This window comes from Ramlibacter aquaticus (genome assembly GCF_015159745.1).
Lineage (GTDB): Bacteria > Pseudomonadota > Gammaproteobacteria > Burkholderiales > Burkholderiaceae_C > Ramlibacter > Ramlibacter aquaticus.
The window spans coordinates 1-53,443 of sequence record NZ_JADDOJ010000004.1 but is presented as its reverse complement, the minus strand read 5'-3'; the positions used below and the strand labels follow the sequence as shown (position 1 = coordinate 53,443).

Annotated in this window: 60 protein-coding genes and 1 tRNA gene (1 of these 61 cut by a window edge); 24 read left to right on the top strand and 37 right to left on the bottom strand. The window is 69.0% G+C overall.

Translation table 11 applies throughout. From position 1 onward, the window contains the following. From IM725_RS02030 to IM725_RS02010, 5 genes are all read right to left on the bottom strand, one after another. Window positions 1-102 carry the 5' end (the start) of a Crp/Fnr family transcriptional regulator gene (locus IM725_RS02030; protein WP_193778894.1) on the bottom strand. It extends 618 nt beyond the left edge of the window, so 102 of the gene's 720 nt are visible here — the first part of the coding sequence; it begins with the start codon at window positions 100-102; the stop codon falls past the left edge of the window. Between the two features lie 53 nt (window positions 103-155). After that, a complete protein-coding gene (locus tag IM725_RS02025) occupies window positions 156-935 on the bottom strand; it encodes an oxepin-CoA hydrolase, alternative type (protein WP_193778893.1) in 780 nt (259 codons plus the stop codon). 6 nt (window positions 936-941) lie between these two features. Next, window positions 942-2,462, bottom strand: coding sequence for a 3-hydroxyacyl-CoA dehydrogenase (locus tag IM725_RS02020; RefSeq protein WP_193778892.1), 1,521 nt, complete (start codon window positions 2,460-2,462; stop codon window positions 942-944). A 7-nt stretch (window positions 2,463-2,469) separates the two neighbouring features. Beyond that, window positions 2,470-3,642, bottom strand: coding sequence for an MFS transporter (locus IM725_RS02015; protein WP_287067654.1), 1,173 nt, complete (start codon window positions 3,640-3,642; stop codon window positions 2,470-2,472). A gap of 88 nt (window positions 3,643-3,730) precedes the next feature. Further along, window positions 3,731-4,738 (bottom strand): D-2-hydroxyacid dehydrogenase family protein, encoded by a 1,008-nt coding sequence (locus IM725_RS02010; protein ID WP_193778891.1) that lies wholly within the window; start codon window positions 4,736-4,738, stop codon window positions 3,731-3,733. 101 nt (window positions 4,739-4,839) lie between these two features. On the opposite strand from IM725_RS02010, the gene IM725_RS02005 reads away from it, so the two are divergent. Beyond that, window positions 4,840-5,355, top strand: coding sequence for a DUF1993 domain-containing protein (locus tag IM725_RS02005; protein WP_193778890.1), 516 nt, complete (start codon window positions 4,840-4,842; stop codon window positions 5,353-5,355). Between the two features lie 34 nt (window positions 5,356-5,389). Here the strand turns inward: IM725_RS02005 and IM725_RS02000 are convergent, their stop codons facing one another. Both IM725_RS02000 and lexA read right to left on the bottom strand, forming a co-directional pair. Further along, window positions 5,390-5,728, bottom strand: coding sequence for a hypothetical protein (locus tag IM725_RS02000; RefSeq protein WP_193778889.1), 339 nt, complete (start codon window positions 5,726-5,728; stop codon window positions 5,390-5,392). 117 nt (window positions 5,729-5,845) lie between these two features. Continuing rightward, window positions 5,846-6,520, bottom strand: a complete 675-nt coding sequence (gene lexA / locus IM725_RS01995) for a transcriptional repressor LexA (protein WP_193778888.1) — start codon at window positions 6,518-6,520, stop codon at window positions 5,846-5,848. A 54-nt stretch (window positions 6,521-6,574) separates the two neighbouring features. On the opposite strand from lexA, the gene IM725_RS01990 reads away from it, so the two are divergent. Beyond that, on the top strand, window positions 6,575-7,525 hold the full coding sequence (locus IM725_RS01990) for an asparaginase (RefSeq protein WP_407692493.1): 951 nt from the start codon (window positions 6,575-6,577) through the stop codon (window positions 7,523-7,525). On the opposite strand, the gene adk is transcribed toward IM725_RS01990, so the two are convergent. The 7 genes from adk to IM725_RS20590 form a co-directional block, all read right to left on the bottom strand. Further along, a complete protein-coding gene (gene adk / locus IM725_RS01985) occupies window positions 7,491-8,147 on the bottom strand; it encodes an adenylate kinase (protein WP_193778886.1) in 657 nt (218 codons plus the stop codon). The genes IM725_RS01990 and adk overlap by 35 nt on opposite strands. A gap of 109 nt (window positions 8,148-8,256) precedes the next feature. Then, window positions 8,257-9,012 (bottom strand): 3-deoxy-manno-octulosonate cytidylyltransferase, encoded by a 756-nt coding sequence (gene kdsB, locus IM725_RS01980; protein ID WP_193778885.1) that lies wholly within the window; start codon window positions 9,010-9,012, stop codon window positions 8,257-8,259. Further along, window positions 9,009-9,218: a Trm112 family protein gene (locus IM725_RS01975; RefSeq protein WP_193778884.1), complete on the bottom strand. Its 210-nt coding sequence runs from the start codon at window positions 9,216-9,218 to the stop codon at window positions 9,009-9,011. Before IM725_RS01975 ends, kdsB begins: the two co-directional genes overlap by 4 nt. Next, a complete protein-coding gene (gene lpxK / locus IM725_RS01970; protein ID WP_193778883.1) occupies window positions 9,199-10,191 on the bottom strand; it encodes a tetraacyldisaccharide 4'-kinase in 993 nt (330 codons plus the stop codon). The genes IM725_RS01975 and lpxK overlap by 20 nt, the downstream gene beginning before the upstream one ends. Further along, complete coding sequence (locus IM725_RS01965) at window positions 10,192-10,620, bottom strand: ExbD/TolR family protein (RefSeq protein WP_193778882.1); 429 nt, start codon at window positions 10,618-10,620, stop codon at window positions 10,192-10,194. Continuing rightward, entirely contained in the window at window positions 10,617-11,252 is a 636-nt protein-coding gene (locus IM725_RS01960) for a MotA/TolQ/ExbB proton channel family protein (protein ID WP_193778881.1), read from the bottom strand. Before IM725_RS01960 ends, IM725_RS01965 begins: the two co-directional genes overlap by 4 nt. 166 nt (window positions 11,253-11,418) lie before the next feature. Beyond that, window positions 11,419-11,550 (bottom strand): hypothetical protein, encoded by a 132-nt coding sequence (locus IM725_RS20590; RefSeq protein ID WP_265334978.1) that lies wholly within the window; start codon window positions 11,548-11,550, stop codon window positions 11,419-11,421. A 33-nt stretch (window positions 11,551-11,583) separates the two neighbouring features. Between IM725_RS20590 and xseA the strand changes: the two genes are divergently transcribed. Together xseA and IM725_RS01950 are read left to right on the top strand one after the other, a co-directional pair. Further along, window positions 11,584-12,933: an exodeoxyribonuclease VII large subunit gene (gene xseA / locus IM725_RS01955; RefSeq protein WP_193778880.1), complete on the top strand. Its 1,350-nt coding sequence runs from the start codon at window positions 11,584-11,586 to the stop codon at window positions 12,931-12,933. A 62-nt stretch (window positions 12,934-12,995) separates the two neighbouring features. Further along, entirely contained in the window at window positions 12,996-13,577 is a 582-nt protein-coding gene (locus tag IM725_RS01950) for a superoxide dismutase (protein ID WP_193778879.1), read from the top strand. A 109-nt stretch (window positions 13,578-13,686) separates the two neighbouring features. Here IM725_RS01950 and IM725_RS01945 read toward each other — a convergent pair whose 3' ends face one another. The 3 genes from IM725_RS01945 to IM725_RS01935 all read right to left on the bottom strand — a co-directional run bounded on the left by IM725_RS01945 (window position 13,687) and on the right by IM725_RS01935 (window position 14,803). Then, complete coding sequence (locus IM725_RS01945) at window positions 13,687-14,139, bottom strand: DUF192 domain-containing protein (RefSeq protein WP_193778878.1); 453 nt, start codon at window positions 14,137-14,139, stop codon at window positions 13,687-13,689. An 80-nt stretch (window positions 14,140-14,219) separates the two neighbouring features. Then, window positions 14,220-14,453 (bottom strand): hypothetical protein, encoded by a 234-nt coding sequence (locus IM725_RS01940; RefSeq protein ID WP_193778877.1) that lies wholly within the window; start codon window positions 14,451-14,453, stop codon window positions 14,220-14,222. Between the two features lie 179 nt (window positions 14,454-14,632). Next, the gene (locus IM725_RS01935) at window positions 14,633-14,803 is read right to left on the bottom strand and encodes a hypothetical protein (RefSeq protein WP_193778876.1); all 171 of its coding nucleotides are present in this window, start codon (window positions 14,801-14,803) and stop codon (window positions 14,633-14,635) included. A 185-nt stretch (window positions 14,804-14,988) separates the two neighbouring features. Between IM725_RS01935 and icd the strand changes: the two genes are divergently transcribed. Beyond that, complete coding sequence (gene icd / locus IM725_RS01930) at window positions 14,989-16,248, top strand: NADP-dependent isocitrate dehydrogenase (protein WP_193778937.1); 1,260 nt, start codon at window positions 14,989-14,991, stop codon at window positions 16,246-16,248. 113 nt (window positions 16,249-16,361) lie between these two features. Here the strand turns inward: icd and IM725_RS01925 are convergent, their stop codons facing one another. Further along, window positions 16,362-16,649, bottom strand: coding sequence for a cold-shock protein (locus tag IM725_RS01925; RefSeq protein WP_193778875.1), 288 nt, complete (start codon window positions 16,647-16,649; stop codon window positions 16,362-16,364). 238 nt (window positions 16,650-16,887) lie between these two features. On the opposite strand from IM725_RS01925, the gene clpS reads away from it, so the two are divergent. Together clpS and clpA are read left to right on the top strand one after the other, a co-directional pair. After that, a complete protein-coding gene (gene clpS / locus IM725_RS01920) occupies window positions 16,888-17,256 on the top strand; it encodes an ATP-dependent Clp protease adapter ClpS (protein WP_193778874.1) in 369 nt (122 codons plus the stop codon). Window positions 17,257-17,312: 56 nt separating this feature from the next. Next, window positions 17,313-19,637 (top strand): ATP-dependent Clp protease ATP-binding subunit ClpA, encoded by a 2,325-nt coding sequence (gene clpA, locus IM725_RS01915; protein WP_193778873.1) that lies wholly within the window; start codon window positions 17,313-17,315, stop codon window positions 19,635-19,637. 97 nt (window positions 19,638-19,734) lie between these two features. On the opposite strand, the gene IM725_RS01910 is transcribed toward clpA, so the two are convergent. Further along, on the bottom strand, window positions 19,735-21,249 hold the full coding sequence (locus tag IM725_RS01910) for a methyl-accepting chemotaxis protein (RefSeq protein ID WP_193778872.1): 1,515 nt from the start codon (window positions 21,247-21,249) through the stop codon (window positions 19,735-19,737). Window positions 21,250-21,368: 119 nt separating this feature from the next. Beyond that, a complete protein-coding gene (locus IM725_RS01905) occupies window positions 21,369-21,830 on the bottom strand; it encodes an EVE domain-containing protein (protein ID WP_193778871.1) in 462 nt (153 codons plus the stop codon). Between the two features lie 171 nt (window positions 21,831-22,001). Here IM725_RS01905 and IM725_RS01900 point away from each other — a divergent pair, with 171 nt between their 5' ends. Beyond that, on the top strand, window positions 22,002-22,139 hold the full coding sequence (locus tag IM725_RS01900) for a DUF3149 domain-containing protein (protein ID WP_193778870.1): 138 nt from the start codon (window positions 22,002-22,004) through the stop codon (window positions 22,137-22,139). A 13-nt stretch (window positions 22,140-22,152) separates the two neighbouring features. Here IM725_RS01900 and IM725_RS01895 read toward each other — a convergent pair whose 3' ends face one another. Genes IM725_RS01895 through IM725_RS01880 form a run of 4 tightly spaced genes read right to left on the bottom strand, consistent with a single transcriptional unit; the run spans window position 22,153 to window position 26,418 of the window. After that, window positions 22,153-23,310, bottom strand: a complete 1,158-nt coding sequence (locus IM725_RS01895; RefSeq protein WP_227753506.1) for a HupE/UreJ family protein — start codon at window positions 23,308-23,310, stop codon at window positions 22,153-22,155. Then, complete coding sequence (locus IM725_RS01890) at window positions 23,307-24,509, bottom strand: tetratricopeptide repeat protein (RefSeq protein WP_227753505.1); 1,203 nt, start codon at window positions 24,507-24,509, stop codon at window positions 23,307-23,309. The genes IM725_RS01895 and IM725_RS01890 overlap by 4 nt, the downstream gene beginning before the upstream one ends. A gap of 9 nt (window positions 24,510-24,518) precedes the next feature. Beyond that, entirely contained in the window at window positions 24,519-25,151 is a 633-nt protein-coding gene (gene upp, locus IM725_RS01885; RefSeq protein WP_193778869.1) for a uracil phosphoribosyltransferase, read from the bottom strand. A 13-nt stretch (window positions 25,152-25,164) separates the two neighbouring features. Next, a complete protein-coding gene (locus IM725_RS01880) occupies window positions 25,165-26,418 on the bottom strand; it encodes a DUF1688 family protein (protein ID WP_227753504.1) in 1,254 nt (417 codons plus the stop codon). Between the two features lie 193 nt (window positions 26,419-26,611). Between IM725_RS01880 and IM725_RS01875 the strand changes: the two genes are divergently transcribed. The 8 genes from IM725_RS01875 to rng are packed head-to-tail and all read left to right on the top strand — an operon-like array spanning window position 26,612 to window position 33,354. Beyond that, complete coding sequence (locus IM725_RS01875; protein WP_193778868.1) at window positions 26,612-27,337, top strand: YebC/PmpR family DNA-binding transcriptional regulator; 726 nt, start codon at window positions 26,612-26,614, stop codon at window positions 27,335-27,337. Window positions 27,338-27,339: 2 nt separating this feature from the next. After that, on the top strand, window positions 27,340-28,620 hold the full coding sequence (gene purD, locus IM725_RS01870; protein WP_193778867.1) for a phosphoribosylamine--glycine ligase: 1,281 nt from the start codon (window positions 27,340-27,342) through the stop codon (window positions 28,618-28,620). Window position 28,621: 1 nt separating this feature from the next. Next, the gene (gene hemF, locus IM725_RS01865) at window positions 28,622-29,524 is read left to right on the top strand and encodes an oxygen-dependent coproporphyrinogen oxidase (protein WP_193778866.1); all 903 of its coding nucleotides are present in this window, start codon (window positions 28,622-28,624) and stop codon (window positions 29,522-29,524) included. Further along, window positions 29,521-30,108 (top strand): nicotinate (nicotinamide) nucleotide adenylyltransferase, encoded by a 588-nt coding sequence (gene nadD / locus IM725_RS01860; RefSeq protein ID WP_193778865.1) that lies wholly within the window; start codon window positions 29,521-29,523, stop codon window positions 30,106-30,108. Before hemF ends, nadD begins: the two co-directional genes overlap by 4 nt. Further along, window positions 30,108-30,800 carry a ribosome silencing factor gene (gene rsfS / locus IM725_RS01855; protein WP_193778864.1) on the top strand — a complete coding sequence of 231 codons (693 nt, stop codon included), beginning with the start codon at window positions 30,108-30,110 and terminating at the stop codon, window positions 30,798-30,800. The genes nadD and rsfS overlap by 1 nt, the downstream gene beginning before the upstream one ends. After that, a complete protein-coding gene (gene rlmH, locus IM725_RS01850; protein ID WP_193778863.1) occupies window positions 30,797-31,264 on the top strand; it encodes a 23S rRNA (pseudouridine(1915)-N(3))-methyltransferase RlmH in 468 nt (155 codons plus the stop codon). Before rsfS ends, rlmH begins: the two co-directional genes overlap by 4 nt. After that, the gene (locus IM725_RS01845) at window positions 31,257-31,868 is read left to right on the top strand and encodes a Maf family protein (RefSeq protein ID WP_287067634.1); all 612 of its coding nucleotides are present in this window, start codon (window positions 31,257-31,259) and stop codon (window positions 31,866-31,868) included. Before rlmH ends, IM725_RS01845 begins: the two co-directional genes overlap by 8 nt. A 10-nt stretch (window positions 31,869-31,878) precedes the next feature. After that, complete coding sequence (rng, locus tag IM725_RS01840; RefSeq protein ID WP_193778861.1) at window positions 31,879-33,354, top strand: ribonuclease G; 1,476 nt, start codon at window positions 31,879-31,881, stop codon at window positions 33,352-33,354. 123 nt (window positions 33,355-33,477) lie between these two features. On the opposite strand, the gene IM725_RS20295 is transcribed toward rng, so the two are convergent. The 3 genes from IM725_RS20295 to msbA all read right to left on the bottom strand — a co-directional run bounded on the left by IM725_RS20295 (window position 33,478) and on the right by msbA (window position 37,373). Then, on the bottom strand, window positions 33,478-34,041 hold the full coding sequence (locus tag IM725_RS20295; protein WP_227753503.1) for a hypothetical protein: 564 nt from the start codon (window positions 34,039-34,041) through the stop codon (window positions 33,478-33,480). Window positions 34,042-34,473: 432 nt separating this feature from the next. Beyond that, a complete protein-coding gene (locus tag IM725_RS01830; protein ID WP_193778860.1) occupies window positions 34,474-35,562 on the bottom strand; it encodes a glycosyltransferase family 9 protein in 1,089 nt (362 codons plus the stop codon). A gap of 11 nt (window positions 35,563-35,573) precedes the next feature. After that, on the bottom strand, window positions 35,574-37,373 hold the full coding sequence (gene msbA / locus IM725_RS01825; RefSeq protein ID WP_193778859.1) for a lipid A export permease/ATP-binding protein MsbA: 1,800 nt from the start codon (window positions 37,371-37,373) through the stop codon (window positions 35,574-35,576). 135 nt (window positions 37,374-37,508) lie between these two features. Between msbA and IM725_RS01820 the strand changes: the two genes are divergently transcribed. Beyond that, window positions 37,509-38,726: an O-antigen ligase family protein gene (locus IM725_RS01820; protein ID WP_193778858.1), complete on the top strand. Its 1,218-nt coding sequence runs from the start codon at window positions 37,509-37,511 to the stop codon at window positions 38,724-38,726. Further along, window positions 38,713-39,537: a glycosyltransferase family 2 protein gene (locus IM725_RS01815; RefSeq protein ID WP_193778857.1), complete on the top strand. Its 825-nt coding sequence runs from the start codon at window positions 38,713-38,715 to the stop codon at window positions 39,535-39,537. The genes IM725_RS01820 and IM725_RS01815 overlap by 14 nt, the downstream gene beginning before the upstream one ends. Here the strand turns inward: IM725_RS01815 and IM725_RS01810 are convergent. Beyond that, on the bottom strand, window positions 39,524-40,300 hold the full coding sequence (locus IM725_RS01810; protein ID WP_193778856.1) for a glycosyltransferase family 2 protein: 777 nt from the start codon (window positions 40,298-40,300) through the stop codon (window positions 39,524-39,526). The genes IM725_RS01815 and IM725_RS01810 overlap by 14 nt on opposite strands. A 64-nt stretch (window positions 40,301-40,364) precedes the next feature. On the opposite strand from IM725_RS01810, the gene tolB reads away from it, so the two are divergent. From tolB to IM725_RS01785, 5 genes are all read left to right on the top strand, one after another. Beyond that, window positions 40,365-41,645 (top strand): Tol-Pal system beta propeller repeat protein TolB, encoded by a 1,281-nt coding sequence (tolB, locus tag IM725_RS01805; protein WP_193778855.1) that lies wholly within the window; start codon window positions 40,365-40,367, stop codon window positions 41,643-41,645. Between the two features lie 23 nt (window positions 41,646-41,668). After that, complete coding sequence (gene pal / locus IM725_RS01800) at window positions 41,669-42,199, top strand: peptidoglycan-associated lipoprotein Pal (protein WP_193778854.1); 531 nt, start codon at window positions 41,669-41,671, stop codon at window positions 42,197-42,199. Beyond that, window positions 42,199-42,987 (top strand): tol-pal system protein YbgF, encoded by a 789-nt coding sequence (gene ybgF / locus IM725_RS01795; protein ID WP_227753502.1) that lies wholly within the window; start codon window positions 42,199-42,201, stop codon window positions 42,985-42,987. Before pal ends, ybgF begins: the two co-directional genes overlap by 1 nt. A 69-nt stretch (window positions 42,988-43,056) precedes the next feature. Then, window positions 43,057-43,842: a tRNA threonylcarbamoyladenosine dehydratase gene (locus IM725_RS01790; protein WP_287067619.1), complete on the top strand. Its 786-nt coding sequence runs from the start codon at window positions 43,057-43,059 to the stop codon at window positions 43,840-43,842. Window positions 43,843-43,860: 18 nt separating this feature from the next. Beyond that, window positions 43,861-43,936 (top strand) — tRNA-Lys (locus IM725_RS01785). 149 nt (window positions 43,937-44,085) lie between these two features. Here the strand turns inward: IM725_RS01785 and atpE are convergent. Further along, window positions 44,086-44,325: a F0F1 ATP synthase subunit C gene (gene atpE / locus IM725_RS01780; protein WP_193778853.1), complete on the bottom strand. Its 240-nt coding sequence runs from the start codon at window positions 44,323-44,325 to the stop codon at window positions 44,086-44,088. Between the two features lie 226 nt (window positions 44,326-44,551). On the opposite strand from atpE, the gene IM725_RS01775 reads away from it, so the two are divergent. After that, window positions 44,552-45,367 carry a helix-turn-helix domain-containing protein gene (locus IM725_RS01775; protein WP_227753501.1) on the top strand — a complete coding sequence of 272 codons (816 nt, stop codon included), beginning with the start codon at window positions 44,552-44,554 and terminating at the stop codon, window positions 45,365-45,367. Window positions 45,368-45,457: 90 nt separating this feature from the next. On the opposite strand, the gene IM725_RS20690 is transcribed toward IM725_RS01775, so the two are convergent. The 8 genes from IM725_RS20690 to IM725_RS01735 all read right to left on the bottom strand — a co-directional run bounded on the left by IM725_RS20690 (window position 45,458) and on the right by IM725_RS01735 (window position 53,222). Further along, complete coding sequence (locus tag IM725_RS20690) at window positions 45,458-45,841, bottom strand: type II secretion system protein (protein ID WP_193778851.1); 384 nt, start codon at window positions 45,839-45,841, stop codon at window positions 45,458-45,460. After that, window positions 45,838-46,224: a type IV pilin protein gene (locus tag IM725_RS01765; RefSeq protein ID WP_193778850.1), complete on the bottom strand. Its 387-nt coding sequence runs from the start codon at window positions 46,222-46,224 to the stop codon at window positions 45,838-45,840. The genes IM725_RS20690 and IM725_RS01765 overlap by 4 nt, the downstream gene beginning before the upstream one ends. Before the next feature lie 26 nt (window positions 46,225-46,250). After that, window positions 46,251-47,486, bottom strand: a complete 1,236-nt coding sequence (locus tag IM725_RS01760) for a type II secretion system F family protein (RefSeq protein ID WP_193778849.1) — start codon at window positions 47,484-47,486, stop codon at window positions 46,251-46,253. A gap of 26 nt (window positions 47,487-47,512) precedes the next feature. Then, window positions 47,513-49,150 carry a GspE/PulE family protein gene (locus IM725_RS01755; protein WP_193778848.1) on the bottom strand — a complete coding sequence of 546 codons (1,638 nt, stop codon included), beginning with the start codon at window positions 49,148-49,150 and terminating at the stop codon, window positions 47,513-47,515. Between the two features lie 65 nt (window positions 49,151-49,215). Beyond that, window positions 49,216-51,675, bottom strand: a complete 2,460-nt coding sequence (locus tag IM725_RS01750; protein WP_193778847.1) for a hypothetical protein — start codon at window positions 51,673-51,675, stop codon at window positions 49,216-49,218. Further along, window positions 51,672-52,286 carry a PulJ/GspJ family protein gene (locus tag IM725_RS01745; protein ID WP_193778846.1) on the bottom strand — a complete coding sequence of 205 codons (615 nt, stop codon included), beginning with the start codon at window positions 52,284-52,286 and terminating at the stop codon, window positions 51,672-51,674. Before IM725_RS01745 ends, IM725_RS01750 begins: the two co-directional genes overlap by 4 nt. Window positions 52,287-52,293: 7 nt before the next feature. Beyond that, window positions 52,294-52,731: a prepilin-type N-terminal cleavage/methylation domain-containing protein gene (locus IM725_RS01740; protein ID WP_193778845.1), complete on the bottom strand. Its 438-nt coding sequence runs from the start codon at window positions 52,729-52,731 to the stop codon at window positions 52,294-52,296. After that, window positions 52,728-53,222, bottom strand: coding sequence for a GspH/FimT family pseudopilin (locus tag IM725_RS01735; RefSeq protein ID WP_193778844.1), 495 nt, complete (start codon window positions 53,220-53,222; stop codon window positions 52,728-52,730). The genes IM725_RS01740 and IM725_RS01735 overlap by 4 nt, the downstream gene beginning before the upstream one ends. Window positions 53,223-53,443 lie beyond the last annotated feature (221 nt).

Genomic DNA, 53,443 nt, shown 5'->3' with positions numbered 1-53,443 from the left:
GCATCGCAGGATGTCGTGGCGCAGGGACGGTGAGAGTTGGGAAAACCAGCGACCGGAATTGATCGCCTCGCGTTCCTCGATGGTAAGAATGGGGTCGTCCATGGTCTGTCGTTTGAGTGACTGCCGCGGCAGGGGCTGTCGCCTGTGGGACCCGGCTACCGGTAGTCGGGCTTGCGCTTGCCGAGGAAGGCCTCGATGCCGATGCCGGCATTGGGGTGGTGCAGGTTGCGAACGAAATGGTCGCGCTCGGCCGCCAGGTGGCGGTTGAGCGTCGCGCCGTCGGCGTCGCCCAGCAATTCCTTGATGCTGGCCATCACGTTGGGCGCGCGCGCGTTCAGGCGCTCGGCCAGGTTTAGGGCTTCGGCCAGGGCTTCGCCGTTGCCAGCGATGCGGTTGACCACGCCCAGCGCGTGCAGGCGCTCGGCCGTGGTGCGCTCGCCCCCCATGAGCAGCTCGCTGGCCAGCTGGCGCGGCAGAGCATGGGCGAGCGACCAGCTGGCGCCGCCGTCGGGCGAGAGGCCCACGCCGCTGTAGGCCATCACGAAGACCGCGTCATGGGCCGCGACGATCAGGTCGCAGGCCAGCGCCAGCGAGAACCCGGCGCCCGCGGCGGCGCCTTCCACGGCCGCGATCACGGGCTTGGGGAAGGTGCGGATCGCCTCGATCCAGCCGTGCAGGCCCTCGATGCTCTGCGCCTGCACCTCGGGCGGCTTCTGCCGGTTGCCCAGCAGCCGCTGCAGGTTGCCGCCGGCGCAGAAGGTGCTGCCTTCGCCCGTGATCACCACGCTGCGCACCTCCGGGTTGGAGTCGGCGGCGTTCAGGGCCTCGACGCCGGCGGCGTAGATTTCCGGGCCCAGCGCATTGCGGTTCTCGGGGTTGCTGATGGACAGCACCAGGGTGCGGCCTTCGCTGCGGCTCTTGAGTTCGGCGGCCATGGCGGGTCAGGGTTCCTCGTGCAGCAGCGACAGGCCGATGGCGCCGCGCCGGCGCAGCCAGGGGCTGGGGCGGTAGCGCGGGTCGCCGTAGACGGTCTGCATGTTGAAGAGCACCTCGAGGATGTTGGAGGGGCCCCAGCGGTCGCCCATGGCCAGCGGGCCTAGCGGGTAGCCCAGGCCCAGCGTCACGGCCAGCTCCAGGTCCTTGGGGCTGCAGATGCGCTGCTGGCAGATATCCGCGGCGATGTTGACGATGGTGGCGACCACGCGCTGCGTGACGAAGCCGCCCGAATCGCGGATCACGCTCACCGGCTTGCCGTCGCGCGCGAACAGCGCGTGCGCGGCGTCGCGCATGTCCTCGCGCGTGGCCGGGTTGGTGGCCAGCACGCGGCGCTTGGTGGCCGCGTCGTCGATCAGCATGTCGATGCCCACGGTGCGGGCCGGGTCCAGCCGTTCGACCACCGCCACGGTGGTGACGTCGAAGCCCAGCGGCGCGACCACGGTCAGGGCGTGGAGCGAGGGCGACTGGCCGGTCTCGATCTTCGCGCCCAGGTCCTTGAGCAGCTGGTACAGCTCGGCCCGGCGCGCAGCGCGGGTGGAGACCCACACGGGCGGCAGCTCCGCCACCTGCGGCACCGGCGGTTCGGCGGGCACCACGGCCTTGCCGCCCTCGTAGCGGTAGAAGCCGTCGGCCGTCTTGCGTCCCAGCACGCCGCCCGCCAGGCGCTGCGCGGTGATCACGCTGGGGCGGTAGCGGGCTTCCTCGTAGTACTGGTGGTAGATGGATTCCATGACCGGGTGCGACACGTCCAGCGCGGTGAGGTCCATCAGCTCGAAGGGGCCGAGCTTGAAGCCGGCCTGGTCGCGCAGGATGCGGTCTACCGTGGCGAAGTCCGCCACGCCTTCACCCACCAGGCGCAGGGCCTCGGTGCCGTAGCCGCGGCCGGCGTGGTTGACGATGAAGCCGGGGGTGTCCTGGGCCTGCACCGGGGTGTGGCCCATCTTGCGGGCGAAGGCCGACAGTCCCTCGCACACCGCCGGGTCGGTCTTCAGGCCGGCGATGACCTCGACCACCTTCATCAGCGGCACCGGGTTGAAGAAGTGGTAGCCCGCGACGCGCTGGGGCGCCTTCAGGCCGGCCGCGATCGCGGTGACGGAAAGCGAGGAGGTGTTGGTGGCCAGCACCGCGTCGGGCCGAAGGATCTCCTCGAGCTGCGCGAACAGCGACTTCTTGGCTTCCAGCTTTTCGACGATGGCTTCGATCACCAGGTCGCAGCTGGCCAGCCCCTGCAGGCCATCGGCCGGCTTCAGCCGCTGCTTGCAGGCCTGCACGGCGGCCTCGTCCATGCGGCCCTTTTCGAGCAGGCGGTCCCATTGGGCACAGATTTCGGTGCGCGCCTTCTCGACGGCGGCGGGCTGGGCATCGTGGAGCAGGACGGTGCTGCCGGCCTGGGCCGCGATCTGCGCGATTCCCCGGCCCATGGCACCCGTCCCCACGACGCCGACGGTGGGGTCGTTCAGGTTCATCGGGCGATTATGTGGCAGTGCGGGACGGCCCCGCCTTGGCACTCACCCCCATGCACGCCAGCATGACGGCGAAGCCGGCCCAGTGCAGCCAGTCCATGCGCCCGCCGGCGATCAGCCAGCCCCCGGTGGCCGCGCCCACGGCCTGGCCGGCGTAGAGCGCGGAACTGTTGAGCGCCACCGTGGCGGGCGCCAGCACCGGCGCGAACGCAACCAGCCGGGCCTGCTGGGCCGAATTGCTGGAGAACAGGCCCAGCGCCCAGGGAATGCACACCAGGCCCGCGAGGGCCAGGCTGGTCGCCAGGGGCCAGGCCAGCAGGCTGAGCGCGATGCAGCCCAGCGCGATCATCACGGCCCGCGGCGCGCCGATCCGGTCCACATGGCGCGACATCAGCACGTTGCCGATGAAGCCGAAGGCGCCGAACCACAGGAAGAGCAGGCTGAGCGTGGTGGGCGTCACCCCCAGCTTGGCGCGCCAGTAGGGCGCGAAGTAGGAGAACAGCACGAACTGCCCGGCGGAGGACAGCAGGGTCACCGCGATGCACAGCACCAGCCCGCGGTGGCGCAGGGCCTCGCCCCAGGCCGCGGCCGAGAGGGCCTGCGGACGTACGCCGTCGGGCAGGCGCACCCAGACCCAGGCCGCGCTGACCAGGCTGAGCACCGCCACAAGGCCGAAGGCCGCGCGCCAGCCGAACAGGGCGGCGATGAAACTGCCCATGGGAACGCCCAGCACCGAGGCCACCGACCAGCCCAGGAACACGAGCGTGATGGCGCGGCCGCGCATCGCGGGCGGCACCAGCAGGCCCACGCTGGCGGCGGCCTGCGGGGTGAAGATCGCGGGCGACACCACGGCCATCACCCGCAAGGCCAGCAAGACCCCGTAGCTGGGCGCGAAGGCACAGGCCGCGTGCAGCAGGCCGTACCACAGCATGGACAGGGCGAGCAGCCGGCGCCGGTCCCAGCCGGCCACCACCGTGGCGAGCAAGGGCGCACCCAGGCACATCAGGGCGGCCGCGGCTGCGATCAGCTGGCCGGCCACGGGCACCGACACCTGCAGGTCGCTGCTGATCTCGTTGAGCGTGGCCTGGACCACCATCACCCCGCTGCCGATGACGAAGTTGCCGAACAGCAGGGGCCAGAGGACCGCGGGCAGTCGGTCGGCGGTCGGGGCGGTGTCTTGCACAGGGTGTGGGGGCAGGGAAGGGAAGCCGATTATTCCTGCCCGCCGGGCCCGGGCCTGTCCCCGCCGCGGCGCCTGGCCGCGGGCCGGGTCAGCGCCGCACCTGCAGCGCGCCCGGGTTGACGATGTTGGTCGGCGTGCCGCGGATGAAATTCACTACGTTGTCGAAGGCGGCGCCGAAGTACAGCTCGTAGCTGTCCAGCTCGACGTAGCCGATGTGCGGCGTGCAGATGCAGTTTTCCAGGCGCAGCAGGGCGTGGCCCTGCAGGATGGGCTCGCTCTCGAACACGTCCACGGCCGCCATGCCCGGGCGACCGCGGTTGAGGGCGGCGATCAGCGCGTCGGGCTCGATGAGCTCGGCGCGCGAGGTGTTCACCAGCAGTGCGGTGGGCTTCATGCGGCCCAGGTCTTCCAGCGTGACGATGCCGGTGGTTTCCTCGGCAAGGCGCAGGTGCAGGCTGAGCACATCACTGGACTGGAACAGCTCCTCGCGGCTGAGCGCGGCCTGCAGGCCGTCGGCGACCGCGCGCTCGCGGGCGCCCTGGCTGCCCCAGACCATCACCTTCATGCCGAAGGCCCGGCCGTAGCCGGCGACCAGCTGGCCGATCTTGCCGTAGCCCCAGATGCCCAGGGTGCGGCCCTTGAGCACCATGCCCAGGCCGAAGTTCACCGGCATGGAGGCGGACTTCATGCCCGACTGCTGCCAGCCGCCGTGCTTGAGCGTGCTGATGTACTGCGGCAGGCGGCGCATGGCGGCCATGATCAGCGCCCAGGTGAGCTCGGCCGGCGCCACCGGGGAGCCCACGCCCTCGGCCACGGCGATGCCCCGCTCGGTGCAGGCCTGCACGTCGATGTGCGAGCCGACCCGCCCGGTCTGCGAGATCATGCGCAGCCGCGGCAGCTTTTCCAGCAGCTGGCGCGTGAGGTGCGTCCGCTCGCGGATCAGCACGATCACGTCGGCGTCCCGCAGGCGTACCGACAGCTGGCCGATGCCCTTCACGGTGTTGGTGTAGACCTTGGCCGGGTAGTGCTCGAGCTTGGACGCGCACTGCAGCTTCCTCACCGCGTCCTGGTAATCGTCGAGGATCACAATGTTCATGCCCGGATTGTGCCTCGGGCCAAGCTCGTCACCGGCTGCGGCGCCCTGCGCGGAAGGCTAGGATGCGCGCTTTGCCTGCCCGAAGGGGCCGAGGAGGAACCATGTCACTGTCGATGTCCAGCGCCAGCCTGCCGGTGCTGCAGACCATGCTCAACAATCTGTCGCACATCCTGGCCAAGGGCCAGGCTTTTGCCGAAGCCCGCAAGATCGACCCGACGGCGCTGCTGCAGTACCGCATGGCGCCTGACATGCTGCCCTTCACCCGCCAGATCCAGATCGCCTGCGACATGTCCAAGCTGGGCGTGGCGCGCATCGCGGGGGTGGAAGCGCCCAAGTTCGACGACAACGAGGCCAGCTTCGCCGACCTGCGCGGCCGCATCCAGAAGACCCTGGACTGGCTGGCCACCGTGCCCGCCGCCCAGATCGACGGCACCGAGGACAAGGAAATCACCTTCCCCGTGGGCCGCGAAGCCACCCGCACCATGAAGGGCGAGGCCTACCTGAAGCACTGGGTGCTGCCCAACGTGTTCTTTCACGTCACCACGGCCTACCTGATCCTGCGCCACAACGGCGTGGAGCTGGGCAAGGCCGATTACCTGGCGGGCGCCCAGGCCTGAGTTGCCGGCCCGGGAACGGCGGGCCGGCCGGGCGTCAGGTGGCTGCGGCTTCCAGCGCCGCGAGCCGCTCGAGCTCGGCGCACACATCGGCCAGCCGGCCCGAGATCACCATGCGGGCGCCAGCGACGCGACGGCTGCCGGCCTCGGCCACGCGCAGCACGCGCACCGGGCTGCGGGGAATGCGCTGCACCGCCGGGACGGTGCTGCGCGTGCCGCCGCCGCCGGTGGGCGCGCGGCCGCCGCCCGTGACGACGATGGGACGCAGCGCCGCCGGCGGGCGCGGTGCGTCACCGGCGCGGCCGCCAGCGATGCGCGCCGCCGCATTGCGCAGCGCGCGGAACAGGGAAGAAAAACGGGACATCGGACGTGCCATGCGACTCTCCTTGAGAAGGGGTGGGACACGGCAGGATTGCGTGGTGGAAGGCTGGCCCGCAGGGTGATGGCGCACCCAGCGCCATACGCCCGCCACCTGCGGCCAGCCCGGTCTTGCCTACATCAGCATCGTGTTGCGGATCAGGCCGACGGCCAGGCCTTCGATCTCGAAGGGCTCGCCGGGCTCGACCACGATGGTGGGGTAATCCGGGTTCTCGGCGTGCAGCTCGATCAGGTGCTTGTTGCGCTTGAAGCGCTTGACCGTGACCTCGTCGCCCAGCCGCGCGACCACGATCTGGCCGTTCTTCGCTTCCCGGGTGGACTGCACCGCGAGCAGGTCGCCGTCCATGATGCCGGCGTCGCGCATGGACATGCCGCGCACCTTGAGCAGGTAATCGGGGCGGCGCTGGAACAGGCTGCTCTCGACGTAGTAGGTCTGGTCCACGTGTTCCTGGGCCAGGATGGGCGAGCCGGCGGCCACGCGGCCGACCAGCGGCAGGGCCAGCTGCGCCAGGCTGGGCAGGGGCAGCGAGAACTGCTTGATGCGCGACTCGTTGATGCTGCGCAGCGCCTCGCTGCGCAGGCGGATGCCGCGCGAGGTGCCGCTCACCAGCTCGATCACGCCCTTGCGGGCCAAGGCCTGCAGGTGTTCCTCGGCCGCATTGGCCGACTTGAACCCGAGCTCGGCGGCGATCTCCGCCCGGGTGGGCGGCGCGCCGGTGCGCGCGATGGCGCTTTGAATCAGGTCCAGAATCTGCTGTTGGCGCGGGGTCAGCTTCGGTTGGTCGAGCATGTCGGCTCCTGTTTGCCTATCCAGTAGCTGTATTTTTAACCAGTTTTCACAGGAGTGCAAGTGGCACGCCCAACCATCGCCGTCCTGGGCACAGGCGGCACCCTGGCGGGATCGTCCGCCAGCGCGACCGACAACGTCGGCTACACCGCGGCGCAGATCGGCATCGAGGCCATCCTCGCCGGTATCCCCGGCCTGCGGGACCTGCCGCTCGCCAGCGAGCAGGTGGCCCAGCTCGACAGCAAGGACATGGACTTCGCCACCTGGGGCCGGCTGCTCGCGCGCTGCCAGGCGTGGCTGGCCCGCGACGAGGTGCAGGGCGTGGTCATCACGCACGGCACCGACACGCTGGAAGAGACCGCGTATTTCCTGCACCGGATGCTGGACACGGCCAAGCCCGTGGTGCTGACCTGCGCCATGCGGCCGGCGACCTCCATGAGCCCGGACGGGCCGCAGAACATCCTGGACGCCCTGGCGGTGGCTTCGGCTGCGGGTGCGCAGGGCGTGGTCGCCGTGTGCGCGGGGGTGGTCCACGACGCGGTGCAGGTCAGCAAGGTGCACCCCTACCGCCTAGACGCCTTCGCCAGCGGCGAGGCCGGCCCGCTGGCCTATGTGGAGGACGGGCAGGTGCGGCCGGTGCGGGCCTGGGTGCCCACGGCGCCCCGTGCGCTGGACTGGCCGGCCGGGGCCTGGCCTCGGGTGGAGATCGTGATGAACCACGCCGGCGCCGGGGGCGGCATGGTGCGCGCGCTGGTGCGCGACGGCGTGCAGGGCATCGTGGTGGCCGGCACGGGCAACGGCTCGGTGGCGCAGCCGCTGCTGGATGCGCTGCAGGAGGCCCGCGAGGCGGGCGTGGCCCTGGTGCGGACCACGCGCTGCAGCCAGGGACCCATCGTGCGGCACGCGGGCGAAACCCTGCCCGCGAGTGCCCTGTCGCCCGTCAAGGCGAGGATCGAGCTGGTGCTGGACCTGCTCAGGCCGCCAGCGCGGCCAGCGCCCGGGCGGTGATCTCGTCGACGCTGCCCAGGCCGCTGATGGCCCGGTAGCGGGGTGCCGAGGCCGGGTCGGCCTGGGCCCAGCCGGCGTAATAGTCGACCAGCGGCCGTGTCTGGGCGGCGTAGACCTCCAGGCGCTTCTTCACGGTCTCTTCCTTGTCGTCGTCGCGCTGCACCAGGGGCTCGCCGGTGACGTCGTCCACGCCGGCGACCTTGGGCGGGTTGAACTTGACGTGGTAGGTGCGGCCCGAGGCCGGGTGCGAACGGCGGCCGCTCATGCGCTCGATGATGGCCTCGAAGGGCACGTCGATCTCCAGCACGTAGTCGAGCTTGACGCCGGCCGCCTTCATCGCGTCCGCCTGCGGGATGGTGCGCGGAAAGCCGTCGAAGAGGAAACCGTTGGCGCAGTCGGGCTGGGTGATGCGCTCCTTCACGAGCCCGATGATGATGTCGTCGCTGACCAGCGCGCCCGAATCCATGACCTTCTTCGCCGCGAGGCCCAGCGGTGTGCCGGCCTTGACGGCGGCGCGCAGCATGTCACCCGTGGAGATTTGTGGGATGCCGTATTTCTGGCAGATGAAGGCTGCTTGTGTGCCTTTGCCCGCGCCGGGCGCGCCCAACAGAATCAGTCTCATGGATGTCCTCGTAAGTTGTTCTGGGAGATGCTGCGGTGCGCCGCGGGCGGGGCTGGCCCGCCGTCGCGCATGATGGCTTGGAGAATATCACGCGACCCTTCGCGGACCCTTACGCCGGCCAGCCGGCGCGCACCCGCGCAAGGTCCTCGGGCGTGTCCACGCCGATCCCGGGCGCATGCGTGCTGACATGCACCGCGATGCGGTGGCCGTGCCAGAGCGCGCGCAACTGCTCCAGCGCCTCGATGCGCTCCAGCGGCGCCGGCGGCAGGCCGGGAAAGCTGCGCAGGAAGCCGGCGCGGTAGCCGTAGATGCCGACGTGGCGCAAGGGCGCCGGGTCCGGGAGGGTGCTCACCCCGCCGGCGTAGCCGTCGCGCCACCAGGGCATGGGCGCGCGGCTGAAGTAGAGCGCGAGCCCGGCGGCGTCGGTCACCACCTTCACGATGTTGGGGTTGAGGAAGTCCTCGACGCTGGCGATGGGGTGGGCGGCGGTGCTCATGGCCGCGTCCGGGTGCGCGGCCAGCAAGGCCGCGACCTCGTCGATCAGGGCCGGTTCGATCAGGGGCTCGTCCCCTTGCACGTTGACCACCGCGTCGCGCCCGTCCAGGCCCAGCTGCTCGCAGGCTTCGGCCAGCCGGTCGCTGCCGGAGGCATGGTCGGCGCGCGTCAGCACGGCCTGCACGCCGTGCGCCGCGCAGGCCTGCACGATCCGCGCATCGTCGGCGGCGACCACCACGCGGGCGGCGCCGGAGCGGGCGGCCCGTTCGGCCACGCGGACCACCATGGGCTTGCCGGCGATGTCGGCCAGCGGCTTGTCGGGCAGGCGGGTGGAGGCCAGCCGCGCGGGGATGAGGACGCTGAAGCTCATCCCACGAGCGGGGTGCGGCGGGGCAGGCTCTCCAGTTCCTCGTCGCTGAGCGTGCGTGCCTGCTCCTCGAGCATCACCGGGATGCCGTCGCGGATCGGGTAGGCCAGGCGGGCGCTGCGGGACCAGAGTTCCTGGCGCGTGCGCGCGTAGTCCAGCGGGCCCTTGGTCACCGGGCAGACCAGGAGTTCAAGCAGCTTGGGGTCCATGCGGCGATGATAGCTGCGCGTCCAGCAGGCGGTCGAAGTCCTGCCAGAAGCCGGGATCGAGCTGCAGTTGCAGCCCGACGGCCCAGGCCCCGGGCGCATGCCGCCACAGCTTGGCGGCGTCCTTCTCGGTGCACACCAGTTCCAGCCCGCCGGCGGCGACGGGCGCGTCGAAGGCGTGGTGGTCCGGCAGGGCCAGGGTCTGCCGGGGCACGACGCCGGCCTCGCGCAGCATGCCGAAGAAGGCCTCGGGGCGAGCGATGCCGGCCAGGGCCAGCAGGGGGCGGCGCGCGAGCTCGGCCAGGGGCATGCGCCTGCCGTCCGCGCGACTGGCTTCGGGCGCGAGTGCGCGGCGCAGCGGGTGGCCCGCCACCCCGGCCAGGCCGACCGGGCAGAGCACCAGGTCGACCGGGCGCGGCCAGGCCTCGCGCAGCGGGCCGGCCGGCAGGCGCCAGCCGTTGCCCGTGCCGCGCTCGTCGAACACGCAGACCTCCAGGTCGCGCGCCAGCGCATGGTGCTGCAGCCCGTCGTCGCTCACGATCACCCGCACCTCGGGGTGGGCGGCAAGAAGGGCCCGGCCGGCGTCGGCCCGTCGCTCGCCCACGAACACGGGGCAGGCGGTGCTGCGTGCCACCAGCAGCGGCTCGTCGCCCGTGTCGGCCGGGCTGTCGCCGGCGCGCACCTCGCGCACGCCCCGGCTGCGGCGGCCGTAGCCGCGCGAGACCACGCCCGCCGCGATGCCCCGCTCGCGCAGGTGGCGAAGGATCTCGATGACGACCGGGGTCTTGCCGGCGCCGCCCGCCACCACGTTGCCCACGACGACGACGGCCACCGGCAGGCGCTCGCGGCGCAGCAGGCCCACGCGGTACAGCCCGCGGTGCAGCCCGGCGAGGAGGGCGTACAGCCTGGAGAGCGGCCACAGCAGGCAGGCGAGCGGGCCGCGCCCCCGCCAGGCCCGCTGCAGCGTGGCTCCCACTCAGCGGCTCCCGGCGGCGGCCGAAGACTGGGTGGCGAAGGTGATCTGGTTGAGGCTGTTGCGGCGCGCCGCCTCCATCACGCTGATGACCGACTGGTGCGTCGCCGTCGCATCCGCGGTGATGATGACCACGCTGGTCTTGGCGCCCTGGGCGGCGGCGCCCAGCGCCTGGGTCAGCGCTTCCACGCCCCGGCCGGAGACCGCCTGGCCCTGCACCAGGTAACGGCCGTCGCTGGTCACGCCGACCACGATCTCGTTCGGGTAGTCGCGCTGGGCGTCCGCGTCCGCCACCGGCAGCTTGAGCTGCAGCTCGGTGAAGCGGCTGTAGGTGGTCGACAGCATCAGGAAGATGAGCACCACCAGCAGCACGTCGATGAAGGGGATCAGGTTGATCTCCGGCTCCTCGCGGGAGCGGCTGCGGAAGTTCATGGCCGGCCGCGCAGGGTGTTCAGGTGGCGCGCGAAGCGCTCGGCCGACAGCTCCAGCGTGAGCAGGAAGAAGTCGACCCGGCTGCGGAAGTAGCGCCAGAAGATCAGCGTGGGGATGGCCACCACCAGGCCGAAGGCGGTGTTGTAGAGCGCCACGGAGATGCCGTGCGCGAGCTGCACCGGGTTGCCGCCGGTGGCGCCCCCGGCCGAGGACTGGGCGCCGAAGATCTCGATCATGCCGATCACCGTGCCCAGCAGGCCGAGCAGCGGCGCGGCGGAGGCGATGGTGGCCAGGGCGCTCAGGTAGCGCTCCAGCCGGTGCGCGACCTCGCGGCCGGTGTTCTCCATGGTGGCGCGCAGGTCGACCTCGCTGCAGCGCGGGTCGTTGTTGAGCGCGCGCAGCCCGCTGGCCAGCACCTCGCCCAGCGCGGAGTTCTGCGACAGCTGGCCCACCACGTCCGGCGAGGGCACCGACTGGCGCGAGGCCGAGAGGGCTTCCTCGAGCAGTCGAGGGGGCGCCACCTTGTCGGTCCTGAGGCTCAGGAACCGTTCGATGACCAGGGCGAGCGCCAGGATGGAGCAGGCGACCAGGGGCCAGATCGGCCAGCCTGCGGCTTGTATGATGGACAGCAAGGGAAGGGGCTCCGCCGGTTTTGTCAGGGAAACAGCGGCCGATTATCGTGTACCTCGACGCCTGTAGGCGACGGCCGCGTCTTCGTAGGACCTGACCCACAATTCTTGTGGATAACTTTGTTGAGAACACGTCCTGGGCGCGCGCAAACCCGCGCCAGCATTGCCTTCATGACGTTTCGATGACAAATTGAGCAGAAAAAAAGCGTTCCAGATCAATGGCTTGCACCAAGGAATCTGCATTTCCGGCTGATGCCGGGCCGCGCACCGGCGCGGGGCTCGCGCTGTGGATGGATTTCATGCGCCAAAGCCGCGCCAGCGCTGGGATTTCCTGATGTCCAGTGCAGTTCCGGCGCCGTCGCCGCGCGTGTGGTCCGTGGGTGCGCTCTGCCGGGCCGTGGCCGACACGGTCGATGCGCGCTTCAACCCGGTGGCCGTGCGCGGCGAACTCACCGGTTGCTCGCGGCCTTCGAGCGGCCACCTCTACTTCTCGCTCAAGGACGCCAGCGGCCAGATCCGCTGCGCGATGTTCAGGCGCGCCGCCGGCCAGCTCGACTTCGTGCCGCGCGACGGCGAGGCCGTGGAGGCCTGGGGCCGGCTGGGCGTCTACGAGGCCCGCGGCGACCTGCAGCTGGTGGTCGAGCGGCTGACCCGGGCCGGGCAGGGCGCGCTGTTCGAGCAGTTCCTGCGGCTGAAGGCGAAGCTGGAGGCCGAGGGCCTGTTCCATGCCGGGCGCAAGCGCGAGCTGCGCGACCTGCCGCGCGGGATCGGGCTGGTCACCTCGCCCGGGGCGGCCGCGCTGCACGACGTGGCCACCGCACTGCGGCGGCGCGCACCCCATGTGCCGGTGCTGCTCGCGCCGGCCGCCGTGCAGGGCGCGCAGGCGCCGGGCGAGCTGGTGCGAGCCCTGGAGTCCCTGTATGCGCTCTCCACCTCGCAGCCGCTGGACGTCATCCTCCTGGTGCGGGGCGGCGGCGCCATCGAGGACCTGTGGGCCTTCAACGACGAGCAGCTGGCCAGGACGCTGGCGCGCAGCCCGGTCCCGGTCGTGAGCGGGGTGGGCCACGAGACCGACTTCACGATCGCCGATTTCGTGGCCGACGTGCGCGCGCCCACGCCCACCGCGGCGGCCGAGCTGGCGGCCCGCCCGCGCGAGGCCTGGCTGGACGAGCTGGACCAGAGCGAGGGCGTGCTGCGCGATGCGGTGCAGGCCCGGCTGGACGCCGCGGCGATGCGCCTGGACCAGGCCGCCTCGCGCCTGGGCCGGCCGCTGGGGCGCATCGCGCAGCAGCAGCTGCGCCTGGCCCGCGCCTCGCACAGCCTGCGCATGGCGCTGGGCACGGGGCTGGAGCGGGAACGCGGGCTCCTGGCAGCGGGCGCCAGCGGCCTGCAGCGCGCCGCCCAGGCGCGGCTGGCGCACGAGGAGCGCCTGCTGCAGGCCTGGGCGCCCCGGCTGCAGCGTGCGGCCGGACGCAGCGTCGAGCGCGGCCAGCACCAGCTCGACCGCGCCGCCCTGCGCCTGGAACTGCTGGACCCGCGGCTGGTGCTGCAGCGCGGCTACGCCATCCTCACCGACCCCGAGGGCCACGCCGTCACGCGGGCTGCCGGGGTGCAGCCCGGCCAGGCCCTGACCGCCTCGCTCGCCGATGGGGACATTGCGCTGCAGGTCCAGGCCCGGCCATGAATTAATTCATAGAATCAGGTCCCTCCGGATTCCGATCCCAACGAACAGGAAGCACACCCACCATGGAACACACCCTGCCGCCGCTGCCGTACCCGATCGACGCGCTCGCGCCGAACTACTCCAAGGAGACCCTGGAGTACCACTGGGGCAAGCACCACAACGCCTACGTGGTGAACCTGAACAACCTGCAGAAGGGCACCGAGTTCGAGAACATGAACCTGGAGGAGATCGTCAAGAAGTCCTCCGGCGGCGTGTACAACAACGCGGCCCAGATCTGGAACCACACCTTCTTCTGGAACTGCATGAAGCCCAATGGCGGTGGCGAGCCCACGGGCGCGCTGGCGCAGGCGATCGACGCCAAGTGGGGCAGCTACGCGGCCTTCCGCGAAGCCTTCGTGAAGTCGGCCGTCGGCAACTTCGGCTCGGGCTGGACCTGGCTGGTGAAGAAGGCGGACGGCAGCGTGGACATCGTCAACACCGGCGCGGCCGGCACGCCCCTGACCACGGCCGACAAGGCCCTGCTGACCGTGGACGTGTGGGAGCATGCCTATTACATCGACTACCGCAACCTGCGCCCGAAGTTCGTGGAGACCTTCCTGGACAAGCTGGTGAACTGGGAGTTCGCGCAGAAGAACTTCGCCTGAGGCGAAGCGGCCGGCGCAGTCCCGCCCGGGGCGCGCCATCCTCCAGGGCCCGCGCCGGGGCCCGCGTGGATACCGGCATCTGAAGGCCCCCTCGGGGCCTTCTCTTTTTTCAGCCCTGCTTGAAGGGCGGGCCCGCGAGGCGCGTGCCCGCCTTCAGGCCCTTGCGGACGAACCAGCCCTGGTTCATTTCCAGCACGTAGCGCACGGCCTTGGCCGAGCAATGCGAGTCGTCGCTGCGGGGCTTCATGTCCGCCAGGTTCACGATGGTCCCGTCGTCGGCGATGAATGCGGCCGTCAGCGGGATCAGGGTGTTGCGCATCCAGAAGCACTGGGTGGACGGGTACTCGAAGACGAACAGCATGCCCTCCTGCTGCGGCATGTCCTTGCGGAACATCAGGCCCACCATGCGCTGGTCCGGCGTGGACGCCACCTGGGCATCGATCTGGTACATCCCGGCCGACAGCGTGACGCGTGGCAGCTGGGTCTGGGGCTCCTCGGCCTGGACGGCCAGCGAGGCGGTGGCCAGGGCAAGGGCGGTGGCCAGGGCAGGTATCGACTTCATGACGCGGATTGTGCCGTGCAAAAGAAAATGCCCGCACGGGGCGGGCATCACGTCAGGCCGGCAGGGCCGGCCGGGCCGATTTACTTGGCAGCGGAAGCGGCGGGGGCGCCGGCGTCAGCCTTCTTGGACTTCTTGGCCTTCTTGGCCTTCTTTTCGGCCTTCATTTCCGACTTCTTCTCGGCCTTGGCGTCAGCCTTGGCTTCGGCGGCGGGCTTGGCGCCGGAGGCGGCGGCCATCGGGGCGCCGGTGTGCGAGGCGGCCATGGCCGACACGGCGAACAGGGAAGCGATCAGGGTGGCGAGCAGCTTGTTCATCTCTGAGTCCTTTCAATGACTGGCAGTTTTTCGAAAAACCCCCCGTGCAATCTGGCGGGCTGCATCCGTAACGGGTCCATCGCCCGAACGGTTGACATGCGGCGCATGCATCCCGGGCGCGAGGCGCCGCGCCAAAGAAAAACGCCCGCCGAAGCGGGCGTTTTCCCTGGGAAGCCAGATTACTTCTTGGCTTCGCTGGCCTTGGCCTTGGCGGCGGAGGCAGCGGGCTTGGCTTCGCTGGCCTTGGCCTTGGCGCCGGAAGCGGCAGCCATCGGGGCGCCGGCGTGCGAGGCGGCGAAGGCGCCAGCGGTGAAGAAGGCGGCGACCAGGGTGGCGATGATCTTGTTCATGTTGAGAGTCCCAATCAAGTGGATGTTTCGAAAAAATGCCTCCCGAACTCGGGCTGCCACACGGAAACGGATGAGCTTGAGCTTTGGTTGACACGCGACAGGGGCGGGTGGCCCGGCTCGGTAAAATCCCGGATACAAGTCGGGTCGCGCCCAGCGGCCTCCACACAGTCCGGAGACATTTCCAGATCCCCATGTACCAGCACATCCAGGTTCCGCCCCAAGGCCAGAAGATCAGCGTCAACCCCGACATGTCCCTGAACGTGCCGGACGAACCCGTCATTCCGTATATCGAAGGGGACGGCACGGGCGTGGACATCACGCCGGTGATGCTCAAGGTGGTCGATGCCGCGGTCGCCAAGGCCTATGGCGGCAAGCGTCGCATCCACTGGATGGAGGTCTATGCGGGCGAGAAGTCGACCCGGCTCTACGGCCCCGACGTCTGGCTGCCCGAGGAAACCCTGCATGCGGTGCGCGACTACGTGGTGTCCATCAAGGGGCCGCTGACCACGCCGGTGGGTGGCGGCATCCGCTCGCTCAATGTCGCCCTTCGCCAGGAACTGGACCTGTACGTCTGCCTGCGGCCGGTGCAGTACTTCCAGGGTGTGCCGTCCCCGGTCAAGGAGCCGCACAAGACCAACATGGTGATCTTCCGCGAGAACTCGGAGGACATCTACGCCGGCATCGAGTACGAGGCGCAGAGCGAGAAAGCCCGGAAACTGATCCGCTTCCTCATCGACGAGATGGGCGTGCGCAAGATCCGCTTCCCGGAGACTTCGGGCATCGGCATCAAGCCGGTCTCCATCGAGGGAACGGAGCGCCTGGTGCGCAAGGCGATCCAGTACGCGATCGACAACGACAAGCCCAGCGTCACCCTGGTGCACAAGGGCAACATCATGAAGTTCACCGAGGGGGGCTTCCGCGACTGGGGCTATGCGCTGGCGCAGAAGGAATTCGGCGCCGAGCCGATCGACGGCGGCCCCTGGTGCCGCATCCGCCACCCGCGCACCGGCCGGGACATCATCCTCAAGGACGTGATCGCCGACGCCTTCCTGCAGCAGATCCTGCTGCGCCCGGCCGAGTACAGCGTGATCGCCACGCTCAACCTCAATGGCGACTACATCTCGGACGCCCTGGCGGCCCAGGTGGGCGGCATCGGCATCGCCCCGGGGGCCAACATGAGCGACACGGTCGCCATGTTCGAGGCCACCCATGGCACGGCCCCCAAGTACGCCGGCAAGGACTACGTCAACCCCGGCTCGGAGATCCTGTCGGCGGAAATGATGCTGCGCCACATGGGCTGGAAGGAGGCCGCGGACCTGATCATCAGCGCCATGGAGAAGGCGATCCAGTCCAAGAAGGTGACCTACGATTTCGCCCGGCTCATGGACGGCGCGACCCAGGTCAGCTGCTCGGGCTTCGGCCAGGTGATGATCGACCAGATGTGAGGCTGGCGGCCAGCCGGCCGGCCGGGCCTGTGCTGCCGTCCTGCGCGTGGGGCCTGTGTGTAGGCCCCGCCGCCGAGCCGGCCCCTGGCGGGTGCCGGGCGGCGGGCGAGGGCTCAGTCGTGGTTGCTGGCGTGGAACTGCGGCGCACGCACCTTGCTGTGCCGCTGCCGTTCGGGGCTGTCGGCGCGCCCGGTGCCGGGTTCGGCCTGGATGTTCTGGGCCAACTGGCCCTTGGGCCCCTCGGTGACCTCGAAGCTGACCCGCGAGCCCTGCTTCAGGGTCTTGAACCCCTCCATGGCAATGGCCGAGAAGTGCGCGAACACGTCCGCACCGCCGCCATCGGGTTCGATGAAGCCAAAACCCTTCGCGTCATTGAACCATTTGACTGTGCCGGTTGCCATGTCTCGCCTCTGTAACACTATGCTTCTATGGCTGAGCAGTGTCCTGCAGACCGGCGGCTGTTGTCAACATTTTCACGAACTAAAGTTTTCGCATCACAAAGCGCTGCCTCCGCGTCGCATTCGGTCCCCCGGGCGCCCCAGAATGGGTCCGCTCGGGGTCGGGACGTGCGCCGCTTGAATGTGGCGGCAGCGCCACCAAATCACTTGCCTGCAGCAGTGCGAAAGCCTGCTCGATAGAATGAAATTCATGGCCAGCAAACCCCCCAAGCCCGCCCCGGCCGCCCCCAAGGTGCGGCCGGCGGACGAAGACGGCGGTTCGGTGGTGCTCGAGCGCCGCACCCAGAAGACCAAGCCCCCCCAGATGTACCAGGTCGTCATGCTCAACGACGACTACACCCCCATGGAATTCGTGGTGGTGGTGATCCAGGAGTTCTTCAACAAGGACCGGGAGACCGCCACCCAGATCATGCTCAAGATCCATCTCGACGGGAAAGGCGTGTGCGGTGTCTACTCCCGTGACGTGGCCCAGAGCAAGGTGGACCAGGTGCAGCAGGCCGCGCGGCAGGCCGGGCACCCGTTGCAGTGCGTGAGCGAGCCGGTTGAATAACGGGCAAACAGGCCGATATACAGTCTTATTGAATCAGTCAGGCAAAAGGAAATCTCATGATTGCCCAGGAATTGGAAGTCAGCCTCCACATGGCGTTCGTGGAGGCCCGGCAGCAGCGCCATGAGTTCATCACGGTGGAACACCTGCTGCTCGCCCTGCTGGACAATCCCAGCGCGGCGGAAGTGCTGCGCGCTTGCTCGGCCAACATCGACGACCTGCGAAAGTCGCTGTCGAACTTCATCAAGGACAACACGCCCCAGGTGGCGGGCACGGACGACGTGGACACCCAGCCGACGCTGGGCTTCCAGCGCGTCATCCAGCGCGCCATCATGCACGTGCAGTCCACCGGCAACGGCAAGAAGGAAGTGACCGGCGCGAACGTGCTGGTCGCCAGCTTCGGCGAGAAGGACTCGCATGCCGTGTACTACCTGCACCAGCAGGGCGTGACCCGGCTGGACGTGGTCAACTTCATCGCCCACGGCATCAAGAAGAGCGATCCGCCGGAGCCCGCCAAGGGCCCCGAGGGCTCCGCGCCGGAAGGCGAGGAGGGCGGCGAGAAGAACGAGAAGTCCTCGCCCCTGGAGCAGTTCACCGTCAACCTGAACCAGCAGGCCAAGGACGGCAAGATCGATCCGCTGATCGGCCGCGAGTACGAGGTCGAGCGCGTGATCCAGATCCTGTGCCGCCGCCGCAAGAACAACCCGCTGCTGGTGGGTGAGGCCGGCGTGGGCAAGACGGCGATCGCCGAGGGCCTGGCCTGGCGCATCGTGCAGAAGGACGTGCCCGAGATCCTGGCCGACTCCAACGTGTACTCGCTGGACATGGGCGCGCTGCTGGCGGGCACCAAGTACCGCGGCGATTTCGAGCAGCGGCTCAAGGGCGTGCTCAAGTCGCTCAAGGACAAGCCCAACGCGATCCTTTTCATCGACGAGATCCACACCCTGATCGGGGCCGGCGCGGCCTCGGGCGGCACGCTGGACGCGAGCAACCTGCTCAAGCCCGCGCTGTCCTCCGGCCAGCTCAAGTGCATAGGCGCGACCACCTTCACGGAATACCGCGGCATCTTCGAGAAGGACGCCGCCCTGTCCCGCCGCTTCCAGAAGGTGGACGTGGTCGAGCCCAGCGTGGAGCAGACCGTGGAAATCCTGAAGGGCCTGAAGTCGCGCTTCGAGGAGCACCACAGCGTCAAGTACGCGGCCGCTGCGCTGCAGGCCGCGGCCGAGCTGTCGGCCAAGTACATCAACGACCGCCACCTGCCCGACAAGGCGATCGACGTGATCGACGAGGCCGGCGCCGCCCAGCGCATCCTGCCCCCGGGCAAGCGCAAGAAGACGATTTCCAAGGCCGAGGTCGAGGAGATCGTGGCCAAGATCGCCCGCATCCCGCCGGCCAACGTCTCCAACGACGACCGCGGCAAGCTGCAGACCATCGAGCGCGACCTCAAGAGCGTGGTCTTCGGCCAGGACAAGGCCCTCGAGGTGCTGGCCAGCGCCGTGAAGATGGCGCGCTCCGGCCTGGGCAAGGGCGACAAGCCGATCGGCTCCTTCCTGTTCTCCGGCCCGACCGGGGTGGGCAAGACCGAGGCGGCCAAGCAGCTGGCCTACATCATGGGCATCGAGCTGATCCGCTTCGACATGTCCGAGTACATGGAGCGCCATGCGGTGTCGCGCCTGATCGGCGCGCCTCCCGGCTACGTGGGCTTCGACCAGGGCGGCCTGCTGACCGAGGCCGTCACCAAGAAGCCGCACGCGGTGCTGCTGCTCGACGAGATCGAGAAGGCGCACCCGGACATCTTCAACGTGCTGCTGCAGGTGATGGACCACGGCACGCTGACGGACAACAACGGGCGCAAGGCCGACTTCCGCAACGTGATCATCATCATGACCACGAACGCGGGCGCGGAGGCGCTGAACAAGACCGTGATCGGCTTCACCACCGAGCGCCAGGCCGGCGACGAGATGGTGGACATCAAGCGCCTGTTCACGCCCGAGTTCCGCAACCGCCTGGACGCGATCGTCAGCTTCAAGCCGCTGGACGAGCAGGTCATCCTGCGCGTGGTCGACAAGTTCCTGCTGGTGCTGGAGCAGCAGCTGGTCGAGAAGAAGGTGGAAGTCACCTTCACCGACAGCCTGCGCAAGTTCCTGGCCAAGAAGGGCTTCGATCCGCTCATGGGCGCTCGCCCCATGCAGCGCCTGATCCAGGACACGATCCGTCGGGCCCTGGCCGACGAGCTGCTGTTCGGCCGCCTGACCGAAGGCGGGCGCCTGACGGTGGACCTGGACGACAAGGACGAGGTCACGCTGGACATTCAGCCGCTGCCCAAGAAGGAAGGGCGGTCCAAGCCCGAGCCCGAGGAAGTGTCGACCGACGGCAATTCCTGAGCCCGTCCCGCCGCAATGAAAAGGCCGCCCACCGGGCGGCCTTTTTCTTGTCCTGCGCGTCCGCGGGGTGCGGCCCCCGCGGCGCCCCGCAGGCGCCTCAGGCAGCCTTCGCGGCCATGCTCTTGTAGACCCCGCAGCCCAGGTACAGGCCCTCGGCGATGCGCACCACGTAGGACATCTTGGTCTGCACCACGCCGGTCTGCGGGTTGGTGATGTCGTATTCGGCCCAGCCGGGCTCCAGGTCCGCCTGGGCCTGGATCGCGCCCATCATGGCTTCGCCGTCCACGCCCGGCAGGTCGTGCACGCGGCTGCCGATCTTGGCCGGGTTGCCCCCGAAGGCGTGGTAGCGGCCCTGGCGGTCCAGCACGAACACGTACATGTCGCGGTCGAAGAAGCCGTTGCGCGGATCCGTGACGTGCTGCATGAAACTCTCGGCCGGCGCGCCACGCAGCGAGGACTGGGCCCGTTGCACCAGGGCCAGCGCCTCGCTGGCGGTGCCCTGTTGCAGCTTGAAGTGGGCCACCGAGGTCGCGAGCGTTGCCGAGCGGTCCTTGAGGTACTCGGCCTGGTTGGCCGCTTCCTCGACCATGTGCGCGTTGCGCTGCGTGATCTGGTCCAGCTGCTGCACCGCGTCGGCGATCTCGCCCAGGCCGGCGCTCTGCTCGGCGCTGGCCGAGGAGATGCGGCTCATGCGCTCGGCGACGCCGCGGACGCCCTCGACCACCTGGCCGATTCCTTCGCCGGCTGCGCGTATGTCGTCGACGCCCCCAGCGACGTGCTGGGCGGAGGCGTTGATGAGCGTGCGGATGCGGGCCGCCTCCTCCGCGCTTCGTTGCGCGAGCCGGCGGACCTCGCCCGCGACCACCGAGAAGCCGCGGCCCTGTTCGCCCGCGCGCGCGGCCTCGATGGCGGCGTTCAAGGCCAGGATGTTGGTCTGGAAGGCGATGCTGTCGATCACCGCCACCATCTCGGTCATGCGCTGGGTGTCCGCCTGGATGGCGCCCACGCTGTCCACCGCCTGGGTGACGCTGCGGCTGCCTTCCTCGGCGCTGCGCCGCACGTTCGCGGCCTGCCCGTCCGCCTCCGCCGCGTGCTGCGCGTTCTGTTCCACCGTGCCCACCAGCTGCTTCACGCCGCTGGCCGTCTGCTGCAGGCTGGCGGCCTGCTGCTCGGTGCGCTCGGCCAGTTCGCGGTGGCTGCGCGCCAGCCGGTTGCCGGCCTGCGCGACCAGGGCCGCGCTGCTGCGCACGTCCGCCACCAGGGCCGACAGGCCCAGGGTCATGCGCCCCAGCATGCGTTCGAGCTGCGCCACCTCGTCACGGCCGTGCGATTCGAGCTTCTGGGTCAGCTGGCCCTGTTCCACCCGTTCCATCTGCTGCAGCAGGCGGCGCAGTCCGCCGATGAAGCCCACGCAGAAGGCCAGCGCCAGGTAGGCCCAGCCGGCCAGGGCCGCGAGGCCCAGCAGGCCTGCGGCGATCCGCCCCTGCGGCAGCAGGACCGCCAGGGAGGCGGCCACCGCGCCCAGGCAGAACAGGGCGCCCAGCAGCCCCAGCTTGGCTGCGAGCTGCAGCCGGGCCATGAGTGCGAGCCCGGGGGCGAGCCAGCCTGTCATGCCTGAGCCTTGTCGATGCGCGTCACGTCGGAACCTCCATGGGGTTCCGGCAAGCTTAGGCAGCCGCCGTCGGCCTCAGCCGCGGAACAGGCGGGGAAACGGGGCGCTTTTCGCCGCGCTCAACCGAGCAGCTTCTGGATGATCTTCCAGTGCCGGGGCTCGACCGGGGTGATGGACAGCCGGTTGCCCCGGCGCAGGATCACGAGGTCTTCCAGGCCGGGTGCCTCGCGCAGCTCCGCCAGGCCCAGGGTGCGCGTCTTGCGCAGCACCTGCACGTCCACCAGCTGCCAGCGCGGCGTCTCCGGGGTGGCCTTGGGGTCGTGGTATTTCGAGGCCGGGTCGAACTGGGTCGGATCGGGGTAGGGCGTGGAGGCCACGCGGCCGATGCCGACCACGCCCGGTTCGGCGCAACTGGAGTGGTAGAACAGCACGCCGTCGTCCACGCGCATCAGGTCGCGCATGAAATTGCGCGCCTGGTAGTTGCGCACGCCCGTCCAGGCGACGGTGGATTTCGGCGCCGCGAGCGCGTCGTCGACCGACACCTCGGAGGGCTCGGATTTCATCAGCCAGTAATGGGTCATGGGGCAGGGGCTTTTTGGCTGCGCATTATGCGCGGAGGGCGCCGGGCAGGCCCGGCACCGCCCCGGTTCCCGCAGGCCTGCACCGCCTCCGGGTCAAGGCCTGGAAGTTTGCGTCAGCGCAAGGCGCGCGGACAGCCGTCGGCGCTGTAATGGCTTCGAAAGGGGCCCACCATGAAAGCCTTCAACGACTTCCTGAGCACCGACTACGGCCTGATGAGCCTGGCCGTCCTGGGCATCACCATCGGCATGGCCTTCTTCTTCATCCGCTACTTCATGAGCGAGATGAAGAAGGACAAGCCCGGGCCCTGAGGCCCGTCGCGCCTCAGAAGGGCCCGCCCTGGATGTCGAAGGCCCGCTGCACGAACCACCAGGCCGCCACCAGCGCGATCACGGCCGAACCGGCCTTGAGCACCCCGGTGCGGTAGAAGCCCGTCCCGCGCAACAGGAAGGCCAGCGGCAGGAACACGGCCACGATCGCCATCTGGCCGACTTCGACGCCCAGGTTGAAGCCCACCAGGGCCAGCGCCAGCGCCTCCTGCGGCAGGCCCAGGTCGGCCAGCACGGAGGCGAAACCGAAGCCGTGGATCAGGCCGAAGCAGAAGGCCATCACCCAGCGCTTGGATTCGATGGCACCGCGCAGGTTGTTCAGCGCGGCGAAGACCACCGAGGCGGCGATCGCCGACTCGACGATGCGCGAGGGCAGGCTGATGACGTGCAGCGCCGCCAGGCTGAGCGTGATGGAGTGGGCCAGCGTGAAGGCCGTGACCACCTTCAGCACCTCCTTGAAGGCCGTGCCGAAGCGGTTGACGCCCACCCAGCGGCCGTCCCGCCGCGCCAGCACCGAGGGCAGCAGCAACGACAGCAGGAACAGGATGTGGTCGTAGCCGACCCAGATGTGCCAGACGCCGTCCACCAGGTACTGGCGCAGCGTGCGCCAGGCGCTCTGCGGCTGCAGCGCGAGCACCTGCTCGGCGCTGTCGGGCGTGAACACCAGCGCCTGCGAGCCCGCACTGCCCGGCGCGATCCACTGCACCAGGCCGTGGTGCGAGGGGTCGACGTCGAACAGCAGGCTGTAGCGGGCCTTCAGTTCACCTTCCAGCGCGCCGCAGTGCGCTGCCAGCCGCAGCACGGCATAGGTGCCGTCGCTGTGATGCTCCAGCTGCATGGGCGCCGTGCGCTCCCAGGTGCAGGCGTGGCCGCCGGCCTCCAGCGCGAGGTGGCCGGTGGCGTAGCGGGTGATGTCGTCGGTGCGCGCCCGCACCTCGCCCCAGGTGAGCGCGCCGTTGCCGTCGCGGTCCAGCTCCAGCACGTAGTCCAGGTCGCGCAAGGCGATGTCCCAGCGCACCTTGAGGTCGCCGCTGCCGGGCTGGCCGGCCAGGGTGAGGTAGCTGTCGCTGGGCTTGTGGGCCAGCGCGGCCAGCGGCGCGAGCAGCAGCAGGGCCAGCAGCGCGGCGGCGAAGTGGTGGAAGCGGCGCATCATCGGTGGGCTCCCTGGGCGACCAGCTGCGTGGCCAGCGCGGCCATGGCGGGGTCTTCATAGCCGGTGGCTCGCATCCAGTCCAGGGCCGGCTGGGCGGCGGCGGGCTTGTGGGCGGCCAGGGCGGTGCGCAGCAGCACCTCGGCGTCGCGCGGCTCCTTCTGGGTGCCGTAGTTGCGTGCTGCGTAGTCCAGGGCGCGGTCGGGTTTGCCTTCCACGTCGAGTTCGAAGCGCGCGGCCTCCTGCTCGTGCAGGCGGTCGCCGCGCTGGGTGGCGGCGTCGAAGCGGTCGCGCAGCTGGTCGGCCCAGCCCTTGGCGCGCTTGTCGTTGGCGGCCTTGCCAGCCAGCGCCAGCCGCAACAGCAGGATGTCCGAGCGCTCCCAGTCGGCGAGCAGCCGGGTCACCTCGGCGGGCCGCTGGTGCGCCAGCAGGAAGTCCGAGTAGGCGCCGAGCAGGAACTGGTCGGTCACGCCCTGCTTGAGCGCCGTCTGGTAGTGGGCCTCGGCGTCCTGGGTCCGGCCCAGGCGGTCGGCCCATTCGCCGAGCCGGGTCTGCACCCACATCACCAGTTCGGCCGGCAGCGGGCCGGCCGCGGCCAACGCAGCCTTCAGGTCCTCGTAGGCGGGCGCGAGCTGGCCGGTGGTGGCACGCACGTAGTCGAGGCAGCTGCGCGCGTACAGCGGGTGGGCCAGCGTCTCCAGCCGGGTGCATTCGGTGCGGGCGTCGTCATAGCGCGCCTGCACCATGTCGATGGCCGCGCGCCAGGCCACGGGCTCCGGCGCCTTGGGGTCCAGCTCGCTGGCGCGGGCCAGGCTTTTCATGCCGCCCGCGAAGTCGTGGCTGTACTGCTCCAGCAGGCCACGCACCAGCCAGTAGCCCGGGTCGTTGGGCGAGAGCCTGTCCAGCGGCTTGATCGCCGCCATGGCATAGCCCACGTAGCGCGGGTCGCCCTGCGCCATGGCCATGTCGAAGTAGCGGCGGCCGATCTCCAGCCGCAGGGCGGCGTCGTCCGGGCGGGCGGCGAGCTGGCGACGCAGCGAATCCACCCGTCGCACCGAGGGGTCGGCGGCGCTGCTGGGCAGCTTCTCCACGACCTCGTCGTCGTTGGTGGGCGTGAACGGCTCAGCTTGCGCGAAGGCGCAGGCCAGCAGCAGGGCGGCAGACACGAGCGCGTGCCGCGCGGTACAGCGGATCAGGGACATCTGGGGGGTCTACTTGGTGCCGAAGATGCGGTCGCCCGCATCGCCCAGGCCGGGCAGGATGTAGCCGTGCTCGTTGAGCTGGCGGTCGATGGCCGCGGTGTAGATCGGCACGTCGGGGTGCGCGGCGTGCAGGGCCGCGATGCCTTCCGGGCAGGTCAGCAGGCACACGAACTTGATCGACCTGGGGTTCAGCGACTTGATGCGCGAGACCGCCGCCACGGCCGAGTTGCCGGTGGCGAGCATGGGGTCGACCACGACCACGTCGCGCTCGGCCATGGCCTCGGGCATCTTGAAGTAGTACTCCACCGGCTGCAGGGTCTGCGGGTCGCGGTAGAGGCCGATGTGGCCCACGCGGGCACCCGGCACCACGTTCAGCATGCCGTCCAGGATACCGGTGCCGGCGCGCAGGATGGACACGAAGACCAGCTTCTTGCCGTCGATCACCCGGGCCCGGGTCGTCTCCAGCGGGGTCTGGACCTCGACCTCCTGGGTCGGCATGTCGCGCGTCACCTCGTAGGCCATCAGGGAGGCCAGCTCGCCCAGCAGGCGGCGGAAGCTGTTGGTCGACGCTTCCTTGTTGCGCATCAGGGTGAGCTTGTGCTGCACCAGGGGGTGGTCGATGAGGTGGACGTTGTCGTACATGGTCTCGCGAGCTTCAGGGCCACTGCACCAGCAGCGGCGGCCGCCCGGCGCGCAGGCGTTCCGCCTGGGCCCGGCCGGCCGCCTGGGCGCTGCCGAGAAGGCGCGCCAGCGGCTGGTGCGTAGCATCCAATCGTAGCCGTTCGCGCAAGGTACTGCCGAGTTCGTCCATGAGGGCGACTGCCAGGGCCCGCCATTCCACGACGATCTCGTCGCGCGGCCGCCAGTGCTCCTGGGCCATGTCCGGGTCGCGCAGGCGCAGCCAGCCGGTGTCCAGCAGCAAGCCGCAGGTCGCCGGGTCGGGCAGGGCGGTGAGCAGGTCCACGTCGCGCACCTTCACGCCGGCCCATTCGAAGGGCTCCAGCAGCGAATAGCTCAGCCATTGCGCGCGCTCGTGCAGCGGCATCCAGCCATCGCTGGCGCCCTCGCCGCGCACGGCCTCGTGGCGCCAGCAGTCGCCCAGCGCCAGCTCGCCCAGCGTGTTGCCGGCGGGCCAGAGCTGGGACAGCGACACCAGCACCTGGGACAGGATGTCGTGCGCGGCCACGTCGGCGGTGTGCGGCACGCCGTGGCCGAAGGGCGTCACGATCATGTCGAACAGGCCGCCGGGGCGGCCGGCGTCGCCGAACACCTCCGGCTGCTCGGCCATCACCTCGCCCAGCCGGCGCAGGAGCGTCGCGCGCTCGCCCAGGCCCGGCAGCGCGTTCGCCTCCGTCACCTGGAAGGCCGCCGCCAGGTGGGCGGGCAGCAGGGCCCGCAGGCCGGTGCTGTCGGCCTGCAGGGGGTGCTGGGGGTCGCCGGAGAACAGGCCGCCGGCGAAGGCGTGCAGGGTCGCCACCGCCAGCCCCTGTTCACCCTCGAAGGCCCGGCCCGAGGCGGCCTCGGTGTAGCGCCAGCCGCGCGCGGCCATGCCGCCCAGGAAGACGGCAACGGCGGTGAAATCCACCAGCGCGTGTGTCTTGCTGGCGATGGGCAGGCCGCCCATCAGGGCGTCCAGGTGCCCACGCCGGTTCATGCCGCCCGCCTCCACCGCGCGCCAGATGCTGTGCAGCGGCGGCTGGCGCCCGCGCACGCAGCTGACCACGAGGTCGGCCGTGGCGGCGGCCTGGCCGTCGTCCACCGTGAACCAGCGGGAGTCGCCTGCGCGCGCCCGGCGCAGCAACTGGCCGGCGCGCTCGCGGATGGCGGGGGTGCTGCGAAGCACCGAGGCCGCGGCTTCGGCCGCCGCCTCTTGAGATCCTGAAAAACTGCTACCCATGGGAAATCGCATGCCTTTCTGGCGATTCGTCCTTCCCTGGCCCCCTTGTGCTGTCGTGCGGCACTCTACACCCGGCCCCGTGGCAGGGCTTGTCAGCGTTCCTTGTCGAATCCACCCCGTGCCCGGCTGGGGTGGGCCCGTGCGAAAAGTAAAATGCGGGTCGAACCGATCAATCGACAACGACAGAGCACCCAAAGGACGACTCGTGGCCGGACACAGCAAATGGGCGAACATCCAGCACCGCAAGGGGCGCCAGGATGAGAAACGCGGCAAGATCTGGACGCGCTGCATCCGGGAAATCATGGTCGCCGCGCGCCAGGGCGGCGGCGACCTGGGCACCAACCCCCGGCTGAGGCTGGCGGTGGACAAGGCCAAGGCGGCCAACATGCCCGCCGACACCATCAAGCGCAACATCGACAAGGCCACCGGCAACCTCGAGGGCGTGCACTACGAGGAAATCCGCTACGAGGGCTACGGCATCGGCGGCGCGGCCATCATCGTGGACACCATGACGGACAACCGCGTGCGCACCGTGGCCGAGGTGCGGCACATCTTCAGCAAGTACGGCGGCAACATGGGCACCGAGGGTTCGGTGGCCTTCCAGTTCCGCAACGTGGGCCAGATCATCCTGGCCCCCGGCACCAGCGAAGACAAGGTCATGGAAGTGGCCCTGGAGGCCGGCGCCGAGGACGTGCTGACCGACGAGGACGGCGCGATCGAGGTGCTCACGGCACCGGGCGACTTCGAGGCCGTGCGCGACGCGCTGGACGCGGCGGGGCTCAAGCCCGAGGTGGCCGAGGTGACCATGCGCCCCGAAAACACCATCGACCTGGCCGGCGACGACGCGGCCCGCATGCAGAAGCTGGTCGACATGCTGGAAGACCTGGACGACGTCCAGGAGATCTACCACAACGCCGCGATCGAGGGCTGAAGATGAAGGTCCTGGTCATCGGCAACGGCGGGCGCGAACACGCGCTGGCCTGGAAGCTCGCACAGTCGCCCCGGGTGCAGGCGGTGTACGTGGCGCCCGGCAACGGCGGCACGGCCCTGGACCCCAACCTGGAGAACGTGCCCATCACCGACATCCCGGCCCTGCGCCAGTGGGCGATCGACCAGCGCATCGCGCTGACCGTGGTCGGGCCCGAGGCGCCGCTGGCGGCCGGCGTGGTGGACGACTTCCGCGCCCACGGGCTGCGCGTGTTCGGCCCGACCCGGGCGGCCGCCCAGCTGGAGAGCTCCAAGGCCTTCTCCAAGGCCTTCATGAAGCGGCATGGCATCCCCACCGCCGCCTACGAGACCTTCACCGACCCGGTGCAGGCCCACGCCTACGTGGACCGCATGGGCGCGCCCATCGTCGTCAAGGCCGACGGCCTGGCGGCGGGCAAGGGCGTGGTGGTGGCCATGACGCTGGCCGAGGCGCACGAGGCCATCGACTTCATGCTGCTGGACGACAAGCTCGGCGTCTCGCACAACGCGGGCGGCGCGCGGGTGGTCATCGAGGAGTTCCTGCAGGGCGAGGAAGCCAGCTTCATCGTGCTGTGCGACGGCAAGAACGTCACCGCGCTCGCCACCTCGCAGGACCACAAGCGCCTGCTGGACGGCGACCAGGGCCCCAACACCGGCGGCATGGGTGCCTACTCGCCGGCGCCCGTGGTCACGCCCGACGTGCACGCCCGCGCCATGCGCGAGATCATCCTGCCCACCATCCGCGGCATGGAGAAGGACGGCATCCCGTACACCGGCTTCCTGTATGCCGGCCTGATGATCGACGCCCAGGGCCGGCCCAAGACGCTGGAATTCAACTGCCGCATGGGCGACCCCGAGACCCAGCCCATCATGATGCGGCTGAAGTCCGACCTGGTGGAGGTGATGCTGGCCGCCACCTCCGGCGCGCTGGACACCCTCGAGCTCGAGTGGGACCGCCGCACGGCGCTGGGCGTGGTGATGGCCGCGGCCGGCTACCCCATGAACCCGCGCAAGGGCGACGTGGTCACCGGCCTGCCGCCCGCAGCGGACGACGCCATGGTGTTCCACGCCGGCACGGCGCCGAAAGGCGGCCAGACCGTGACCTCTGGCGGCCGCGTGCTGTGCGTCACGGTGCTGGCCGATTCGGTCAAGCTGGCCCAGCAGCGCGCCTATGACATCGCGCGCGGCATCCACTTCGACGGCGCGCAGTACCGCCGCGACATCGGCCACCGCGCCGCGCGGGCCTGAGATGGCGCAGACCGACACCGTACGCGCCTGGCTCATGGGGCTGCAGCAGCGCATCGTCGATGCCTGCGTGGCCGTCGACGGCAAGCCCTTCCTGGTGGATGCCTGGCGCAAGCCGCCCGGCGAGCCGCTGCAGGGCAATGGCGTGACCATGATCGTGGAAGAGGGGAACGTGTTCGAGCGGGCCGGCTGCGGCTTCTCGCACGTGACCGGGCCCCGGTTGCCGCCTTCGGCCACACAGCACCGCCCCGAGCTGGCGGGCGCGCCCTTCGAAGCCATGGGGGTGTCGCTGGTGTTCCACCCGCGCAATCCCTATGCGCCCACGGTGCACATGAACGTGCGCATGATCAGCGCCACGCCGGCCGGGGGCCAGCCCTCGTTCTGGTTCGGCGGCGGCATGGACCTCACGCCCTACTACGGCTTCGAGGAGGACGCGGTCCATTTCCATCGCAGCTGCAGGCAGGCCGTGGGCGAGCACCACCACCCGGCGTTCAAGGCCTGGTGCGACGACTACTTCTGCCTCAAGCACCGGGGTGAGCAGCGCGGCGTGGGCGGCGTCTTCTTCGACGATTTCTCCGAAGGCGGCTTCGACGCCGGCTTCGCGCTGATCCAGGGCGTGGGCGACCGGTTCCTGGAGGCCTACCTGCCCATCCTGCAGCGGCGCAAGGACATGCCCTACGGCGAGCGCGAGCGCGCCTTCCAGCTGTACCGGCGCGGCCGCTACGTCGAGTTCAACCTGGTCTGGGACCGCGGCACCCATTTCGGCCTGCAGTCGGGCGGGCGCACCGAATCCATCCTGCTGTCCATGCCCCCGCTGGTCAGCTGGTCCTACGCCCAGCAGCCCGAGCCGGGCACGCCCGAGGCACGCCTGTACACCGATTTCCTGGTCCGGAAGGACTGGGTTTGACCCGCCTGGGCGTCTTCGGCGGCGCCTTCGACCCCCCGCACGTCGCCCACGTCGCGCTCGCCCGCGCGGGGCTGGAGCAGCTGGCGCTGGACGAGCTGCGCGTCTTCCCCACCGGCAAGGCCTGGCACAAGTCGCGCGGCCTCACCCCCGCGGCCGACCGCCTGGCCATGGCCCGGCTGGCCTTCGGCGGGCTGCCGCGCACCGTGGTCGACGACCGCGAGCAGCGCCGCAGCGGCCCGACCTACACCGTGGACACGCTGGCCGAGCTGCAGGCCGAGCAGCCGCAGGCGCAGCTGTTCCTGCTCATGGGCGAGGACCAGGCCCTGTGGTTCACCCGCTGGCACGACTGGCAACGCATCCTGGGCCTGGCGACGCTGTGCATCGCGGCACGCCCGGACGTGCGGCCCGCCGATGCGGCGCCGCTGCCGCCGCAGGCCCGCACCGTCTCTTTGCAGCTGCCGGCCATGCCCGAAAGCGCCACCGACGTGCGCCAGCGCCTGGGCCGCGGAGACGATGTCTCCGGGCTGGTCCCCCCCGGCGTTGCGCGTTATATTGATTCCCATCACCTTTACCGATCCGCCTGATGACCCAAGAAACTGCCGGCAAGAAAGACACCCAGAAGCTCCAGCGCGCCATCGTCGATGGCCTCGAAGACGTGAAGGCGCAGGACATCTCGGTGTTCAACACCGAGCACCTCTCGCCGCTGTTCGAGCGGGTCATCGTGGCCTCCGGCACCTCCAACCGCCAGACCAAGGCGCTCGCGGCCAGCGTGCGCGACTCGGTGCGCGAGGCGGGCTTTCCCAAGCCGCGCATCGAGGGCGAGGAGAACGGCGAGTGGATCATCGTGGACTGCGGCGCCGCCGTGGCCCACATCATGCAACCGGCCATCCGCCAGTACTACCACCTGGAAGAGATCTGGGGCGACAAGCCGGTGCGCATCAAGCTGGGTGCGCCCAAGCCGGCCCAGCCGCAGGCGGCCAAGCCCGCCCCCGCCAAGACCCCGGCGAAGAAGGCCGCTGCCAAGACCGGCGCGAAGGCGCCTTCCCGTGCGGGCGCCGGCACGGGCGCTGCCAAGTCCGCCGGACGCTCCGCGGGCGCTCCTGCCAAGGCCGCCAGCCCGGCCGCCAGGAAGGCCGCGCCTGCGCGCGGCGCGGGGACGAAGGCGCCGGCCAAGCCTGCAGCCAAGGCCCCGGCCAAGGCGCCGAGCAAGGCACCGGCCAAGGTCGCCGCGAAGGCACCCGCGAAGAAGGCCGCGCCGCGCAAGACCGGCCGATGAAGCTGGCGGTCGTGGCCGTCGGGCTGCGCGTGCCCGACTGGGCGCAAACCGCCTGGGACGACTACGCCAAGCGCTTCCCGCCCGAGCTTCGGGTCGAATTGAAGGCGGTCAAGACCGAACCGCGCGGCTCCAAGACGCTGGAGACGCTGTACGCCGCCGAGCGCCAGCGCATCGAGCAGGTCATCCCGCGCGGTGCGCATGTGGTGGCCCTGGACGAGCGCGGCACGGCGCTCAACACCGTGGCCCTGGCCGCCCGCCTGAAGGCCTGGCAGATGCAGGGCGGCGACGTGGCCCTGGTGATCGGCGGCCCGGACGGCCTGGACCCCGGCTTCCGGCAGGCCGCGCACGAGCGCATCCGCCTGTCCGACCTCACGCTGCCCCATGCCATGGTGCGGGTGCTGCTGGTCGAGCAGCTCTATCGCGCCTGGTCCATCAACGCCAACCATCCCTACCACCGTGAGTGAACGGCCCGACTTCATCTACCTCGCCTCGCAGAGCCCGCGCCGGCGCCAGCTGCTGGACCAGCTCGGCATCCGCCACGAACTGCTGCTGCCCGACGCGCACGAGGACGCGGAGGGGATCGAGGCGGTGCTGCCGGGCGAGGCCCCAGCGCGCTACGTGCAGCGCGTGACCGGGCTGAAGCTGGATGCGGCGGTGCAGCGGCTGGCCCGCCGTGGTCTGCCGCCCGCGCCCATCCTGTGCGCGGACACCACGGTCGCCCGGGGCCGCACGATCTACGGCAAGCCCGTCGACGAGGCCGACGCGCGCCGCATGCTGCGGGAGCTGGCCGGGGCCACCCACCGCGTGCTCACGGCCGTCGCGCTGCAGGCGGGCCGGCGGCGGCTGGCGGCGCTCAGCGACTCGCGCGTGCGCTTCGCGCCCATGACCGCGCGCCAGGTCGCCGACTACGTGGCCACCGGCGAGCCCATGGGCAAGGCCGGCGCCTACGCGGTGCAGGGCCGTGCGGCGGCCTACATCGCCCACATCAGCGGCAGCTACTCTGGCATCATGGGCCTGCCGATGCACGAGACAGCGCACTTGCTGCGAGCCATCGGCCACCGGGTGTAGGAAGGCGGAGATGCAGCAGGAGATCCTGATCAACTGGTCGCCCCAGGAGACGCGGGTGGCGATCGTGGAAAACGGCGCGGTGCAGGAGCTGCACGTGGAACGCACGCTGGAGCGGGGGCTGGTGGGCAACGTGTACCTGGGCAAGGTCGCCCGGGTGCTGCCCGGCATGCAGTCGGCCTTCATCGACATCGGGCTGGAGCGCGCGGCCTTCCTGCACGTGGCCGACGTGTGGCACCGCCAGCCCGACGGCGAGCCGCCCGCGCTGGCGCGAAACGGCCAGCCGCCCGTGCCCATCGAGCGCCAGGTGTTCGAGGGCCAGGCGCTGATGGTGCAGGTCATCAAGGACCCCATAGGCACCAAGGGCGCGCGCCTGTCGACCCAGATCAGCATCGCGGGACGCCTGCTGGTCTTCCTGCCGCAGGACGACCACATCGGCGTCTCGCAGAAGATCGCCACCGCGCAGCGCGATGCGCTGCGGCAGCGGCTGCAGGCCCTGGCCGGCGCCGATGGCGGCGGCTTCATCCTGCGCACCAACGGCGAGGACGCCACCGACGCCGAGCTGGCCGAGGACATCGCCTACCTGCGCAAGACCTGGGCGCGCATCCGCACCGCATCCACCACCTTGCCGCCGGGCTCGCTGCTGCACCAGGACCTGAGCCTGCTGCAGCGCGTGCTGCGCGACCTGGTGACGGAGCAGACGCAGAACATCCGCATCGATTCCCACGAGCAGTTCGCGATCCTGCAGGCCTTCGGCCGCGAGTTCATGCCGGCGGCTGTGGGTCGGCTGCAGCACTACAAGGGCGAGCGGCCGATCTTCGACCTCTTCAACATCGACGAGGAGATCACCAAGGCGCTGGGCCGCCGGGTGGACCTGAAGTCGGGCGGCTACCTGATCGTGGACCAGACCGAGGCGCTGACCACGGTGGACGTGAACACCGGCGGCTTCGTGGGCGCGCGCAATTTCGACGACACCATCTTCAAGACCAACCTGGAGGCCGCGCAGGCCATCGCGCGGCAGCTGCGGCTGCGCAACCTGGGCGGCATCATCATCGTCGACTTCATCGACATGGCCCGGGAGGACCACCGCGATGCGGTGCTGGCCGAGTTCCGCAAGCAGCTGGGGCGCGACCGCGTCAAGACCATGGCGGGCGGCTTCTCGCAGCTGGGCCTGGTGGAGATGACGCGCAAGCGCACGCGGGAGTCACTGGCCCACATGCTGTGCGAGCCCTGCGCCGCCTGCCAGGGCAAGGGGTCGCTCAAGACCGCGCGCACCGTGGCCTACGACATCCTGCGCGAGATCCTGCGCGAGGCGCGGCAGTTCAACCCGCGCGAATACCGCGTGGTCGCGGCACCGCAGGTGGTGGAGCTGTTCCTGGACGAAGAGAGCCAGCACCTGGCCGGGCTGTCGGATTTCATCGGCAAGCCGATCTCGCTGCAGGCCGAGACGGCGATCGGCCAGGAGCAGTACGACATCGTGCTGCTTTGAGGACGCCGGCCTTGCACAAGCCGGCGAATTCCGCCGCGTCGTCTGACCTCGCGGAAGGAGATTTCCGGGACGTGCGACCCGGTCCTCGCGCCTGCCTGTTCGAGGACAAGCGCCGCAGGGCCCTCAGGGCGCCGCCGAAAGAAATGCGGCCTGCACCTGTTCCCGCCAGCGAAGCGGCTCCTGGGCGATGGTCGCCCGGTAGCCCTCCAGTTCCCGGCTGTGTGCCTCGAAATGCTCGAACAGGTCGCTGACTCGCGCGCCGAAGCGTTGCACGAAGTCCGGCGCGCGCACATCGAACTTGCACTCTTGCGGAATCGGCAGGTCCACCGCGTTCGCGGCCGAGCCCTGGCGGGCCGTGATGACGCAGCACCCATGGAGGGCCGCCTCGCGCGGCAGGCGGTCCTTGCCGGGGTGATGGCCGAAATCGATGTAGAGCTTCGCCCCCAGGAAAGCCTGGGCGAGTTGTGTCCGGTCCAGGCCGCGCAAGGGTCGGAAGGTCCACTGCGGGAAGGCTGCCATCAGCCTGGCCGTGACTGGTGCGCCCTTGAGCGGGTTGTAGAGGATCACGTCTTCGCGCCGCGCCGTGGCGAGCAGCCCTGGCAGCTCGGCGAGGTAGGCCGGGGCGGTGTAATGGGATGGGGTCGGACAGGGGTTCAGACGCCAGGCCGTGTCCCGCCAGGAAATCACGCGCGTAGTCACTCTGCGCGAAATTGCGCAGCCCTGCGAAGGCCTTCACGCCGCCCCAGGGCGCCCGACCCTTGAGCACGTATTTCCAGTAGCGCAGATTGTCGCGCCAAGGCCGCATGTAGCGCTGGCCGGTGAAGTTGTTGACCGACATCCACCACACCGCTCCCTCGGCCGGCGCGCAGCGCAGGGCCTGCGTTGCAAAGATCTCTGGAAAGACGATGAGGGTGCCGGCCTCCTGCGCGTAGCCGCCCACTGGCGCGCCGTGCTTGCGGTAGGCTGCCGGGGTGTCGAAGCGGCGGTCGAACGGGTGGTAGACGATGGACGCTGGTTGGCCGACGGCGTTCAATTCGGCCACCAACTGGTGCAAGGCTTCCGGGCCTGCGGTCATCACCCCGCCGGGGCACACCACCTGCACGTGGCGATGGCGCGGGTTCATGCGCGGGAGTCCTCCAACATCTGCAGGGCCTGCGAGGTGACGCGCTCGGGCCGGATCGAAGGCAGGCAGTCGCTGCGGCTGAGGCGGTGGTCTTCGCAGCCGGCCTTGCCGCAGGGCACGCAGTCGCGCTCGTCTTGCAGCACGGTGACCGAGCCAGCCCGTTGTTGCGCACTGCGACGCACGAAGCGGATCGGCCGCGCCGGGGCCTCGCCGCCGGAGGGCCAGGGCGCCCAGCGCTGCGGGTTCGTCGGCCCGAAGATCGCCAGCACCGGGATGCCGCAGGCCGCGGCGAGGTGCGAGACCGAGGTGTCCGGCCCGATGTACAAGGCGGATCCCGCGAGCAGGCTGACCAACTGGCTGAAATCGAGCAGCCCGGCATCGATGGCCTGGCCCGCCGGCGCTGCCGCCAGCAGGGAGGCGACCAGCCTGCGATCGGCCTCGGAGGGCCCGCCGGTGAGCACCACCTGGCGGCCTGCCGCGGCGAGCCCTGCGATGAGGGCCCCGAAGTGCTCCGGCGGCCACTGCTTGTAGGGCCACATGGAGGGCGCGTGGACCACCACATGCCCCGGTGCAAGCCGCGCCTGCAGCGCGGCCGGCAAGGCAGCAGGCGGCGGAGGCACCACCTCCGGGTGCAGCCCGCGCACATCCATCCAGGGGGAGAGCAGGGCGAGCTTCTCCTGGACGACGTGCGTCTCGCCCAGGTCACCCGCCGCGATGACAACATGCTGCAGCAGCCCCTTCTTCCACCAGTTGCTGCCGTTGCGCGCGGGCAGGATGCCGGCGCGGCCGCGGGCTGCGACCCAGCCGATGAGGTGTGCCCGGTCGCCGATGTCGGCCACCAAGGCGAGGTCGTAGCGGTTCCACAGCGCGCGGGCCAGCCCCCACCCGCCGGCGAGGCCGAGGCGTGGCGGGGTAGTGATGCATTGACGCACGTCCGGGTTGCCCTTCAGCATGCCGAGCGTGCCCTGGAATCCCAGCACGTCGATGGCGGCCCCGGGCCAGCGTTGGCGCGCGGCGCGGATGAGGGGGGTGGTGAGCAGCACGTCGCCGATCTGCCGTGTGACCACGACGAGAATGCTCCTCACGCGGCCCGGCCTCAAGACACCAGCGCGCCGGCCGCGCCCAACGAGTGCAGGCGCGAATACAGGCCGCCGCGCTCCAGGAGTTCGGCATGCGACCCGCACTCGAGCAGCCGGCCACCCTCCAGCACGGCGATCCGGTCGGCATGCTCGATGGTCGACAGGCGGTGGGCGATGATCAGCGTCGTGCGCCCGGCCATCAGCTTGCGCAGCGCGTCCTGCACCAGGCGTTCGGACTCGTTGTCCAGGGCCGAGGTCGCCTCGTCCAGGATCAGCACCGGCGCATCCTTGTAAACGGCACGGGCGATGGCCAGGCGCTGGCGCTGGCCGCCGGACAGGGAAGTGGCGTTATGGCCCACGCTGGTGTCCATGCCCTGAGGCAGGCTGGCCACCAGCTCGGCCAGGTTGGCGGCCTCCAGGGCGCGCATGACGCGGGCGCGGTCGACCTCGTCGCCCAGCGCCACGTTGGCCGCCAGCGTGTCGTTGAACATTACCACGTCCTGGCTGACCAGGGCGATCTGCCGCCGCAGGGCGGGCAGGGACCAGTCACCGATCGGGTGCCCGTCCAGCCGGACCTCGCCGGCCGCGAGGTCCACGAAGCGCGGCAGCAGGTTGGCCAGGGTGGTCTTGCCCGAGCCGGAGGGGCCCACCAGGGCCACGGTCTCGCCAGCGCGGATGGACAGGCTCAGGCCGTCCAGTGCCGGCGCGGTGGCGCCGGGATAGACCACGCGCACCGCGTCGAACGCCATGTCGCCTCGTGCCCGCCCCGGGTCGAAATCGCCGCCTCGCTCGGCAGGCGTCTTTTCGATCAGGTCGAAGGAACGCTCCAGCAGGGCCAGGGACCGGGTGATGGGGCTGGTGGCCTCGGAAAGGCGCTTGACGGGCGCGATCAGCATCAGCAGGGCCGACACGAAGGCTGCGAAGCCTCCCACCGTCAGCTTGCCCGAGGACTGCCACAGCGCCACGCAGATGATGGTCGACAGCGCGGCTGCCGCCACCATGTGCATCAGGGGCGTGATGGCCGCCTGCGCGACAGACGACTTCATGGCCAGCCGACGCAGCGTCAGGCTCAGTGCTTCGAAGCGCCGGGCCTGCCGCTCCTGCGCACCGTGCAGGCGCACCATGCGGTTGGCAGCCATGTTCTCTTCCACCGCGTAAGCCAGGTCGACGGTGGCGGTCTGGCTGCTCTTGGCCAGACGATGCAGGCGACGCGAGGCCGTGCGCATGATCCAGGCCACCGCGGGGCCCATGAAGCCCACGATCAGCGTCAGCTTCCAGTCGATGTAGACCACATAGCAGAGGAGGGCGATGGCCGCCAGCCCGTCCTTGAGAGCGCCGGTCAGGGCGTTCACCAACTGGGTGGTGGCGTTCTGCATCTCATGGACGATGCTGTTGGACAGCGAGCTCGCGGATTCGCCGCGCAGTACGTCGAGGCGCACGTCCAGCATTCGCGCGAACAAAGCCTTGCGCATGCGGAGCATGCCGTCGTTGGCGATGCGGGCCAGCACCACGTCGGCGATGAACCCGGCCGTGCCGCGGACGGCGAAGAGCAGCAGCAGCGCGGCGGGAACCAGCCACAGGTTCAACGCCCGGGCCTGGATGCCATCGTCCAGCAAGGGTTTGAGCAGGGCGGGGACCATCGGCTCGGTGGCCGAGGTGATGGCCGTCGCGATGATCACCACCACCCAGAAACGTCGGGTGTCGGCGATATACGGACGGAAGCGCTTGAGGCGCTGCGCCAGGCTGGCCATGGCGGGGTCTGCGGAAGCGGGCGCAGTCACCGTGGCGTCAGGGGCCGAAGAAGAGGCAGGCTGCATGCGGACAGTTATTATCGGGCAATTCCGCGCGGCCCCCAGGGCAGCGCCTGCCTGTTGAAAGAACCGATGAAGCCCTGGGCCAGGACGCTTGTCCGCGCCGTTCCCTTGGTAGCGTGCGCCGTCCCCCTGTTCGCGATGACCGTGCAGGGCTGGACCAGCTCCCTGTTGTACCTCGCCTTTCTGGGCGCCACGCTCCTGCTGGTGACGGGCGATCTTCCGCCGCCCGACACGGCCTTGCGCAGCCAGCGCCAGGCCGTCGTGCTGGCGCTGGCTGCGCCGCTGCTGGCGACCCTGTTCAGCGCGGCGCTTCGTCGCGATGGCTACCTGCCCCAGTTCGACGCGCCGCTGCGCCTGGCGCTGGCCATCCCGGTGTTCCTGTGCGTCGCCCGCACCGGCTTCGATGCAGGGCGCTGGCTGCGCTGGGTGTTGCCCGCATCGCTTTTTATCGTCGTGGCGCATCGTGCCTGGTTTGGCCAGCCAGCCCACTGGCCCGAGGATCGCATGACCACTGCGTTTGTCGACCCGCTGGTGTTCGGGTACCTGTCCCTGACGTTCGGGCTGATGGGGCTGATGGGCCTGAGCACCCGGGCGGGCCGGCGAAGCTCGCTCGCCCAGGGCCTGGCGGGACTGGTGACGCTGGGCCTGGGCCTCGCGCTGTCCGTGCTCTCCGGGTCGCGGTCGGGCTGGTTGGCCATCCCCTTGGTGCTGGCCTGCTGGCTGCACCTGAACCTCCCGGCCCGATGGCGGCTGGGCCCGGCCACCGTGCCGCTGGTGACGCTGGCCGCCGTGGCGCTGCTGGCGAGCAGCGCCTACTTCACGGTGCACCGGGTGCAGGAGAGGGTGCAGGAAGCCATCGCGGACCTGCACACCTATTCCTTCGACAAGCCGCAACCCGAAACCTCCCTGGGCTACCGCATCACCTTCGTGCGCATCGCGGGCGACCTGGTGGCACGCCATCCCCTGGCCGGCGTGGGTGACACGGCGCACCGCCCCCCGGCGCCGGAGACGGACTTCCCCTATGCCACGCCCGAGGCCGTGCGCGCGTCCTTCCACTCGGCCTTTCACAACCAGGTGGTGAGCGACGCAGTGCGTCACGGCCTGTCTGGGGGACTGGCGGCGCTTCTGCTGCTGCTGGTGCCCGGCGCGGTGTGCGCGCGGCACCTGGAGTCCGTCCATCCCCAGCGACGGCGTGCCGCCGCCCTGGGCCTGTGCTTCGCCATCTGCCTGGCTGTCAGCAGCCTGTCGACCGAGGTCGTCGACCTGAAATACACCGCCAGCCTTTTTGCGCTGATGACGGCGCTGCTGTGCGGCGCCACGCTCGCGCAGCCGGATTCCCGCCATGGACAAGACTGACTACGCCCTCACTTTCGCCTGCTACGGCCAGCTCGACTACACGCGCCAGTGCATCGAGAGCATGGTGCGCCACGGAACACCCCTGGACCGACTGGTGGTGGTGGACAACGGCTCCAAGGACGCCACGCGCGAGTACCTGGCGACGCTGCCGCTGGGTGGCCGCATCTACAACCAGGACAACCTGGGCTGCGGCGTGGCCTGGAACCAGGGTGCACTCGCGCTGCAGGCCGAGTGGACCATCATCATGAACAACGACGTGCTGGTCAGCGCCCACTGGATCGAGGACCTCATCGGCGCGGCGAAGAAGGCCGGGCTGCGCGTCATCTCGCCTTCCCTGGTCGAAGGCCTGTGCGACTATGACTTCGACACCTTCGCGGCGCAGGCCGGCGCAAAGATGCACGAGGCCATGCGGGTGGGCTGGTGCCACGCGGTGTGCCTGGCGGTGCACCGCTCGGTGTGGATGGACATCGGCTACTTCCAGCCCGTGCCCAAGCTGCTCGGCTACGAAGACACGCTGTTCTTCCACGAGATGGACAAGGGCGGCATCCAGGGCGGCACCACCGGCGCCTCCTGGCTGCATCACTTCGGCTCGATCACACAGACCGCCATGAAGCAGGAGCGTGGCCTGCGGCAGAAGGCCGGCCTGGGCTACCGCTACAACTACAAGCTGCTGCGCAAGTCCTGGCTGCGCCGCAAGCTCGACAAGGCGGCGCGCAACCGCCAGCTGCAGACCTGGCGCGAAGAAGAGCTCGCCCGTTACGGCATGACGATGCGCGGCTACACGCAGGGCGGCAAGATCATCTGGGATTGACCGGGGCCTTGGCGGTCTCACGGTCCATCATCCACAGCCGCAGGTACTTGTAGTAGGTGGTCTGCGCGTTGTAGAGCGCCAGCACGAAGCCCATGCGGCCGTCGCGGAACCCCTGCCGCAGCACATAGGTGCGCACGAAGGCGAAGAAGCCGCTGGCCAGGGCGCGCGAAAGCGATGACCGGCGCCCCTTGCGCTGCAGGTCGATCGCCGCTCCGCGCGAATAACGGTTGAGCTTGTCCAGCACGTCGTCCAGGTCGCGGTAGCTGTAGTGGATGATGGGCTGCCTCAGGTCGGCCTTGCGGCCGTCCACCGTCATGTGGGCGTGCAGGAAATGGTCGGTGAAGCCGGCAAGATCCCGCCGCACCAGGCGCAGCGTGTAGTCGGGCCGCCAGCCTGAATGGTCGATGAACTGGCCGCAGAAGCTGGAATGGCGGGGCAGCCGGTAGCCCTCGGCTCGCGGTTCACGGATGGCCTGCAGGATCTCATCCTTGAGGGCGGGGGAGACGCGCTCGTCGGCGTCCAGGGAAAGTACCCAGTCACCCGTGGCCAGCCGGATGCCCCGCAACTGTTGCGGGCCGTAGCCGGGCCAGTCGGTGACGTGGACCTGCGCGCCGGCCTCGCGAGCCACGCGCTCGGTGCCATCGACGCTGGACGAATCTAGTACGATCACTTCATCAGCGAACGAAACGCTGCGAATGCAATCAGAAATCTGGTGCGCCTCGTTTTTCGCGGCAATGATCACGGACAGGCGGGCGGTGCTCATCGGTTGGCATTGTCCACCATGATGGCGAGTGCGCCCTTTTTCCAATGAAAGGACACGACTGCTGATGGCAGAAATCTCTCTCGCGCGCCGCGCATTCAGCGCCGGCCTCCTGCTTGCGACCTGCGTGCCTGCGCTGGCGCAGTTCCGTGTCGAGGTGAGCGGCGTGGGCCTGACCCAACTGCCGTTCGCGATCGCGCCCTTCCGGGGCGAGGCGCAGGCGCCGCAAAAGATTTCCGCCATCATCCAGGCCGACCTGGAGCGCAGTGGCCAGTTCCGTGCCGTCGACGCGGCGGGTGCCGCGCTGGACGAATCCAGCCGGCCCGACCTCACCCCCTGGCGCCAGCGCGGCGCCGACTCGCTCTCCGTGGGCAGCGCGACCCGCCTGGCCGACGGCCGCTGGGACGTGCGCTTCCGCCTCTGGGACGTGGTGCGCGGCCAGGACCTGGGCGGCCAGAGCTACGCCGTCACCGTGGGCGACCTGCGGCTGGCGGCGCACCGCATCGCCGACTTCATCTACGAGAAGCTGACCGGCGAGCGCGGTGTCTTCTCGACCCGCATCGCCTACGTCACCAAGGCCGGCAACCGCTACAACCTGTGGGTGGCCGACGCCGACGGCGAGAACGCGCAGTCCGCGCTGGCCAGCACCGAGCCCATCATCTCGCCGGCCTGGTCGGCCGATGGAAGCCGCCTGGCCTACGTGTCCTTCGAGTCGCGCAAGCCCGTGGTCTACGTGCACGAAGTGGCGACGGGCAAGCGGCGGCTGATCGCCAACTTCAAGGGGTCCAACAGTGCCCCGGCCTGGTCGCCGGACGGCCGCACCCTGGCCGTGACGCTGAGCCGCGACGGCGGCTCGCAGCTCTACACCATCGACGCCAATGGCGGTGAGCCGCGCCGCCTCACGCAGTCCAGCGGGATCGACACCGAACCCGTCTACTCGGCCGACGGGCGCAGCATCTACTTCGTGAGCGACCGGGGCGGCGCGCCGCAGATCTACCGCATGCCGGCGGGCGGCGGCAACCCGGAGCGCGTCACCTTCACGGGCAGCTACAACATCTCGCCCAGCATCAGCCCGGACGGGCGCTGGCTGGCCTACATCTCGCGCATCAGCGGCCAGTTCAAGCTGCAGGTGATGGAGATGGCCACCGGCAACGTCAGCTCGATCACCGACACGGTCGCCGACGAGAGCCCCAGCTTCGCGCCCAACGGCCGCCTGATCGTCTACGCGACGCGGCAGAATGGCCGGGAGTCGCTGATGACGACCACCCTGGACGGCAAGATCAAGGCCCGGCTGGCCGGGCAGGGCGGTGACATCCGCGAGCCCGACTGGGGCCCGTTCCAGAAATGAAGAACTTGGCAAGGAGAGATTGGATGTTCCAGCGTTATTTCGTGGCCGGCGCGTTCGCACTGGCCTTGGTCGGCTGCTCGAGCGTTCCGCTCGACAATGTGCCGGTGGACAGCAAGACCCCGCAGGCCGTGGGCCAGCAGCCCGGCACGGCCGGTGGGGGCGGGCAGAGCCAGGTGGCGCCCGTGGTCAGCGATGCGTCCGGCGCCACCAGCCAAGGCCCGGTCAACGTGGCCCGACTGGTCTACTTCGACTACGACAGCAACGTGATCAAGCCCGAGTACCAGGGCCTGATCGAGGCGCACGCCCGCTTCCTCAAGGCGAACCCGGGCCGGCGCATCGCCATCGAGGGCCACACCGACGAGCGTGGCGGGCGCGAATACAACCTGGCCCTGGGCCAGCGCCGCGCCGAGGCCGTACGCAAGGCGCTCGCGCTGCTGGGCGTGCAGGACATCCAGATGGAGGCCGTGAGCTTCGGCAAGGAGAAGCCTGTCGCCACCGGCAGTGACGAAGCCTCCTGGGCACAGAACCGCCGCGCCGAGATCGTGTACCGCTGATGACGATGGCGAGCTTCACCTTCACCTCCCGCTTCCCGTGGCGCGCCGTGGCGGCGGCCAGCGCCCTGGCGGCCGGCCTGCTGGCAGGCCCCGCGCATGCTGCCCTGTTCGAGGACGACGAGGCGCGGCGCGCCATCCTGGAGCTGCGCCAACGTGCCGATGCGCAGCGCCAGACCTCGGACCGCCAGTCGCAGGACACCGAACAGCTGCGCCGCAGCCTGCTGGACCTGCAGTCCCAGATCGAGGCCCTGCGCGGCGACGTCGCCCGACTGACCGGGCAGAACGAGCAGCTGCAGCGCGACATCGCCGACCTGCAGCGCCGCCAGAAGGACATCGTGCAGGGCGTGGACGACCGCCTGCGCAAGGTCGAGCCGGCCAAGGTCACTGTGGACGGGCGCGAGTTCACGGCCGATCCGCGGGAATCCGCCGACTACGAGGCCGCGCTCGCCATCTTCCGCAAGGGCGACTTCCCCTCGGCACAGGCGGCGTTCACCCAGTTCCTGCAGCGGTACCCGCAAAGCGGCTTCCGCCCGACGGCGCTGTTCTGGCTGGGCAATGCGCAGTACGCCAACCGCGACTACAAGGGCGCGATCGGCAACTTCCGCACGCTGCTGTCCAGCGCCGCGGACAACCCGCGTGCCCCCGAGGCGCTGCTGTCCATTGCCAACTGCCAGATCGAGCTCAAGGACAACACCGGCGCCCGGCGCACCCTCGACGAGCTGATGCGCACCTACCCGCAGTCGGAAGCGGCAGGCGCCGCGCGCGAGCGCCTGGCCAAGCTGCGCTGACGCGGCGCTGGGAGGCTGCGGCGGCTGCGCCCGCGCAGCCTCCTAGAATCGGGCGCCAAGGACCCGCCCGTGACCCATCTCGATGAAACCCTGGACCTCCAGCGCCGCTTCGGCGGGCTGGAGCGCCTCTATGGCCTGGCCGGCGCGGCCGGGTTGCGCGCGGCGCACGTGGCCGTGGTGGGCGTGGGCGGCGTGGGGTCCTGGGCGGCGGAGGCGCTGGCCCGCAGCGCCGTGGGCGAGCTCACGCTGGTGGACCTGGACCACGTGGCCGAATCGAACATCAACCGGCAGATCCACGCGCTGGACACCACGGTGGGCCAGGCCAAGGTGCAGGCCATGGCCGAGCGCATCGCGCGCATCAACCCGGGTTGCGTGGTCCATGCGGTCGATGAATTCGTGGATCCCGAGAACTGGCCGGCCTTGCTGCCGCCGGGCGTGAGCGCCGTCATCGATTGCTGCGACGACGTCAAGGCCAAGGTGGCGATGGCGGCCTGGGCGATGCGTGCCGGGGTGCTGTTCATCTCGGTCGGGGCGGCCGGGGGCAAGCGGCTGGCGCACCGGGTCGACGTGGCGGACCTGTCGGAGGTCACCCACGACCCGCTGCTCGCCCAGCTGCGCTACCGGCTGCGCAAGTTCCACGGTGCCCGGCGCGAGGGCAAGCGCATCGGCGTCACCTGTGTCTTCAGCCGCGAACCCGTGGCCCCGCCGGACGCGTCCTGTGCCATCGAGGGCGATGGCAGCCTGAACTGCCACGGCTACGGCTCGGTCGTCAGCGTCACCGCCACCTTCGGCCAGTGCGCGGCCGGCTGGGTTCTTGATGAGCTTGCGAAAAAAGCCGCAAAGTTGAGGCTATAATCGAAGGCTTTGCTGCATGGGACGTTAGCTCAGTTGGTAGAGCAGCGGACTTTTAATCCGTTGGTCGCGTGTTCGAGTCACGCACGTCCCACCAGATCTGCCCTCGTGGCTGCCTGAAACCCTGCTATGGAATCCGTAGCAGGGTTTTTTGCTTTGTGCGTGCGCATGTGTTGGCCTGGCTGCTCAGTCTGATGCAGCTGGGCACGAGCGGGTCAGGCGCCCGTTGCGGCATGGACCAGGGCCTTACTGGAATGGGTTCGCGGTTGCGAACCACAGCCCGATGCCGGTTGCGATGATGAAGGCGCCATCGGTGACGCCAACGGCAAGGAAGAATCGGGTCTGCAGTTCGCCCATCAGCTCGGGCTGGCGCGCGCTGGCTTCCAGCATTTTCATCGAGGCCAGGCCGATACCGATGCAGGATCCCAAGGCGGGCACGCCGATCAACAGGGCCACAGCGAGGGGGAGGAGGGCGGACGAGTTCATGGTGCATCCCTTTCTGGAGCGATGCGGCAGTGTTGCCGATGGCCTGCGTCTTGGCGATGACCTCGCAGGTAATGGCGGCCTAACCCGGCTCGAGGGAGCATGACAGCCGGGCTCCTTGCTCCGCCCGTCGCGCGCGGCATGATGTCGGCGGTGCGGGACGCGTGGTCCCAGCAAGTGCAACACCGATCCAACCGACCATCCCATGCCACAAGCTGCACAAAGTCTCTTGGTCACCCACCCGCGCAAGGTCGGCGAGCACCTGCGTGACTGGCGCACCCGGCGCCGGCGCAGCCAGATGGACCTGGCCTTGGACGTGGGCGTGTCCACCCGCCACCTGAGCTTCATCGAGACCGGCCGTGCCCGGCCCAGCCCGGCCATGCTGGACGCCCTCGCGGATGCGCTGGAGATTCCCCTGCGTGAGCGCAACCAGTGGCTGCTGGCGGCTGGCTACGCACCGCGCTACAGCGCACGCACGCTGGACGAAGCAGGGCTGCAGCCCGTGCGAAGCGCGCTGGACCGGTTGCTCAAGGCGCACGAGCCGTACCCAGGCCTGGTACTCGACCGGATGTGGAATGTGGTGCTGGCCAACCGCAGCGCGCTGGCCCTGGTCGCGCCGTTACCCGCACACCTGCGTGAGCCGAAGCTCAACGTCTTCCGCGCCAGCCTGCACCCCGAAGGTCTGGCGCCACTGACCGAGAACTTCGGCGATTGGGCTGGCTACCTGCTGCAGACGCTGAGGCGGCATGTGGTCGCCTCGGGTGACCCGTCTCTCTCGGCCCTGGAGCAGGAGGTGCTTGCCTATCCTGGGGTGGCTGCATGGGCGCGTGCAGGACGCACCGACCCTTCGGGTGAGCCACCGCCATTGCTTCTGCCTTGCGTGCTGCGGCTGCCGCAGGGGCGGCTTTCGCTGTTCACGACGCTCACCAGCTTCGGCATGCCGGGCGACATCACGCTGGCCGAACTGAGCGTGGAGCTGTTCTACCCTGCGGATGAGGATGCGGAATCGCTGCTGCTGGAAATGCAGGCGATGGGGCCGGAGTGAGGAGCCCGAGCCGTTTAAATGTCAGCCCCGCGGATTCCTGACCGGCCATGCTTGTGTCATCCCGGCATAGCACCAGCCTGCCAGAGTCCTTCAGGCACCCATCACTTTGAAGGTATAGCCCGTGGCCAAGGCGTCAGGTGATCTGTAATTGATCACGCAGCTGCCCAATACACCAGCCGTGGGTACGCTGCTCGTTCCCGTGACGACCATGTTGCTGGGCACACCGGCCAGTGCCGCCGCCGCACTGCAGGTGTTGACCGTCGTGTAGGATGACGCTCCCGATTGCCTCAAGGCGTAGTTCTGAGCGGCCGCGGCGGAAATGGCATCTGCCGCGCCCTTGAGCGCCGCAAGCTTGGCCTGCGACTTCGCGTCGATGTACTTGGGAATCGCCACCGCCGCCAGGATGCCGATGGCCGTCATCACGATGATGGATTCGACCAGCGTGAAGCCCCGCTGGGTGTGTGTACGGGTCATGCGCCGATCACCGAAAAGACGACCGGACTGGAAAGGGCGGAGCTGCCGGTGTAATTGATGCTGCATTGCCCGATCACCCCCGAACTCAGGCTGGCCGAGACCGCGCTCACAGCCATGCCGGATTCGATGCTGGCAAGCCCTGCCGCAGCCGCGCAGGACGTCACCGCCACGCCATTCAGCCCGGTCCGCTTGCGCGTGTAGTTGGCCGTGGCAGCCGCCGAGATCGCATTGGCGGCCGTCTGGAGGGCCTTCTGCTTGGCGGTCGCTGAATAGTCGAGGTACCTGGGCAGCGCGACAACCGACAGGATCCCGATCAAGACCATCACGATGATCATCTCGACCAGCGTGAACCCTGCCTGCTGCTTTCGGTGCTTCAAGGTCATCGACTCGGTTCCTCGTGTCAGCGCGTTCATTGCCCTCGGTGCAGCGATGCCGCGCCCAGGTCCCACAGCGGCAGGAAGATGCCCAGGATGAGGATCAGGACCAGCACGCCCATGAGCACCAGCAGGATGGGTTCGATCGACTGGCTGAGGCGGTCCACCGCGTACTCCACTTCCTCGGTGTACATCTCGGCGATGTCCTCCACGGCCCGGTCCACCTCGCCCGTGCGTTCGCCGACCTGGATCAACTGCAGTTCCAGGGGCGAGAAGATGCCCGAGGTGCGCATGACGCGGCTCATCACCTCGCCGCGTTCGACGCCCCGGCGCATGGCCAGGATCCGGTCCTCGAAGAATGTGTTGTCCACCACCTTAGCCACCAGCTGGAAGGCCATCACGATGGGCACGTCGGCCTTCAGCGCGGTAGCGAAGCTGCGCGAGAAGCGCGCGATGGTCGCCTTGGTCAGCACCTCACCCACCACGGGCAGGCGCAGCTTCCACTTGTCCCAGCTGTAACGGCCGTCGGCGCTGCGCAGGACCATCTGCACGATGTAATAGACGACGCCCGCGCCGAACAGGATCAGCCACCAGTAGCTCACCGCAAAGTTCGAGGTGGCCACCAACAAGCGGGTCAGCAGCGGGAGCTCCACATGCATGTTGGCGTAGGTCGTCGAGAACTTCGGGATGACGAACAGTGTCACCACCGAAATCGCGATGAAAAGTGCGATCACCACGAAGGTGGGATAACGCATCGCGGTCTTCATGCGCAGCCGCATCTGGCGGTCGAAATCCAGCTGCTTGTACAGGTTGTGGAAAGCATCCTCCAACTCACCCGTGCCTTCGCCCACCTTGACCATGTTCACGTAGTAGTCCGTAAAGACGTCGGGGTGGCGGCCGAAGGCGGTGCTCAGCACGGCGCCGCGGTCCAGGTCCTCGCGGATCGCGCCCAGCACCTTGCTCAGCGCGAGGCTGGACGTGGAGCGCTGTATGCCCTCGATGGCCTCGATCACCTGCAGGCCGGCTTTCACCATGTTGGCCATCTGCCGCGTGAAGAGCAGCAGGTCCTTGTCGTGGACCTTGTCGCTGCCCTTGAGGCGGACGAGCCACTCCGGCGTTTTCGCCGCCTGGGTGGACTGAAGGCGGATCGAGACCGGCGAGATTTCGGATCCCGCCAGCCAGGCTGCCACCGCCTGGGGGCTCAGGGCCTCCATGGAACCGCGCATGGCTTCGCCGCGCTTGTTCCGGCCGATGTACTCGTAGACGTCCATTGATGCGCTCCTTGCCCCGGTACCGCTTACATCTCGCCGCCGGCGGCGATCTTGATGGCTTCGTCGATGGTGGTTTCACCTGTCAGCACCAGTTCGACCGCATTGCGCTCCATGGTGTACTGGCCGATCTGGATGCGCGCCTGGCGCTCGAACTCGCTCGGGTCGCTGTGTTGCAGCGACACGGCGAGTTCGGGCGTCATCTCGATGATCTCGAAGACGCCACGACGGCCCAGGTAGCCGCTGCCGTTGCAGCGCACGCAACCCTTGCCCTTGCGGAACTTGGCGAGGTTGATCTCTTCCTCGCTCACATGCTGGCGGAACCACTCCAGGTGGTCGGCCGTGGGCTCGTCGTTGGCCGCGCAGTTGGGGCAGTTCAGTCGCAGCAGCCGCTGCGACACGACGGCCAGCAGGCTGGAGGCGATCAGGTAGCCCGGCACGCCCATGTCGATCAGGCGCAGCGGCGTGGACACCGCATCGTTGGTGTGCAGGGTGGAGAGCACCAGGTGGCCCGTCATGGCGGCGCGTGCCGCGATATCGGCCGTTTCCTGGTCACGGATTTCGCCGACGAGCAGGATGTCCGGGTCCTGGCGCAGGAAGGAGCGCAGCACTCTCGCGAAGGTGAGCTCGATCTTTTCGTTGATCTGCACCTGGTTCACGCCGCCCAGCCGGTATTCCACCGGGTCCTCGCAGGTGAGGATCTTGACGTCGGGCGTGTTCAGCTGGTCGATGGCCGCGTACAGGGTGGTCGTCTTGCCGGAGCCGGTGGGACCGGTGACCAGGATCATGCCGTGCGGTGCGGACAGCGCCTTCTCGAAAACGAGGCGGGCGCGGCGCGTCATGATCTGGGTGAGTTTCAAGCGCTGCGAGTCCTGGCGCAGCAGGCGAAGCACCACCGATTCACCGAACTGCGTGGGCATGCTGGACATGCGGATGTCGAAGCGCGAGTCGCCGGACTTCACGTTGAAGCGGCCGTCCTGCGGCAGGCGGCGCTCGGCGATGTCCAGGCCGGCCATCAGCTTCAGGCGCACCACGAGGGTGGGCGCGATGCGCTTGTCGGCATCCAGCTGGACGTGCAGCAGGCCGTCGATGCGGAAGCGCACCCGCATGCTCTTTTCCTGCGGCTCGAAGTGGATGTCCGAAGCATTCACCCGGGCCGCATCGTCGAAGATGGACTGCAGCAGCTTGACGATGGGGGCGTCCGCCTCGTCCAGCGTGCCACTCAGGGCCATCAGGTCGATGGCGTTGTCCTCGACGATCACGTCCTCGCCCACCTCGCGTGCGAACTGGCCGATCTGTTCGGTCTTGCGGTAGACGCGCTCGATCGTGTCGGTCAGGTGGCTGGGCGTGATGACGGCCACATCCACAGGTTTCCTGAGGATGTTGGCGATCTCGTCCTGGGCGCGCAGGTCCCAGGGGTCCACGAAGCCGACCAGGAAGGTGTCGCCCTTGTCCTCCAGCACCAGGGCCTTGAAGCGCCGGGCCTGGGCTTCGCTCAGCAGCTTCACGGTCTGCGGCAGGAAGTCATGCCGGCGCAGGTCGATGAAGGGCGCATTCAGCTTGGCGGCCGCGGCCTGTGCCGCGGCAGCGTCTGAAGGCTCGGGTTCAGGCAGGGTGAAGTCGACCGGCGGCGGAGGCGCCTGTTCCACCATGAACGAACGGGTCATCTCGAAATCTTGCGGGCACATGGTTTTTCCTTTCGTTCGCTTCGCGGTCTACGTCGTCGTTGCTGTCACTGGACCGATTCCCACCAGCGCCTGTCCTTGATGACCGAGCTCTGGATCGGCACGATGTTGGGGCCGTACACGCCGCTCAGGCACATGAAGCCACTGGCCCACTGGGCGGTGTTGGTGGATTTGTTGACCGTGAAGCCGGTCGTCACCGCCGCGCCATTCAAGTTGCCTGGGTCGCTGAACAGGGCACAGATGCCACCGCACAGTTGCACGCCCACGAACCCCGGCGGGACCGGAGTTCCCGAACTGTTGTTGTTCACGACCGTAAAACTGTTGGTGGTGGGATCGACCGTCGCCACCTTCGCGCCAGCCTGGAGGGGCACGACCACCCCACCGGTAAGAACCGTCTTGTAGACCTGCAGAATGGTGTCGATGTACCTGGTGGTCGAGGGGGTGGTCGTGGTGTCCGTGTAGCTGTACGGCACCTGTGGCAGTGGCGTGCCAGGGGGAACGTAGATCCGGTACACAGTTTGGCTTGCGCCATCGACGGTCGCCGTTTCGGACGTCTGGCCTGCATACGCCAGGATGTTCGTGCCGGCGATCGGTGCAGTCAGTGGGTAGTATGTGTAAGTCGTCGCGCCGTTGACAAACGTCGCCGTACCGCCCGAGGTCGTGGTGGTACTCACGGTTGCGCCTGTCGGCAGCGGGTTCGTATTGAGCGACGATGTCGGGAAGAATGTCTTGGAAGTGAAGGTAAGTACGTTGCCGCTAACCGTACCATTGCTGCCGTTGCCAATCGGGTTCGCCGGGTCCAGGTTGTATGTCCCACCCGACGAACTGCACTGAGCGCCGCCGGGCGTGCTCAGGATCGTCCTACCGGACACCTTGTTGTTGTTGCTGCCTGCCACCAGGTTGATCGTGTCGCCGACGCAAATCGGGCCGCTGACGGATGTCGCGCTCAATGAAGCGCCGCCGGGGGTGATTCCCGTGGAGAGCGTCAGCGTGGCAGTGCCCGCCGACCCCAGCACCACGGCCCTGTAAGCCGAGGCGCCGAAGCCGCTGGCGCCCGACGAGGTGTAGGGCAGGTTGTGGTAGTACCACTCTTCCGAATACACGGCGCCGGACGCGGTGCTCGTGGAGCCGTCCGTGTTCGGGAAGTGCACCAGCTTGTTCAGGGCCAGGTTTTGCGCCGGGAAGTTGTACGTGCCACCGGATGCGGCGGTGTTGAAGCTGACCGAATTGATGACGTCCGCCACTGAGCCGCTCCGCGGCGAAATGCCGAAAACCAGTGTGTCTGCCTTGCCCGGATCGCCCTTGGTCGCCGTGGAGGTGCGATCTAGGCACCAGGTGCGGCACTTCTGATAGGTGCCCCCCTGGGCACCGGGGTTGGGTACCACCGGCGTGGTCGACGAGCCGTACTCGCAAGCTGTGGTGTCGGCCGGGTCGCTGCCATTCAGGACGCTGCCCGCCGTCGCGCTGTTGGTCGAGAAGGCAGTCTGCGGGTTCTGGTTGCTGTTGCCGTAGTACGAGCCCAGGATGAGCGGGTAGTCATACTTGAACGAGCCATTGCCTGTGACCCCGGCAGTGTTGACCACGGACAGAGTCACCGTGGTGCCGCTGATGGCGCTGATGCGCGCGCCTGCACCTATGCCGGTGCCAGCCACAGTCATGCCGACGCCGAGGCTGCTGCTGGATCCGACCGTGATGGTGGACTGCCCGATGGTCCCCGCGATCGTCGTAGAGATGGCGGTGGGGTTGCCATCGTTCGCCTTCGCGGGATAGAGCCCGCCCACTTCCACGTAGTCGCGCGAGGCGTTCAGGGTCTGCTTGACGACCGGGCTGAACGTGTTGGCGGCGATGGTCACGCCCGTGCCGATCGCACCAGCGCTGCGGTTGCCCTGGCTGGACTCCAGATTCCACATCAGTGTGGAAGTTTCGCCAGACTGCAGCACGGGCGTCGTGCTCGTGCCTGCCGAATTTCCGCCCGCGCCCTGGCGACGCCATCCCAGTTCGAAGAGGGCGACCGTGGGCGCGTTGAAGGTGTTCGACAGAACCATGGTCACGGTGGTGCCACGCCCCGCAACGCCGAACGCGGTGCCCAGCGTGTACGTCGCGTTCAGCGTGCGCTTGGCGCTGCCCACGGTGCCTGTCGCCTGCACCTGGCAGCTGGTGCACTGGCTGGCTGTACAGCCGGTGGGCAGGGCCACCGAAGTGCCGTAGCTCAGCGTGCCGGAGCCAATGGTGAAGGGCGCGCCCGCGGTCACTCCCGAACTGCCGCAGGTGGCGTCACTCATGGTGCCCTGGAGCTGGGCCTGGGTGACGATGGCTTGTGCCCGTTCGAGGCCGCTTTCGGCGATCATGACGGCAGCCTGGCTGTCCAGGTCCTGCGACGTGTTGTCGCTGCGCTGTTGCAGGATGCTGCTGCTCTGCGAAAGCACGAACAGCACGCCGGTGATCAGCAGCAGCACCACGATCAAGGTGGCGATGCCGCGCTGCTGGCGATGCATGCGGGTGTTCATAGGTTCCTCAGCGAAACACGCATGGTCTGGTTGATCGCCTGCCCGCTGGGCAGGGTGCCGCCGCTGTCCAGCATCTGCAGCGTCACCTCAATGCCGCGCACAGTGGCCGTGGTGATCGCGATCGTCCCGGTGCTCAGATTGTTGTTGCCGTCCGCGAAGACCAGGCTGAAGCCGGCGGCTTGGGTAGTGAGAACCGCCGTGGGGGTCGTGGTCGGGCAGGCGGTTGCGTTGTAGTTCAGACTGAGAGTTTTCGTCGCCGAGTTGTAGCAAAGCGCGATGGGCGTATCTGTGAAGGCCGTGTTCGCCGCATTGGGCACGCTGCGAGTGAAGATCAGGCTGGTCTGGGTGCCGCTCAGTGAACTTGTGATGGAGTAGGCGCCGGCCGTGGTGTCGTACTTGATCTCACGCAGTTCGCGGGCGATGCGTTCCATCACATAACGACCCTGGTCGGCCGTGCCCTGGGCCTTGTTGCGCACCACGCTGGTCTGGACGTTGTCATAGAAGATGGACGAGCTCAACACCGCGAGAATCCCCAGCAGGATCAGAGTGATGACGAGCTCGATGAGGGTGAAACCCTGCGAGGTCGGCCTGGAGTTGAAGCGTTGGCGCATGGCGGCCTCAGTAGTCGGCCAGCATGAAAACCAGGGGGGGCAGGCTGCCCTCCTGCACGGTCACCAGCTTGCAGGTGACGCCTGTGGGGCACGCGCTCCCGGTGTAGTTGTCGTTCACCGTCACCGAGGGAATGGGATTCGACCCGTAGGCCACGAGCGCGTCGCAATTGTTCGTGCCAAATCGGCCCGAGCCGCCGTTGGTAACGGACACGTTCGTCACCTGGTCGATGCCATCCTGCCGCTCGACCAGCAGCACCTGCTCTGCGCAGGCCTGCTGCAGGCGCGAATACACCTGCGCCGTGGTCAGGTCGACGCTGCGCTGGGGATTGAGGATGTTGCCTTGCATCGAGATGATGGTCGCGGCGGCGATGCCGAGCAGCACCACCACGGCGATCATCTCGATCAGCGTGAAGCCGCGCTGGCGCGGTGGAGTGAGGGTGCTCATGGCGATGTCACCGTGATGTTTCCGGTGCCCGTGGCCACCGTCACAGTGAAGCTCGTCCCGCCGCCGCTGAGCTGGAAGCTGTTGCCTGTGACGGTCGGGATGCCGGTGGTGTTGATCGTGAATGCAGTGGGGCGGGCAGCGAAGCTGACGCCGCTGCCCAGGGTGTTCTGGAAGGCCGCGTTCGTGGCCGGGTCGGTGACCGTGCCGCCCGTCGAAGGCGTGTTGTTGCAGGGCGAGCCCGCCGTGGTACTCGTGCAGCGGATGCTGTAGCCGGTCGCGCTGATATTGAACTGCAGCGGCTGGCTCCAGGTCATGGCCAGCGATTGAGCGTGGCGGATGTCGGAGGCGAGCTTGTCCGCCTGGGACCGGGCGGTAAGGGCGGACGAATTGGTGTTGAGCGCGATGATGTAGGCACTGAGGATCCCCACCAGGACCAACACGATCACCAGTTCCACCAAGGTGAATCCGGCTTGCCATGCGGAGCGCTTCATCTTGTCCCTGACTTCAAAGCACAAACGCGGGCCCTGGAGCCCGCCTGCCGAGAACTTCCGGCATGGCGCGCAGGCGCGCCATGCACAGATGGCTTATTGATCTTCTCTAAACACATGACAACCGTTGTGTCGCTCTTGCGTTATGTCTTCAGGCTTGTTCCTGGAGAATATGGGTATGGTGCAAAAGCGATTGAGCGAGGCGGCCAAGAAGCGAATGCGTG

Excerpts from the sequence above, each read along its gene's own strand:
- IM725_RS02025 (WP_193778893.1), bottom strand. The coding sequence starts at position 935 with ATGGCCGCCGAACTCAAGAGCCGCAGCGAAGGCCGCACCCTGGTGCTG.
- IM725_RS02020 (WP_193778892.1), bottom strand. The coding sequence starts at position 2,462 with ATGAACCTGAACGACCCCACCGTCGGCGTCGTGGGGACGGGTGCCATG.
- IM725_RS02010 (WP_193778891.1), bottom strand. The coding sequence starts at position 4,738 with ATGAACATTGTGATCCTCGACGATTACCAGGACGCGGTGAGGAAGCTG.
- IM725_RS02005 (WP_193778890.1), top strand. The coding sequence starts at position 4,840 with ATGTCACTGTCGATGTCCAGCGCCAGCCTGCCGGTGCTGCAGACCATG.
- IM725_RS02000 (WP_193778889.1), bottom strand. The coding sequence starts at position 5,728 with ATGGCACGTCCGATGTCCCGTTTTTCTTCCCTGTTCCGCGCGCTGCGC.
- lexA (WP_193778888.1), bottom strand. The coding sequence starts at position 6,520 with ATGCTCGACCAACCGAAGCTGACCCCGCGCCAACAGCAGATTCTGGAC.
- adk (WP_193778886.1), bottom strand. The coding sequence starts at position 8,147 with ATGAGACTGATTCTGTTGGGCGCGCCCGGCGCGGGCAAAGGCACACAA.
- kdsB (WP_193778885.1), bottom strand. The coding sequence starts at position 9,012 with ATGAGCTTCAGCGTCCTCATCCCCGCGCGGCTGGCCTCCACCCGCCTG.
- IM725_RS01975 (WP_193778884.1), bottom strand. The coding sequence starts at position 9,218 with ATGGACCCCAAGCTGCTTGAACTCCTGGTCTGCCCGGTGACCAAGGGC.
- IM725_RS01965 (WP_193778882.1), bottom strand. The coding sequence starts at position 10,620 with ATGAACTTCCGCAGCCGCTCCCGCGAGGAGCCGGAGATCAACCTGATC.
- IM725_RS20590 (WP_265334978.1), bottom strand. The coding sequence starts at position 11,550 with ATGAAATCCATCCACAGCGCGAGCCCCGCGCCGGTGCGCGGCCCGGCA.
- xseA (WP_193778880.1), top strand. The coding sequence starts at position 11,584 with ATGTCCAGTGCAGTTCCGGCGCCGTCGCCGCGCGTGTGGTCCGTGGGT.
- IM725_RS01950 (WP_193778879.1), top strand. The coding sequence starts at position 12,996 with ATGGAACACACCCTGCCGCCGCTGCCGTACCCGATCGACGCGCTCGCG.
- IM725_RS01945 (WP_193778878.1), bottom strand. The coding sequence starts at position 14,139 with ATGAAGTCGATACCTGCCCTGGCCACCGCCCTTGCCCTGGCCACCGCC.
- IM725_RS01940 (WP_193778877.1), bottom strand. The coding sequence starts at position 14,453 with ATGAACAAGCTGCTCGCCACCCTGATCGCTTCCCTGTTCGCCGTGTCG.
- IM725_RS01935 (WP_193778876.1), bottom strand. The coding sequence starts at position 14,803 with ATGAACAAGATCATCGCCACCCTGGTCGCCGCCTTCTTCACCGCTGGC.
- IM725_RS01925 (WP_193778875.1), bottom strand. The coding sequence starts at position 16,649 with ATGGCAACCGGCACAGTCAAATGGTTCAATGACGCGAAGGGTTTTGGC.
- clpS (WP_193778874.1), top strand. The coding sequence starts at position 16,888 with ATGAAATTCATGGCCAGCAAACCCCCCAAGCCCGCCCCGGCCGCCCCC.
- clpA (WP_193778873.1), top strand. The coding sequence starts at position 17,313 with ATGATTGCCCAGGAATTGGAAGTCAGCCTCCACATGGCGTTCGTGGAG.
- IM725_RS01910 (WP_193778872.1), bottom strand. The coding sequence starts at position 21,249 with ATGACAGGCTGGCTCGCCCCCGGGCTCGCACTCATGGCCCGGCTGCAG.
- IM725_RS01905 (WP_193778871.1), bottom strand. The coding sequence starts at position 21,830 with ATGACCCATTACTGGCTGATGAAATCCGAGCCCTCCGAGGTGTCGGTC.
- IM725_RS01900 (WP_193778870.1), top strand. The coding sequence starts at position 22,002 with ATGAAAGCCTTCAACGACTTCCTGAGCACCGACTACGGCCTGATGAGC.
- IM725_RS01895 (WP_227753506.1), bottom strand. The coding sequence starts at position 23,310 with ATGATGCGCCGCTTCCACCACTTCGCCGCCGCGCTGCTGGCCCTGCTG.
- IM725_RS01890 (WP_227753505.1), bottom strand. The coding sequence starts at position 24,509 with ATGTCCCTGATCCGCTGTACCGCGCGGCACGCGCTCGTGTCTGCCGCC.
- upp (WP_193778869.1), bottom strand. The coding sequence starts at position 25,151 with ATGTACGACAACGTCCACCTCATCGACCACCCCCTGGTGCAGCACAAG.
- IM725_RS01880 (WP_227753504.1), bottom strand. The coding sequence starts at position 26,418 with ATGCGATTTCCCATGGGTAGCAGTTTTTCAGGATCTCAAGAGGCGGCG.
- purD (WP_193778867.1), top strand. The coding sequence starts at position 27,340 with ATGAAGGTCCTGGTCATCGGCAACGGCGGGCGCGAACACGCGCTGGCC.
- hemF (WP_193778866.1), top strand. The coding sequence starts at position 28,622 with ATGGCGCAGACCGACACCGTACGCGCCTGGCTCATGGGGCTGCAGCAG.
- rsfS (WP_193778864.1), top strand. The coding sequence starts at position 30,108 with ATGACCCAAGAAACTGCCGGCAAGAAAGACACCCAGAAGCTCCAGCGC.
- rlmH (WP_193778863.1), top strand. The coding sequence starts at position 30,797 with ATGAAGCTGGCGGTCGTGGCCGTCGGGCTGCGCGTGCCCGACTGGGCG.
- rng (WP_193778861.1), top strand. The coding sequence starts at position 31,879 with ATGCAGCAGGAGATCCTGATCAACTGGTCGCCCCAGGAGACGCGGGTG.
- msbA (WP_193778859.1), bottom strand. The coding sequence starts at position 37,373 with ATGCAGCCTGCCTCTTCTTCGGCCCCTGACGCCACGGTGACTGCGCCC.
- IM725_RS01820 (WP_193778858.1), top strand. The coding sequence starts at position 37,509 with ATGACCGTGCAGGGCTGGACCAGCTCCCTGTTGTACCTCGCCTTTCTG.
- IM725_RS01815 (WP_193778857.1), top strand. The coding sequence starts at position 38,713 with ATGGACAAGACTGACTACGCCCTCACTTTCGCCTGCTACGGCCAGCTC.
- IM725_RS01810 (WP_193778856.1), bottom strand. The coding sequence starts at position 40,300 with ATGAGCACCGCCCGCCTGTCCGTGATCATTGCCGCGAAAAACGAGGCG.
- tolB (WP_193778855.1), top strand. The coding sequence starts at position 40,365 with ATGGCAGAAATCTCTCTCGCGCGCCGCGCATTCAGCGCCGGCCTCCTG.
- pal (WP_193778854.1), top strand. The coding sequence starts at position 41,669 with ATGTTCCAGCGTTATTTCGTGGCCGGCGCGTTCGCACTGGCCTTGGTC.
- ybgF (WP_227753502.1), top strand. The coding sequence starts at position 42,199 with ATGACGATGGCGAGCTTCACCTTCACCTCCCGCTTCCCGTGGCGCGCC.
- atpE (WP_193778853.1), bottom strand. The coding sequence starts at position 44,325 with ATGAACTCGTCCGCCCTCCTCCCCCTCGCTGTGGCCCTGTTGATCGGC.
- IM725_RS20690 (WP_193778851.1), bottom strand. The coding sequence starts at position 45,841 with ATGACCCGTACACACACCCAGCGGGGCTTCACGCTGGTCGAATCCATC.
- IM725_RS01765 (WP_193778850.1), bottom strand. The coding sequence starts at position 46,224 with ATGACCTTGAAGCACCGAAAGCAGCAGGCAGGGTTCACGCTGGTCGAG.
- IM725_RS01760 (WP_193778849.1), bottom strand. The coding sequence starts at position 47,486 with ATGGACGTCTACGAGTACATCGGCCGGAACAAGCGCGGCGAAGCCATG.
- IM725_RS01755 (WP_193778848.1), bottom strand. The coding sequence starts at position 49,150 with ATGACCCGTTCGTTCATGGTGGAACAGGCGCCTCCGCCGCCGGTCGAC.
- IM725_RS01750 (WP_193778847.1), bottom strand. The coding sequence starts at position 51,675 with ATGAACACCCGCATGCATCGCCAGCAGCGCGGCATCGCCACCTTGATC.
- IM725_RS01745 (WP_193778846.1), bottom strand. The coding sequence starts at position 52,286 with ATGCGCCAACGCTTCAACTCCAGGCCGACCTCGCAGGGTTTCACCCTC.
- IM725_RS01740 (WP_193778845.1), bottom strand. The coding sequence starts at position 52,731 with ATGAGCACCCTCACTCCACCGCGCCAGCGCGGCTTCACGCTGATCGAG.
- IM725_RS01735 (WP_193778844.1), bottom strand. The coding sequence starts at position 53,222 with ATGAAGCGCTCCGCATGGCAAGCCGGATTCACCTTGGTGGAACTGGTG.